The sequence below is a fragment of the Mesorhizobium sp. WSM4841 genome (assembly GCF_055811515.1).
In genome coordinates, this window is record NZ_JBVVQC010000009.1 from 105,386 (window position 1) to 157,626 (window position 52,241).

Consider the following 52,241-nt stretch of genomic DNA (forward strand, 5'->3'; position numbering starts at 1 on the left):
CCAACGGCGTGCTGGACGGGCACGCGCGACACCGCAAAGGCTATATGATGGCGGCAGCCTGTAGCGGTCGGCGGGCGCCGCTGGCCGGGCGCACGGCTCTCGTCGGTGAAGATGGTGATCAGCCGGCCGTCGCCGGGATCGAAATAGAGGTGGCTTTCGCTCGCCTTGTCGAGATTGGGCTGCTCGAAGATAAAAGGCATGCCAAGCACGCCTTCCCAGAAATCGATCGAAGTCTGGCGCCCGGCGCCGACCAGCGTGATGTGATGAACGCCCTGCGATTGCAGTTTCTGCATTGGCCCTCTCCCAAGGTTTCCCCTCTCTATGCCGAACGGGTTCGACGTCGCATCCACCGCGCTCTATTGGCACCGGATATGCTCGGCCGGCCCACAGGCTTGATGAGGCGATGCTAATTCAATCGGCCGCGCTGCGCCAGAAGCGGCGAATGGCCACTGCCGACTTGCGGGAAGTCAGCGGCGACCCTGGCCGGGCACCCGCGTAAGCACCTAAGGGGCGAGCAAGACCTTCGTCACGCCTCGTTGTAGGATTTCTGGGAAGAGGATTGATCCGCCGACAGGCTGGAGAGGCCACAGCCGCCACGCAATGGCGAAGCGGAGCACTTGTTTCGGAAGACTCCTCAAACCTTCGGCTTTGCAAGCGTATTACTTGGATGCATGCGAAATCCCCTTCGTTATGAGCCCTAACCTCGCACAAAGGGGGGCGGTTTGCTACGGTCCGCGTCCCCAATTGATGGAGGCCCCATGGGTAGGCCCTACGCCCCGTCCTTCACCCGATGGTAGGCCATATTTCCCAACCAGATGGCTACACCGGTGCCGATTGGACCGACCCACCAGGCGTCGTGGCCGTATATCGAAAATAGCGCGACGATAAGGCTGACGGTAATGGCAACAAATCCCGCCGCGCCGAGGGCTACTGCTACTCGACCCGTTGTGGGCCGGGTCGGTTTATCTGCTGCCATATTGGTTTTTCCAGGTTCGCCCAAAACGCGCGCTGCACTCTTCGTGGCAGAGAGGATGCCGCAATTGCGGTAAGCGGGCAACGTGCTTTCAGTGTGACCGCGGCAGCACCGGCCCGGTCGTTCCCCAGGGCACCCAAGGAGCGGTCTTTCCGGTGACTTCCTTCACCGTCTGCAAGAGCGTTTGATTGAGCGCCACCAATGCCCTGTGATGATCGCTGCTAGGCGATATAGTCAACTGACTACGGTCCATCTGTGCGACTCGCTGACACGTGCTGGAAAGAATCGGCGCTATGACAAATCTACATGGGAAAGAGCGCCAACTACCAGGTTCTGGAAAAATCGAATTCCGCAAACGTTGGATAAAAAACTTGTCGGCCAGCTAAGTGCTTGAAATTCTTGGTACGCCCAAGGGGAATCGAACCCCTGTTCCCGCCGTGAGAGGGCGGTGTCCTGACCGCTAGACGATGGGCGCGTTCAAGAACCGGCGATATAGGCTGACGGCTGGGAAAAAGCAACTGGGCTTCGGACAGTCGATGGTGCCGGGAAACTATCCGTTGCAATCCTATCGTTTTGGTTCGATCAGGTCCCAGAGATTTCCGTGGAGATCGGCGAAAACCGCCACCGTGCCATAGGCCTCGTGGTGGGGCGCCTCTCGGAATTCGACGCCCTTTGCGAGCATTGCCGCATGGTCGCGGACAAAATCGTCGGTTTCAAGAAACAAAAAGACGCGGCCGCCGGTCTGGTTGCCGATGCTATCCCTTTGCGCATCATCGGCCGCTTCGGCCAGCAGCAGCCTCGCGCCTTGTCCGTTGGCCGGCGCCACCGTGACCCAGCGCTTGCCACCGCCAAGATCGACGTCCTCGATGAGCAGAAAGCCCAGCCTGTCGACATACCAGGCGATCGCCTCATCGTAATTCGCGACGACAAGAGTGACGGTCGCGACGCGGCGATTTTCGGCGAAACCAGTCATTTGTTGCGGATCGAAAAGCGACCGATGATACGGCGCTCAGTGATGTCGTAGACAAAAATGGCACGGCTGCCGTCGGCAAGCTCCGCATCGATGGAGACGCGGTTGCCGGCAAGCGACTGGCTGATGACCTTGGCGCCGACCGGCAGCACGATGTCGCCGGTCAGCGGCTCGCCTGATGGCGCTTGGATGTCGTCGGCAAGTGATGGATTATTGGGCGGCGAGCTGGCCGGCGGCGCGGTGCGCGTTTTGTAGACAAGGGCTGCGATCACCACCATAAGGGCGATGAACAGCAGGCCGAGATTGATGGCGACGAAGCGGACGAGCTTCTTGCGCACCTTTTCAACTTCGGGGTCGAGCGGCTTTTCCTCGTCTTCGTCGGCAGCAGCCATGGCAAAACATTCCGGAACGATTTTCTATGAGCGCTCATAACGAAGAGGCCCCCATATTGATAGAGGATGGATTAATGGAGGGCGGATCGCCAGACGGGGGACCGCCAAACGGGGGATCGGTCGTGCTGGAAGCCGGTCCCGATGCGGCCGGCCAGCGCCTCGACCAATGGCTGGCGGGCAAGCTCGGTCCGGACATGTCGCGCAGCCGGGTGCAGATGCTGATCAGACAGGGCGCGGTCAAGGTCGGCGGCCAGCCGGTCAACGAGACGAAGCGCAAGATGGCGGCCGGTGACCGCGTGTCGGTCGACATGCCGGAGCCGGAGCCGGCGGAGCCGCAAGGCGAGAACATCGCGCTCGACGTCCTCTATGAAGACAACGAATTGATCGTCATCAACAAGCCGCCGGGGCTGGTCGTCCATCCCGGCGCCGGCAACTGGACCGGCACGCTGGTCAACGCGCTGATCCACCATTGCGGCGACAGTCTTTCCGGCATCGGCGGTGTGCGGCGGCCGGGCATCGTCCATCGCCTGGACAAGGAGACCAGCGGCGTCATGGTCGTCGCCAAGACCGATCGCGCCCACAAGTCGTTGTCGGAGGCCTTTGCCGACCATGGCCTGACCGGCGATCTCAAACGCGCCTATCTTGCGCTGGTCTGGGGCATACCGACGAGACCGACAGGCACGGTCGACGAGCCGCTCGGCCGCGCCGCCGACCGCGTGCGCCGTGCCGTGGTGCCGGAGGACCGCGACGATGCCCGCCACGCTGTCACCCATTTCACCGTGGTCGAGCGCTTCGGCGAGCTGCAAAAGGAATTTGCCACGGCAAGCCTGGTCGAATGCCGACTCGAGACCGGCCGCACCCATCAGATCCGCGTCCACATGGCTCATATCGGCCATCCGGTCGTCGGCGATCCCGATTATGGCCAGGCGTTTCGCACCAAGGCGAACCGGCTGCCCGAGCCGCTGAAAGGCCGGGTGAAGGCATTTCCGCGACAGGCATTGCACGCCCGCCTCCTTGAATTTCGGCATCCGACCACCCATTTAACGATGAGGTTCGAGGCGCCGGTACCGAGGGATATGGAGGAACTCGTGGACGGCTTTCGCAAACTCTGAACCACCTTCCATCCACTCAAAACCTGATCGGCAAAAACCTGACCGGCGTTGTTCACTTTAACGTGACACACTGTTTCGTGTTGAACCAATGCTGTCCTTTCTGGTTTTGTTCCTATATACACCGGTTGTCGCGACGAGCCTTTGGCGTCGCGACGTATGTCCGCCGCGTTTCGGGGGCACCACTCCAAGAGAGAGGGGCGCTATCATGGCCCAATCATTACCCAGTATCGTTTCCGGCGAAGGCGGCCTCAGCCGCTACCTGGAAGAAATCCGTCGCTTTCCGATGCTTCAGCCGCAGGAAGAGTACATGCTCGCCAAGCGTTACGCCGAGCATGAGGACACCACGGCTGCGCACAAGCTCGTCACCAGCCATCTGCGGCTCGTCGCCAAGATCGCCATGGGCTATCGCGGCTACGGCCTGCCGATCGGCGAAGTGATCTCGGAAGGCAATGTCGGCCTGATGCAGGCCGTCAAGAAATTCGAACCGGAGCGCGGCTTCCGGCTCGCCACCTATGCCATGTGGTGGATCAAGGCCTCGATCCAGGAATACATCCTGCGCTCGTGGAGCCTGGTCAAGATGGGCACAACCGCCAACCAGAAGCGTCTGTTCTTCAACCTGCGCAAGGTGAAGGGCAAGATCCAGGCGCTCGACGACGGCGATTTGAAGCCCGACCAGATCACCGAGATCGCCACCCGCCTCAACGTGTCCGAAGCGGAGGTGGTGTCGATGAACCGCCGCCTGTCGGGCGACGCCTCGCTCAACGCACCGATCCGGGCGAGCGAAGGTGAATCAGGTGAATGGCAGGACTGGCTGGTCGACGACCACGAAAGCCAGGAAGAAGCGCTGATCGAGCAGGACGAGCTGGAAAACCGGCGCGGTATGCTGTCGGGCGCTCTGGCCGTGCTCAACGAGCGCGAGCGGCGCATCTTCGAGGCGCGCCGCCTGGCCGAGGAGCCGCTGACGCTGGAAGAGCTGTCGGCCGAGTTCGACATCAGCCGCGAGCGCGTGCGCCAGATCGAGGTGCGCGCCTTCGAGAAGGTGCAGGACGCGGTCAAGGCCGCGGCCAAGCGCCAGATGCAGGCCCTGCGCACCATCGAGGCGCAGCCGGCGGCGTAAAGCTTCCGACGGCAACAAATAACGGCGGCGTCAGGCAACTGGCGCCGCCTTTTTTATTGGTCCTCGGACTGCCAGAGGAACTGTCGCTTGGTGTCATATTCTAGCTAGGGTTGCCGGTTCCGCCGCACCTTCGCGAACGCCCGATCCGTCGCCATAAACCACTCAATCATCGGTGTGATCAGCCTGGCCGGCTCATAGCGGCATTATAGCAATTTTCCCCAAGCCCTGGAAACCGCAACGCTGCAAATTGTGGCGGCAATGTTCCGGCGCCGACACGGCTTCCGTCGCGAAATTTCACAAAGGTGGCGCTTGCGGCAAGCGGGCACGACAATGGGCCGCCGGGGCTGCGCTCAGTTGAGCTCGCCTATTTGGAAACCAAAGGCAGTATGACGATGACGATTTCTCCGTTTCTAACCGCTCTCGGATCCGAAGGTCCCCCAGCCGACCGAGCGAAAGACATGGACCTGTATGGATGGCTAATTGGAAGCTGGGAAATGGACACGGTCCACTACCTCGACGACGGCACAATCCAGAAGTGGAATGGAGAATGCCATTTTGGCTGGGTGCTCGAAGGCCGCGCGATTCAGGACGTCTGGATCAGGCCCAAGCGCCCTGCGCCGTCCACGATGTATGGCACGACTTTGCGCATCTTCGATCCTGGGATCGATGGCTGGCACATCATATGGAACGACCCGCTCAACCGAGATCACTCGCGCCAGATCGGGCGGGCCGAGGGTAAGGACATTGTCCAACTCGGCACTGACTCGCGCGGTCTGAAAACTCGATGGCGTTTCACTGAGATCACTGCCGACAGCTTCTATTGGATCGGCGAGGAAAGATCGTCCGAGAGCGACCCTTGGCAAATCACGTATGAACATTTAGTCCGCCGAACAAAACTCTGAAGCTAGACTAGCTGGCGTCTGCGCTGCCCCTCATCCGGCTGCCGCCACCTTCTCCCCGTATAGTGACCGTATAGTGACGGGGAGAAGAGGCAGATCGCACCGCGCGCTGACTTCCCGGAATGCGTAGTGCCGTCTGCCAACGACTCATCAAAGGCAATCCAACGGAAACTTCAGATAGCGGCGGCCGTTGGATTCCGGTTCCGGCAGCCGCCCGCCGTTCATGTTGACCTGCAGCGCATGCAGGATCAGCCTCGGCATCGGCAGCGTCCTGTCGCGCGCCTCGCGCAATGCCACGAAATCGGCCTCTGTCCTGCAGGCGGCAGCATGGGTGTTCTTGGATTTCTGTTCCGCGACCGTGCTCTCCCACAAGGGTTCGCGTCCTCCCGTCTGGTAGTCATGACCGACGAACAGACGTGTCTCGTCCGGCAGCGCGAGGATATCCTGGATCGAGCGCCAGAGTTGCGCCGCACTGCCGCCGGGAAAGTCCGCTCTCGCCGTGCCGCTGTCCGGCATGAACAGCGTATCATGGATGAAAGCGGCGTCGCCGATCACATAGGTGATCGAGGCCAGCGTGTGGCCGGGTGAAAAAAGCACCTTTGCCGGAATGCCGCCGACCGAAAAGGTCTCGCCATCGGCAAACAGCCTGTTCCACTGGGATCCGTCGGCAGGAAAATCCGGCCAGTTGTAGATCGCCTTCCACAATTTCTGGACGCCGACGACCTTCTCGCCGATCGCGGTGGGCGCTCCTGTCTTCGTGCTGAGATAGTGGGCCGCCGAGAAATGGTCCGCATGCGGGTGCGTGTCGAGGATCCACTCGACCTCCAGCCCGTTTTCCCTGATGAAATCGAGCAGAGCGTCGGCATTTTTCGTCGCCGTGGCGCCGGACTTCTCGTCGAAATCGAGGACCGGATCGATGATTGCGCATCGTCGCGTCTGCGGGTCGGCGACGACATACTGGATGGACCCGCTCGGCTTGTCGTAAAAGCCTGCCACCTGCAGCTTAGCCGATGTTGCGTCCAATCCCGGCTCCCTCAACTCCCACCCGGCAGGAATGGTTTTCCCTGCCGGGGTAAAAGAAGAGCATGGTCATTCGCCAGCGCCACGCCGTCAAGCACCGCATGCTTCGCCGAAGCAAAAGGTCGAAAATCCTTCCGTGCCGCCTGGCCGCTCAGGCGGAGGGCTGCTTGGTCTTCCGGAGATACGGCAGGATCGTCTCGTAGGCGCCGAAACGCTTGATCGCGTCCTCATTGGAAACAGCGGCGGTGATGATGACGTCTTCGCCCTGCTTCCAGTTCGCCGGCGTCGCCACCTGGTGCTTGGCGGTTAACTGTATGGAATCGATCGCGCGCAGGATCTCATCGAAGTTGCGGCCGGTGGTCATCGGATAGGTGAGAACCAGCTTGATCTTCTTGTCGGGGCCGATGACGTAGACCGAACGCACCGTGGCATTGTCGGCAGGCGTGCGCCCTTCCGAGGTTTCGCCGGCACCCGCCGGCAGCATTTCGTAAAGCTTGGCGACCTTGAGGTCCTTGTCGCCGATCAGCGGATAGTTCACCGATTGGCCGGTCGCCTTCTTGATATCATCCTGCCATTTGCCATGGCTTTCGACCGGGTCGACGGAAATGCCGATGATCTTGACGTTGCGCTTCTTGAACTCGCCTTCCAGGCCGGCCATCGTGCCGAGTTCGGTCGTGCAGACCGGCGTGAAATTCTTCGGATGGCTGAAAAGCACCGCCCAGCCGTCACCGATCCAGTCGTGGAAGCTGATCGTCCCTTGCGTGGTTTCGGCCGTGAAATCCGGCGCGGTATCGTTGATACGGAGGCTCATGACGTGTCCCTACCCTGTGAGTGCAGATTGCAGCCGGCATTGACCGGCGCTGCTTTTGCCTTTCTACCACTCCGGCGTCATCCTTCAAACGCCTGTTGCGCCGGCATCAAGGCCGGCGGCGAAAAATTTTCATTGCTTCTCGGCAAATGCAGCAGAAATTTCGCTGCGCTGGCTCAGCCCTTGTTCACCGCCAGCGTCGTCGCCAAGTCTTCCATGCGCTGGGCGAGCGCGCCAAGCGCTTGGGTCAGCACGGAATCGTTCTTGTCGGCCTTGGTCAGCGCATCGTCACGCGTCTTGCGCAGCGTCAGCACTTCGCTTTCCATGCCCTTGACGCGTTTTTGCAATTCCGAAAGCTCGTCCATGACCATGATGCCGGCCATCACCGTCAGCCGCTGGTCGCCGATCTCGCCGAACGAATCCTTCAGATGCGAGACATAGCGGTCGAAGCGCTCGGCAAGGTCGATCAGATGCTCTTCCTGGCCCTCGTCGCAAGCCATGCGATACTGCTTGCCGTCGATGGAAACCGTGACTTGTGCCATTGGGCCAGCCCCTATCTGTCCAACACGGCGCGGATGGTTTCCATGGCGGTCACCAGCCGACGCGACACTTCCTTGTTGGCGTCTTCCAGCCGTTCGGCGCGCGCTTCGGAATTGTCGAGTTCCTGCGCCAGCCGCGAGCGGTCGGCGTTCATGCGCTGCACCTCCGCCTCGGCTTCCGTATAGTCGCGCTCGTGCTCGAGCTTGGCCGCGACGGCATTTTCCAGCCCTTCGATGGCCTTACCCAGCCTGGCGATGACTTCCTTGAGTGTCGTTTCCCCGGTCATGGCTTTCGTCCTGCGCCCTGCCCGTCACCGAATCATCCACGTTCAGAACGCGTTATGTCTGAAACATTACCCGCCGTGTGAAGGTGACGTCAACAAAGCTCTCGCGACTGTCCCCTGCTAACGCTAATGTAGAGCCGCCAAAGCCCTTCTGGGGCCATCACAAGACCGGCAAAAGCGCCGGTTTATTGACTAACAAGATCGGCAAAAGCGCGCCGGTTTGTTGACTAAAAAGCCGCGCCTGCTATGTGTCGCGCACCCTTTTCCAGGGCTCTCCCAAGGCCCCAAACCCCCACACTGGAGGAAGCATGACCTCGCGTGAACGACATGACCGGATGGCCAATGCGATCCGTTTTCTTTCCATGGACGCCGTCGAGAAGGCCCAGTCCGGCCACCCCGGCCTGCCCATGGGCTGCGCCGACATTGCCACGGTGCTGTTCACGCGGTTCCTGAAATACGATGCGAAGAGCCCGCATTGGCCCGATCGCGACCGTTTCATCCTGTCGGCCGGCCACGGTTCGATGCTGCTTTATTCGCTGCTTTATCTGACCGGCTACGAGGATATCACTCTCGACCAGATCAAGCATTTTCGGCAAGTGGGGTCGAGGACGGCAGGCCATCCCGAATATGGCCATGCCGCCGGCATCGAGACGACGACCGGCCCGCTCGGCCAGGGCCTTGCCAATTCGGTTGGCTTCGCACTCGGCGAGCGCATCATGAATGCCGCCTTCGGCAATGACCTCGTCGACCACTACACCTATGTGCTGGCCGGCGACGGCTGCCTGATGGAAGGCGTCTCGCAGGAGGCCATCGCACTTGCCGGACATCTCAAGCTGAACAAGCTGATCGTCTTTTGGGACAACAACAACATCTCGATCGACGGCCCGGTGTCGCTGGCCGACAACACCGATCAGGTTGCCCGCTTCCAGGCATCCGGCTGGAACGCCAGCCACATCGACGGCCAGGATCCGGAAGCGATCGCCTATGCCATCGAGGCGGCCCGCCATTCCGACAAGCCGACGATGATCGCCTGCAAGACGACGATCGGCTTCGGCGCGCCGACCAAGGCCGGCACCAACAAGGCACACGGTTCGCCGCTCGGCGCTGAGGAAATCGCCGGCGCGAGAAAATTCTTCGGTTGGGATTATCCGCCTTTCGAGCTTCCTGCCGATATCCTCGATGCCTGGCGCGACGCCGGCAAGACGGGCATCAAGGCACGCACCGACTGGGAAGGCCGCCTTGCCAAGGCCGACGCCCAATTGCGCAGCGAATTCGAGCGTCGCATCAGTGGCGAGCTGCCGGCGAATTTCGACGCCGTCATCACTGATTACAAGAAGAAGCTCGCCGCTGACAAACCGAAGGTCGCCACCCGCAAATCGTCGGAAATGGCGCTCGAAATCATCAACGGCGCGGTGCCGGAAACCATCGGCGGCTCAGCCGACCTGACCGGCTCCAACAACACCAAGACCAGCCAGACCAAGAACATCACATCAGACGATTACGGCCAGCGCTACGTTCACTATGGCGTCCGCGAGCACGGCATGGCTGCCGCGCTCAACGGACTGACGCTGCATGGCGGCATCATCGCCTATGGCGGCACCTTCATGTGCTTTTCCGACTACGCCCGTCCGTCGATGCGGCTCGCCTCGCTGATGGGCATCCGCTCGATCTTCGTCATGACCCATGATTCCATCGGTCTCGGCGAAGACGGCCCGACCCATCAGCCGGTCGAGCATCTGGCCGCACTGCGCGCCATTCCGAACCACAATGTCTTCCGCCCGGCCGACGCGGTCGAGACCGCCGAATGCTGGCAGCTGGCCATCGAGCAGGAAAAGACGCCTTCGACGCTGGCGCTGACCCGGCAGAACCTGCCGGCGGTGCGCAACGATTTCGTTGCGGAAAACCTCAGCCGCCAGGGCGCCTATGAGCTGGCCGCCGCCAGTGGCGATGCGGCGGTGACGATCTTCGCTTCGGGTTCCGAGATCGAGATTGCGCTGGCGGCGCGCGAGGCATTGGAGAAGCACGGCCATCCGACCCGCGTCGTCTCTGTCCCCTGCTTCGAATTGTTCGACAAGCAGAGCGCCGACTATCGCAACAAGACGATCGGCAACGCGCCGATCAAGATCGCCATCGAAGCCGGCATCCGCCAGGGCTGGGATCATTTCATCGGCACCGACGGCATCTTCATCGGCATGACCGGCTTCGGCGCGTCTGGCACGATCGAACAGCTCTATCCGCATTTCGGCATCACCGCGGAAGCGACGGTGAAGGCGGCGGAAGCCCGCCTGCACGGCGAGTAAAGCCAGACACCCGCGAGACCGCGCATAGCGGTTTTGCGGGCAGCCTCCGTCTGGTGGACTTAAATCCAACCCATCGACGGCTGGATTCTTTGACAGCCCGCCGTTATGAAGCTGCGGACTTGATCTTCGGCCTCCAACTCCCAGGGAGAGAAAAATGACCGTCAGAGTTGCCATCAACGGATTCGGCCGCATCGGCCGCAACATCCTGCGCGCCATCCACGAATCCGGCCGCAAGGACATCGACGTCGTCGCCGTCAACGACCTCGGCCCGGTCGAGACCAACGCGCATCTGCTGCGCTTCGACAGCGTGCATGGCCGCTTCCCGCATGAAGTGACGGTTGACGGTGACCAGATCACCGTCGGCACCGAAAAATTCAAGGTCACCGCGATCAAGGACCCGACGCAGTTGCCGTGGAAGGAGCTCGGCATCGACATCGCGCTCGAATGCACCGGCATCTTCACCGCCCGCGACAAGGCCGCGGCGCATCTGACCGCCGGCGCCAAGCGCGTCCTCGTCTCGGCGCCTGCGGAGGGCGCCGATCTCACCGTCGTTTATGGCATCAACCATGACAAGCTGACCAAGGACCACATCGTCATCTCGAACGCCTCCTGCACCACCAACTGCCTAGCGCCGCTGGCAGCCGTGCTGCATGAGGCCGTCGGCATCGAGAAGGGCATGATGACGACGATCCACTCCTACACCGGCGACCAGCCGACGCTGGACACCATGCATAAGGATCTCTACCGCGCCCGCGCCGCGGCCCTGTCGCAGATCCCGACCTCGACCGGCGCGGCCAAGGCGATCGGCCTGGTGCTGCCCGACCTCAAGGGCAAGCTCGACGGCATCTCCATCCGCGTACCGACGCCGAACGTCTCGGTCGTCGATTTCAAGTTCATCGCCAAGCGGCCGACGACCGTACAGGAGATCAACGAGGCGGTGATCGCCGCCTCCAACGGCAAGCTGAAGGGCATTCTCGCCGTCACCCATCACCCGAACGTATCGATCGACTTCAACCACGATCCGCATTCCTCGATCATGGCGCTCGACCAGACCAAGGTCATGGACGGCAACTTCGTTTCGGTGCTGTCCTGGTACGACAATGAATGGGGTTTTTCCAACCGCATGGCCGACACCGCCGTCGCGTTCGGCAAGACCATCGCCTGACCGCAGAACCATCTTATTGCGACTTGAAAACGCCCGGCTCTGTCCGGGCGTTTTCATGAGAGCGCCCAGCGCCCTTTTGGATGCGCAAACGGCGCTCTGACGGTTTGATTGGCAAGACCGCGCCTTGAGCGCCAAAACACTCAAAAATCAGCGGCATAGGGAAAAAACCACCCTCCCGCCTTGCACCGGTCATGTCTTCGCCTCACTCTCTCGTAAAGCGAGAGGAACACGAATTCGAGGGGCGATTGGCGGATGGAGCATGCGATCTATCTCGTGACACTGGTCGGCGCCGCACTGGTCGTCGCCGCCGCGTTTTCGAGCCTGATCGCCTTCCGCTTCGGCGCCCCTCTCTTGCTGCTGTTTCTCTGCATTGGCCTGGCCACGGGAACCGACGGCCTCGGCATCCAGTTCGACAATGCGCGGCTGGCTTATTTTGCCGGCTCACTGGCCCTGGCGGTCATCCTGTTCGATTCCGGTTTCGGAACGCCGCTCAACGCTTTGCGGCAGGCGGCCGGACCGGCACTGTCGCTGGCGACTATCGGCGTCCTTTTGACCACTGGCCTGTTCGGCGTCGTAGCCCACTATCTGCTCGATCTCAGCTGGCTGGAATCCTTCCTGCTCGGGGCCGCTGTCGCGTCGACCGACGCGGCAGCGGTGTTCTTCCTGTTGCGCGCCGGCGAGATCAATTTGCGCGAACGCGTGCGTTCCACGCTCGAGGTGGAATCCGGCACCAATGATCCGATCGCCATCTTCCTGACCATCAGCCTGGTCGAGATCATCGCCGCCAACGCCAATCCCGAGGCCAGGGTGCTGGTTACCGACCTCGTACTCGGCTTCCTTCTCAACATGGGGCTTGGCGCCATTGTCGGCATTTTCGGCGGCCTCGCCATCGTGCGGCTTGTCGACCGGCTCAATCTCGACCACGGGCTGCTGCCGATCTTCGTGCTGACGCTGTCGCTGATGGTGTTCGCCGCTGCCGGCGCCATTGGCGGCTCCGGGTTTCTGGCGGTCTATCTTGCCGGCCTCATTGCCGGCAATTCCGACATCCGCGCCGTCACCATCCTCAAGCGCTTCCAGGACGGCATGTCGTGGCTGGCACAGATCATCATGTTCCTGATCCTCGGCCTGTTCGCGACGCCCTCGCAATTTCCGGCGATCCTGCTGCCGGCGGTGCTGCTGGGCCTGTTCCTGATATTCGTGGCACGGCCGATCGCCGTCTGGCTTTGCCTGATGCCGTTCCGTCTGCCGCGCCCGGAAGTCGCCTTCGTCTCATGGGTGGGCCTGCGTGGCGCCGTGTCGATCCTGCTCGCCATCACGCCGCTGCTTGGCGGCCTTGAGAACGGCCGCCTCATCTTCAACACCGCCTTCATCGTCGTGCTGGTGTCGCTGGTCATCCAGGGATGGACTGTCGGACCGCTGGCGCGCCGCCTCGGCCTGATCGTGCCGGCCCGCCTGGGTCCGTTGGACAAGGTCGAACTCGAATTGCCGGGCTCCGCCCATCACGAACTGCTCGCCTACCGCGTAGCACCTGGCAGCCCGGTGGCGCGCGGTGAGCGCATTCCGCGCTGGGCGCGGCCGTCGCTGGTGCTGCGTGACGGACGCTCGATGCGCTTCCAGGACATGGGCAGGCTCGCCGCCGGCGACCATGTCTACATCTTCGTGCCGGATCGCTATCCAGCCCTGCTCGACAAGCTGTTCGCCAGCCGCGCCGTGGTCGATCCCGAGGATGCGGACTTCTTCGGCGCCTTCGCCGTCGATCCGGCGCGCTCCGCCGCGGAACTGGAAGCCGCTTACGCGCCGGGCCTGACCGAGGAGGAACGCAAGCTGACCGTCGGCGACCTTGTGACGGAGCGGCTCGGCGGCCATGCCGAATATGCCGACCGCGTGCTGATTGGTCCGATCGAGCTGATCGTCCGTGACGTCGACGACAAGGGCAAGATTATTGGTCTCGGTCTTTCCCTCGAGCCGACCGCGCCGGTGGCACGGGTGCCGGTGTTCCTGAGTGCCGGCGAGATCGCCGACCGCATCGTTGCCTTTGTGCGCAATTGGCGCAAGCGGATCAAAAAGCGGAGTGCCGAGGCGCCGGCGGACGCGGAACCGTCTCCAGAGCCAGTGGTGGAAAAAGCAACCGACGGGGGCTGACGGCTTCCGACACAGGCCGTGGTCATATTTTCCGCGTAGCACCATTGCAGGTCTTGCATCGTCGTTGGTGCGGGTTAAGGTCCCGGCGTTTTTTGCGAAAGGGAACAGCATGGCCGGCTTTAAGACACTGGACGACATTGGCAATATCGATGGCAAGCGCGTGCTGGTGCGCGTCGACCTCAACGTTCCTGTCGCCGACGGCAAGGTCACCGACGCCACCCGCATCGAGCGCATCGCGCCGACCATCGCCGAGCTTTCCGGCAAGGGCGCCAAGGTCATCCTGCTTGCCCATTTCGGCCGGCCCAAGGATGGACCGTTGCCCGAATTCTCGCTTGAGCCGATCGCCAAGGCGACCGCCGAGGTGCTCGGCCGCCCTGTCGGCTTCGCGGCCGATTGCATCGGCGACGCAGCGGCGAGCGCCGTCGCCGCGATGAACAACGGCGACGTGCTGCTGCTCGAGAACACCCGCTTCTACAAGGGCGAGGAGAAGAACGACCCGGACTTCACCGAAAAGCTCGCCGCCAATGGCGACATCTTCGTCAACGACGCCTTTTCCGCTGCCCACCGCGCCCATTCGTCGACGGAAGGGCTTGCACAGCTGCTGCCGGCTTTCGCCGGCCGTACCATGCAGGCCGAACTCGATGCCCTGGAAAAGGGCCTCGGCAATCCCGCGCGCCCTGTCGTCGCGATCGTTGGCGGCGCCAAAGTCTCAAGCAAGATCGACCTGCTGATGAATCTGGTGAAGAAGGTCGACGCGCTGGTCATCGGCGGCGGCATGGCCAACACCTTCCTGGCCGCGCGGGGGACCGATGTCGGAAAGTCGCTGTGCGAGCACGACCTCGCCAACACCGCCAAGCAGATCATGATCGAGGCGGCCGAAGCCGGCTGCGCCGTCATCCTGCCGATCGACGGTGTCGTCGCCAGGGAATTCAAGGCGGGCGCCGCCAGCGAAACCGTCGCCATATCAGAGGTGCCGGCCGACGCCATGATCCTCGATGTCGGCGAAAAGACCGTGAAGACCGTTGCCGACTGGATCGACCGCGGCGCGACGCTGGTCTGGAACGGTCCGCTCGGCGCCTTCGAGATCGAGCCGTTCGACCGGGCGACGGTGGCGGCAGCCAAGCACGCCGCGGCCCGCACCAAGGCCGGCAAATTGATCTCGGTCGCCGGCGGCGGCGACACGGTGGCAGCACTCAACCATGCCGGCGTGGCCGACGACTTCACCTACGTCTCGACCGCCGGCGGCGCCTTTCTGGAATGGATGGAGGGCAAGCCGCTGCCCGGTGTCGATGTGCTGAAGCGCTGAGGCGAGAGGCGAACGAGGGCGTTTGCGCGTTTCAATCGATTCGAGTTTTCCACTCGGAATGGTTCGACTTGAACCTGCCTTGCACTAGTGGTCTGCTAGTTTGGAACAACTGTTTCAGGAGGATGCACAATGAGCGAACGTCTCGAGGACATTGCCGCCGCGATGGTGGCCGACGGCAAGGGTCTTTTGGCCGCCGACGAAAGCTCCGGCACCATCAAGAAGCGCTTCGACGTGATCGGCGTCGAATCGACCGCCGACAGCCGCCGCGACTATCGCGAGATGATGTTCCGCGCCAAGGAGGCGATGACCAGATACATTTCCGGCGTCATCCTCTATGACGAGACCATCCGCCAGAAGGCCACGGACGGCACGCCGCTCGTCGACATCATCAAGGCGACTGGTGCCATCCCAGGCATCAAGGTCGATGCCGGCGCCAAGCCTCTGGCTGGGTACCCCGGCGATACGATCACCGAAGGCCTCGACGGCTTGCGCGAGCGGCTCGCCGACTATTACAAGCTCGGCGCCCGTTTCGCCAAATGGCGTGCGGTGATCGACATCGACGTCGCCAAAGGCGTGCCTTCCGCCACGTCGATCGGCTCGAACGCCCATGCGCTCGCCCGCTATGCGGCGCTTTGCCAGGAGGCCGGCATCGTGCCGATCGTCGAGCCGGAGGTGCTGATGGACGGCGCCCATGACATCGGCACCTGCTACGAGATCAGCAAGGCAACGCTGACAAAACTCTACACCGAACTCTACGCGGCCCGCGTCGTCCTCGAAGGCACTATCCTGAAGCCGAACATGGTTCTCGCCGGCAAGAAGTCGGGCCAGACCAGCAGCCCCGAGGAAGTCGCCGAAAAGACCATAAAACTGTTCCGCGAAACGGTGCCGGCCGCGATTGGGGGCATCGCCTTTCTCTCCGGCGGGCAATCGGACGAGGAGGCGACCGCCAACCTCAATGCCATCAACGCCATCGGCCCGCATCCATGGAAGCTGACTTTCTCCTACGGCCGAGCCTTGCAGGCGGCGCCACAGAAGGCGTGGAGCGGCAAGGCGGCCAACGTCGCCGCTGCCCAGGCCGCCTTCGCCCACCGCGCCCACATGAACCATCTGGCCGCGCTTGGAAAATGGCAGCCGGAACTGGAACAGGCCGCCTGACCGGATTTTTTCTACCTCAGCCGAACCCGGGCCATCTGCCCGGGTTCCATATGCTCCCAAAAAACGCGACGGCCGTGTCGGCTCGCGTTGAACCCAAACGTCCTTAGGGCTCAAAGAGGAGCAGGATGATGCCAAACAACAAGATCGTTTCACGGGAAGACTGGTTCCAGGCACACAAGGCGCATCTGGCGCGCGAGAAGGAATTGACGCGATTTCGCGACCGCATCGCTGCCGAACGGCGGGAATTGCCTTGGTTTAAGATCCGGAAGGACTATGTCTTCGAGACCGAACAAGGGCCGAAGAAACTGGCCGAACTATTCGCCGGCGCAAGCCAGCTGATCGTCTACCACTTCATGTTCGGGCCGGGCGCCGACTACCGTTGCGAAGGGTGTTCCTTCCTCGCCGACCACATCGACGGCGCCAATCAGCACCTCAAGCACCACGATGTGTCGCTGGTCGTGATCTCGCGGGCGCCGTTGGCCGAGTTCCTGCCCTACAAACAGCGCATGGGCTGGAAATTCGACTGGGTGTCGTCCTACGCCTCGGACTTCAACTTCGACATGCAGGTTTCCTTCACCGACGAGCAGATCGCATCCGGCGACACGATCTACAATTTCGAGCAGCGGGCGCTGAAATCGAAGGACCTTCCCGGCATCAGCGTGTTCTACAGCGATGAGAACGGCGACATCTTCCTGACCTTCATGTCGCGCTCCAGGGGCGGCGATCCGCTGATCGGCGCTTATCACTATCTCGACCTGACGCCGAAGGGCCGCAACGAGACCGGTCCCCACCACAGCCTGATGGACTGGGTGCGGCTGCACGACGAATATGCAGACAGGTCCGAAATGCAGGACGCCTGTTGTCATTGACGACCGGCAGCCGACGCAAGGTCTTTCGCCTTTGGCCCGATATGCGCTAAGTGCTGCTCGCTATGCCCTTAAACGGACTTGCCCCATTAACGGTTTGCGATGCAGCGCTTTCTAGCCCTCCTCACCTGGCTCGCCTTTCCGGTCTATGTCTGGCAGGGGCTCGGCGTGCGCCGCCGCACCACTCGCATGCTGCCGGCGCAAGGTCCGGTCATGCACGAGATATCAGGCCAGGCGCCGGCGGTCTCGCTTCTGATGCTTGGCGATTCTTCCGCCGCTTCGGTCGGCATCGGCAATTCCGAGTACGGGCTGGCCGCGCAACTGGCCGAGCTGATCTCGAAACGCACTGGCCGTGCGGTGCGCTGGCGGGCAGCCGGCTTCAACTCGGCGACCTCAGGCCAGATCCGCGACCATGTGCTGCCCAATCTGTCGGCCGATCCTTGGACGCATATCGTGCTCGCCATCGGCACCAACGACACCAAGAACTTTCACTCGGTGCCACGCTTCAAGAGCGATTTTGGCGGCCTGCTCTACGCGCTGCGCGCCAAATGGCCGGAGGCGCGCGTGGTGTGGTCGCCAGTGCTGGAATTCACCCGGGCACCGGCAATGCCGCCGCTGCTCGGAAAAATCCTGGAGATCCGCGCCGCCGAGATGAACCGGATGGGCGAGCGCCTCTGCCTCGAACGCGGCGCCGTGCCGGCGCCGCGCCTGCCGATCACCGACGCCGAAGCCGGTTTTGCCTCCGACGGATTTCATGCCTCGGAAGCCGGCTACCGAGCCTGGGCGGAACATCTCGTCGACTTGGTGCTGGCCAAGGAACCACGCCTCGCATAGCGGGCCGCCAGCCCTAATGCATGTCGCGCAAAAGTGTGCAGCGGTTTTGCGAAAACGACATGCATAAAACAACAACCTAAAGCGCGTCGCGTGATGTCGGTCGAACGCGACGCGCTTTAGGTCCAATGCCCCAGCGCCGCTGTTATCGAAATCGCCGCCATCGCCAATACCGCCAGCTTCCAGAAATCGCTGCGCCGCTTCAGCCCTGGCCAGCCGAGCGGCTTGATCATCTGGATGACCATCATGGCAATGATAACGAGCGCGAGGAGTTTCGACATGCCGCCTTTGACCAGCATCACGGTCGGCTGTCAAAGCGCTCCTTTCGCTCGCTCACGAAAGCGTTGCTATGCCAGCGGCTTGAGGCCGGCCTCGATCGCAGCCCGGTTCGGTTCGAGGAACGGCGGCAAGGCCAGCCTTTCGCCCAGCGTTTCCAGCGGCTCGTCGGCCGTGAACCCGGGGCCGTCGGTGGCGATTTCGAACAATATGCCGTTTGGCTCGCGGAAATAGAGCGAGCGGAAGTAGTATCGTTCGACCTCGCCGCTCGACGGTAGGCGGAATTCAGCCAGCCGTGCGGTCCATTGATGCAAGGTCTCTTGGTCCGGCGCCCTGAATGCGACGTGGTGGACCGCACCGGCGCCTTGCCGTGCCGGCGCAAAGCCCGGCTGCACCGCGACATGAAGCTCCGCCGCCGGCCCGCCTTCTCCCATTTCGAAGACATGAACCTGACCCTCGCCGTCTGGCGAGGCATGGTCCCGCGCCTTGCGCATGTTCATCACCCTGGTCAGCACCGCTTCAGTGTTGGTGATATCGGGAACGCTGATGACGATAGGCCCGAGCCCGCGTATCTGGTGCTCGACTGGGACCGGGCTTTGAGCCCAGGGATGACTGTCGCCCTTGCCGCCATCGCTGACGAGACGCAGGCGCTGGCCTTCTGGGTCTTCTAAATCCAGCGACGGGTAGCCGCCAACATCGCCGATCTCTCCCGTCGCGACGGTCTCGCCGGCCAGGCGCTCCTTCCACCAGGCAAGGCTTTCCGGGCTGGCGACCCTCAGGCTGGTCCGCACGATGCTGTTGGTGCCGCGCCGTTCGCGTCCGACCGGCCAATCGAAGAAGGTAAGATCGGTGCCAGGCGTCGCCTCGGCGTCGGCATAGAAAAGGTGATAGGCTGACGTGTCGTCCTGATTGACCGTCTTCTTGACTAGCCGCAGCCCCAAAGTGCCAGTGTAGAAACGAAGGTTTCCCGGCGCGTTCGCGGTGATAGCGGTTAGATGGTGGATTCCCGTCAGTTGCAGGCCCATGGTCGTCTCCCTGATCTCTGGAAAATTTTTCTCCTTCAATATCAGAACGCCGTCCCTATCGCAGAAGGATTGCGAATTCCGACAGTCCGTCGCTGCAAGCTGAACGACTTAACCCGCAGAGCGACGAAAAAGCCTGCTTCTCTCGCGCAGGCGGGATCGGAATCGACAAAACCTGGCACGCTCGCCAAAGACCTCTCAGCCTCCTGACAGACTGCTGTCAGGAGGGGTGTGCGATAGTGTCTCCATCGAAAGAGAGGAGACCAGCCATGAACGGTTTTACCATTCTGCGCAGTGTGCAGCACTATGTCGGCAAGATTCGGACGATGCGCAACGAGATCCGCACCCGGCGTTTCATGAATGGGTTGCCGCAGAGCATCCGCAAGGACATCGGTTGGCCGGATAATTACGAAGGCCGCCACGGCCGCGGCAATTGAGGTGCTTTTTTCGCGGCAACGGTTGGATGCCGACGCTACAGCGCCCAGATAATAGGTCCGGCGCGCCGAAAGACGGAGCAGGAAATGTCCGAACAGAAGACCATCGGCGTCTTTTTCATCGATCGCTTCGCCGACTGGGAATACGGCTTGCTGGCGGCTTCGGCGGTCGAGTGGTTCGGTGCACGCGCGGTGTCGCTGACCCCGAACGGCAAGCCGGTGACCTCGGCATGCGGATTTGTGCTGACGCCCGACCGCTCCGCCGAGGTTGATGAAAACACCGATCTCGACGCCGTCGCGGTCATCGGCTCCGATCAGTGGGTCGATGCACCGCCTGATATCTCCGGACTGCTGACGGCAATCGCGGCGCGCCGTGGCGTGGTCGGCGGCATCTGCGCAGGCACGCTGGCACTGGCGCGCGCCGGCCTGTTCGAGAAGGCCAAACACACCAGCAATGGTCGTGACTGGATCAATGAAAAGGAACCGGGTTACCCCGGCGCCCAGAACTATCAGGACGTGCCCTATGCCGTCGCCGACGGTCGCATCGTGTCCGCGCCGGGTTCGGCGCCCGGCACTTTCGCTCTTGCCTATTTGAAGACGCTCTACCCCCAGAGAAGCGGCGACTTGGCGCAGATGCGCGCGCTGTTCGCCAAGGAGTATGCCGAAGGGGAATATGCTGAAGCCTCCTGACAGTATGGTGTCAGGAGCGGCGTGCAATAGTGCGACAGTATCAGACAGTATCAGGAGACAGACATGGCCATCATCCCTGCAAAAGCGTCGGCATGGTTCGAGATTCCCGTCACCGACATGGATCGGGCGCGCGCCTTTTATGGGTCGGTGCTTCAGAACGATCTCATCCTGGAGGAGAGCGGCCCGAACCCGCTGGCCATGTTCGCAGCGCAGGACCGAATGGCATCCGGGCACGTCTACCCCGGAAAACCCGCAGCACCGGGAACCGGCCCGACCATCCATCTGTCGGTTGCCGCACCAATCGAAGACGCCATGGAACGGGTGAGGCAGAACGGCGGTCAGGTCGTCTCGCCGGCGATCTCCATTCCGGCCGGCACATTCGCCTATTGCCTCGACCCCGACGGCAACAGCTTTGGGCTCTTCGTCTAGGTGGCGCATGGTAAAGAGCTGGAGCGACAGGCTGAATACGCCGGGCACCAACGGCATAAAGCCGTCGGCGCGCACTGTTGGCGACGTCGTCGAGGGCCAGCCGATGCTGGTGCCGACGGCACGGCAGGTCGATGATTTCATCCGCTCCATCCCAAAGGGCGTGGACATGGACGTCCGCGCATTGCGCACCGCGCTCGCCACCGAGCACGGTGCCGAAGTGACATGTCCAGTCACTATCGGCTATCATCTGCGCACTGTCGCCGAGGCCGCCAACGAGGATCTGGAGCGCAGCATGACGCTGAGCGAGATCGCGCCGTTCTGGCGGGTGCTGGATGCAAAGACGCCGACAACAGGGAAATTGTCCTTCGGTGCGGCATTCGTCGCCGCGCAGCGCAAGCGCGAAGGGCTGGAATCATAAACACCGAGGGACCATACGATGCGCCGCGCCGACAGGCTCTTCCAGATCGTGCAGCATCTGCGCGGTGGCCGTTTGGTCACCGCCCAGAAGCTGGGCACGTGGCTCGAGGTTTCCGAGCGAACCATCTATCGCGACATCGCCGACCTGCAGTCGACTGGTGTGCCGATCGACGGCGAGGCCGGCGTCGGCTACATGATGAGGGAGGGGTTCGACCTTCCGCCGCTGATGTTCACGCGTGACGAGATCGTGGCGCTGGTCGCCGGCGCCCGCATGGTGCGCGCGTTTGGCGGCGCTGCGATGGCGCGGGCCGCCGACGAGGCGCTGGTCAAGATCGGCGCCGTGCTGCCCGATGCCGAAAAGGACCGCATCGCCCGCACCGAGATCCACACGCCGATGTGGGTGGTGAGCGACGCCGCCCGCGAAGCAATCGACCTGATCGAGCGCGCGGTGGAAAAACGCCAGGTGCTGACCATAGACTACTCCGACGAAGCAGGTCGCAGCACCGCGCGCGACATCAGGCCATTGGGCCTGTGGTTCTGGGGCAAGGTGTGGACGCTGGTCGCCTGGTGCGAGATGCGCGACGATTTTCGCGCTTTCCGCATCGACCGCATCGCTTCAGTGGTGGTCGCCGGCCGCGTCTTCAAGCCGGAGCGCGGCAAGCAGCTCGCCGATTTCTATCGGGCGGTGGAGCGCAGCGAGGACTACGGCATGGCGCCGGACCGGGCCGCGCGAAGCTGACGCTCTTACCTTCTCCCCTTGTTGTGGGAGAAGGTGGATTGGCGCGCAGCGCCAAGACGGTTGAGGGGTGGTAGCTTGAGCGCTGTTGGTGCCAAGCTGGAACACCCCTCATCCGCCCCTTCGGGGCACCTTCTCCCACAACAAGGGGAGAAGACAGGCGCCTCATCTCTCCTCGTCGTCCTTATCCTCGTCCTTCGACTTCAGCGCCGAAAGCTTGGCGAAGACGGCGTTGGCGTCGAGCTCCGCATCCTCGTCCTTTGGCTTCTCCGGCGCCGGCACCAGGCGCTCGGTCAATGCTGCCGGCAGCAGCGTGTCGCCGGCCGGCTGTGCCTGCTCGCGGCCACGCGAGGCGCGGTTGACTTCCATGTCGAGATCGATCTGGGAAGCGAGACCCAGCGTCACCGGATCCATCGGCTGCAGATTGGCCGAGTTCCAGTGCTTTCTGTCGCGGATCTGGTCGATCGTCGACTTGGTCGTGCCGACGAGGCGCGCGATCTGCGCGTCCTTCAACTCGGGATGGTTGCGCACCAGCCAGAGGATGGCGTTGGGCCGGTCCTGGCGCTTCGACAGCGGCGTGTAGCGCGGACCCTTGCGCTTGGATTCCGGCACCCGCACCTTGGGATCGGACAGTTTCAGCCGATGGTTCGGGTCCTTCTCGGCGCGTGCGATCTCGTCGCGGGTCAGCTGGCCGGTCATGATCGGGTCCATGCCCTTGATGCCCTGCGCCGACTCGCCATCGGCGATCGCCTTGACCTCGAGCGGATGCAGCCCGCAGAACTGCGCGATCTGCTCGAAGGACAGCGCGGTGTTGTCGACCAGCCAGACGGCGGTCGCCTTGGGCATCAGCAGCGTGTTGGCCATTATGAGATATCCTTCTCGTTCGCCCGCGTTCCCGCGCGGGCGGTGGTTTTAGAGCCACCAAAATGGGAAATTCGCTGCGTATATAACCACTCCGTTGCCGTTTCGCAACGTTTTTGGAAGGTACTCGCGAGATTGGCGGGAGAGATCGAAACGTGTCAAATCAACCCGTTTGGCTTCGGCACCGTGCTTTCGGCGAGCCGCTCAGCGGGCGCGGCCGATAATCCGGCAAAAAGAGGTCCTCATGTCGGCATTTGCCGACTGTTAGAAGGGACATGTTTCATACACATTTCGCCCTCGGTGGCAGCGGCTGCCTTCAGGAGAGCAGGCCGCCGCCGATGTGGGCTGATCGATGTTGGAAACCGGGCACGCTGTCGCGGCGGGGTTGTTTCCGTTCGCCATTTCCTATGCGCTGTTGGCAATGCTGCCGGGCGCCAATTTTGCTGTCGTCGCGCAGACCGGGCTAACCGCTTCGCGTGCCACAGCGCTTTCGGCAGCCGCTGGTATCGCCCTTGGCGCGAGTTCGTTGGCGGCGATCGTCGCGACGGGAGCCGGCGCGCTGCCGCCGGGGGGCATCGCACACCAGATGGCCGCCAGCCTATACGGCGCAGTGCTGGTCTTCATCGGCTGGAATTCGATGCGGCGGGCGCTGTCTATCAAGACCGGCATCAACGAGCCGAAGCCGGTTCCAATCGCTCGATACTTCCGGCTGGGCTTTGTCACGGCAGTGGCAAATCCTGCCACCGCGCTGTTTTTCGCATTCTCCACGCTGAATTTAAATGCTCGTGGGGCAACTCACCTGTCCGCGGTCGCACTGGTGTTTGCTATTGCGATCGCCTGGTTTGGTCTTCTCGGCCTTTCCATTTCCCAACCGGCCACACGACGATTTTACAGTCATTTCCGAAAGCATGCGGACATCGTGCTGGGAGGAGCCCTGGTGGCGCTCGGTTTTGCCGCACTTGGCTATTGAGACACACGCAACCGCCGCTGCTTGACGGACCTCAAAACGACAAAACCCGCCGGACAGGGTCCAGCGGGCTCGGAACCGGCGACGGGAAACCCGTCTGCTGCGGCTCTGGCTTCTAAAGCAGGATCTCGGACCGAAGCACCACTTCGCGAAAAAGCGGCTTGATGCTTTCGGGCGAGATCACGCTCGAGATCAAAGCGCCTTGCGGGCGATCCTCTCGATGTCACCACGGTTGATGCCGAGGTCGTTGAGCTGACGGGCGTTCAGGCGGTTCAGTTCGCGCACGGTTTCATTGTACATGCGCCAATTACGGAAAGCACGGATCGGGTTCATGGTAGTCCTCCATCGTTTCGATGCCGCTCAAATAGGCATCGTTGATGAAAAGTTGAACAGACGCTTTTGCATGGCCGCAATGCGTTTGTTGCATTGCACAATTAAGGTTTTGTTCAGCTTGTTTACCGACCGTCAGCCGACATCGAGCACGATTTTGCCGATATGGTCGCCGTCCTCCATTCGCTCATGCGCCCGCCACGCTTCCTTGAGCGGGAAGATCATGTCCATGACGGGTGCTACCTTGCGGGTGCCAAGCAGCGGCCACACCTGCGCCTCCAGTGCTGCGGCGACTGCCGCCTTGAATTCGACGGTGCGCGGCCGCAGCATCGAGCCGGTGTGGGTGAGCCGCTTGGCCATCATCTTCGAGAAATCGGCGCTTGCCACCGCCCCGCTCTGCGTGGCGATCTGGACGATGCGGCCTTCCACAGCCGCGGCCTCGTAGTTTCGCGCCACATAGTCGCCGCCGACCATGTCGAGGATGACGTTGGCGCCCTTGCCGCCGGTCGCGTCCTTGACCGCCGCGACGAATTCCTCCTCGCGGTAGTTGATCGCCCGGTCGGCGCCAAGCTTCAGGCAGGCGTCGCACTTCTCCTGGCTGCCGGCGGTGGTGATGACATAGGCGCCGAAGGCCGAGGCGAGCTGGATCGCCGTGGTGCCGATCCCGGACGAGCCGCCATGGACGAGCAGCGTCTCGCCGCTCTTCAGGCCGCCGCGCTCGAAGACATTATGCCAGACGGTGAAGTAGTTTTCCGGTACCGCCGCCGCTTCTGTGTGGGTAAAGCCGGCGGGCAGCGGCAGCACGCTGCCGGCATGGACCTTGACGTATTCGGCATAGCCACCGCCGGGCGTCAGCGCGCAGACCCGGTCGCCGACACGCCAGCGCGATATCTCGTCGCCAAGGGCTGCAACTTCGCCGGACGCTTCGAGACCCGGCAGATCCGACGCACCGGGCGGCGGTGGATAGACGCCCTTGCGCTGCTGCACATCCGGCCGGTTGACACCGGCAGCGCGCACCCGGATCAGGATTTCGCCGGGACCGGGCACGGGCACGTCGCGCGTTTCCGGTTTCAGCACTCGCGGTCCGCCGGGTTCCGAGATCGCAATGGCCGTCATCTTCGCCGGAATCTTGTTCTGTCCACTCGCCATGAATTTTCCCGTCTCGCTTCGCCAGTTTCTTGCCAGCTGCCGGTTTTCTTGCCGACTATTTGCATCCATGCCCCTGCCCTATGTATGCTGATTGCCAAATCAGGCAAATGGCCACTGCAGCGTCGGGCGTTCGATTGGACGCGCAATGGTAGCAGTTTAATTTTTTGCGCATGAGCGAGGAGCGACTATGGCGATCTTCGACGACGAACCCAAAAAGAAAGCCCGCCCGCATGAGATCGGGCAGGATCTGTCGCTGCTTTCCGTCGACGAACTGTCCGAGCGGATCGGCATCTTGCGCGACGAGATCGCCCGGCTCGAAGCCGAGCTCAAGACCAAGAGCACCACCAAATCAGCGGCCGAGGCGCTGTTCCGCCGCGAATAGTTTCCAGAGCCGAATCGCCCGCCGCCGAAAAGCTCGAATGCGGCTGTCTTCAGATCCTCTCTAGATTCCAGCCGGATCAGCTAAATGATGTTTGCAAGCTACCGACCGATCCTCTCGCTGCTTCGCGGCACCGCTTTCCTGCTGGCGGCGACCGGGCTGCACGGGCTGCTGTTGCCGCTGCGCGGCCAGTTGGAAGGCTTCTCGACCGCATCGCTCGGCCTGATGGGCACGGCCTGGGCCGGCGGCTTCGTCACCGGCTGCTTTTTTGCGCCGCGCCTCGTGCGTCGCGCCGGTCACGTACGCGCTTTCGGCGCCTTTGCGGCATCGGGAGCCATCGTCGCGCTGCTCACCGGCCTGATCATCGACGAATATGTCTGGATCCTGCTGCGCGCCTTCACCGGCTTCACCATGGCCGGCGCCTTCATGGTCATCGAAAGCTGGCTGAACGAGAAGTCCACCAACGAGAACCGCGGCACCGTCTTCGGCCTTTACATGATGGTCACCTATGCCTCGATCATGGGCGGCCAGATGATCGTTGCCGGCGGCGACGTGCAGTCGGCCTCGCTGTTCATGATCACCGGTATCCTGTTCTGCCTGTCGCTCATTCCGACCGCAGTGTCGACAGCTTCGCACCCCAAGCCGCTGCAGGACGTCTCGCTCGACGTCAAGGGGCTCTATGTCAATTCGCCGGTGTCGGCGATCGCCTGCGTTCTGATCGGCATCGCTAACGGCGCCTGGGGCACGCTTGGTGCCGTCTATGGCGCCCGTATCGGCATTTCCACGGCCGAGATCGCGCTGATGATGAGCCTGGTGGTCGTCGCCGGCGCCGCCATGCAACTTCCGGCCGGACGTCTCTCCGACAAGACCGACCGCCGCTTTGTGCTGGCGGGCCTGGCCTTTGGCGCGGCGCTGTTCGCCGTCGCGGTCTTCCTGTTCGAGCCGCGCTCCGGCGTCTTCGTCATCATCTGCACCGCCGCCTACGGCGCTTTTGCCTATACGCTGTATTCGATCGCCGTTGCCCATGCCAACGACCACGCCCGGGCGGAGGATTTCGTCAAGGTGTCGGGCGGCCTGCTGCTGCTCTATGGTTTCGGCACGATGGTCGGGCCGCTGCTGGCCGCCGGCCTGATGGGCTGGATGCGGCCGGAAGGCCTGTTCCTTGCGACGGCCTTCGCGCATCTTTGCCTGGCGGGCTATACGCTGCTGCGCATCAGCCGGCGCGCGCCGGTGCCGATCGAAGACCGCGACGCCTTCAAGACGCAACCGGCCGAGCGCTCGATCACGCCGGAAGCATTGCGGCTCGATCCGCGCAGAAAGCCTGAAACCAACGGTTGAGATTTAGAAAACTTTGCCCCACAAATAAGGCATGATGTTTTCTGACGCCTTCATGGCGATTGCCGATCCCAACCGGCGCCATCTTTTGGAAGAGCTCCGGCGCGGCCCGAAGACCGTCAACGAACTGGCCGCCGGGTTGCCAGTCTCGCGCCCGGCTGTTTCGCAGCATCTAAAGGTGCTGCTCGATGCCGGACTGGTCAACGCCAAGCCGGAAGGGACAAGGCGCGTCTATACGGTCAGCAATGCCGGCTTCCTGAAGCTCAACATCTGGCTCGACCAGTTCTGGGATGCAGAGCAGCTTGGCTCGCCCGGAAACTGAGATGCGCCGTCGCGTCTTTGCCAGTAGCGCACCAGGCGCGTCGAGCAGCTCGCCCGGGCCATGCTTTGCTTGCGGGTGCCGAGATCATCGTGGCTGTCGAGAAAGGCACACTGCTCCGTCATACCTCCTCGGCAGGCCGATGAGCTAGGTCAATGGTTGTTGCGGGACGAAAACGCCGTCCTTGTAAGTAGCGCCGAAATAGACCTCGGCGCTGTGCAGCCTACCGTCCTGGAACGAATGCAATTCGGTGTTGCGGAAGACCTTGCCGTCGAGCGTTTCGCAGCGATAGAGAACGAAAGCACCGTTGCCGTCCTCGCAAATCCTCTCGACGGCGATCGACTTGAACAGCGTGCTGTTCGGCCAGCAGCGCGCGAAGTAGGTCGCGCGGTCGATGGCGTCGTCGTAGGGGCTGGTGAAGGTGAAATCGTCTGTCAGCACCGCCTTGATGACGCTGCGGTCGTTGGCTTGGTAGGCGGCGAAGTAACTGCGGATCAGATCCGATCTGCTTTTGACAGGCATGGCGAAAGCTCCTTAGGATTCAGGTGCTTGGCGTTGAGCCACATATCGTCCCATTGAAACAGTGTCGGGCATCGGCCTAAGCGTTCCAGCTTGGACGTTTCTGAACACGGTCGAGCCAATGATGGACATTGACGAGCGAGTCCGGGATGTCGGCTCCGAAGAAGGCGCCAAGCCACGCTGCGACGGCGGCGGTGATGTCGGCGACGGAGTACTGGTCGCCGGCGATGAACCGGCGGCCATCGGCGATCTCGCGGTCAAGCCACGCCCACTTTGCCGGAACGGCTTCGCGCTGCGCTTCGGCGAAAGCCGGGAACTGCACGAGCCGCTCCGCAAACATGGGATCGGAATGCTGGGCAATGCTGCCAATCGTTCCGAAGATCTCGATCTCGGCGCGGCGGTTCCACATCTCGACCTTGCCTTGGCTGACCGCGTCTGAGCCGAACAGTGCCGGCGTTGGATGAAGCGCCTCCAGATAGCGGCAGATGGCGATGCTTTCGGTGATCACCGTCCCGTCATCGAGCACGAGCACGGGAATCTGGCCTAGTGAGTTGAGCTCAAGGAATTGCGGCGCCTTGTGCTCGCCTTTTGTCAGGTCGACTTCAACCCGCGGAACGTCGATGCCTTTCTCAGCCATGAAGATGCGAACGCGGTAGGAATTCGGGCCAATGCCGCAGTAGAGTTTCATACTGTCCTCCCGATTCTGCTGGTCTTTGGCTCAGGCTGCGGCGCTCACGCGCATTCCACCCGCAGGTTGTCGAGCATCTGGCTCCAGCCAGCCTGATGGTTTTCGGGCTGATCATGGCCGTCAAGAAAGGCGCCTTGCTCGGTCATCACCAGCCGGCAGCCTGTGCCTTCTGGACTGAATTCAACCGTCAGCAGGCCGACAAACAATCGCTGGCCGCTGCTGGTCATGCCACCAGCCGAGACGATACGCTGGTCGCGCACGATGTCGAGGTAGCGCGTCTCGTGCACATAACTCTCGCCACCCTTGGGTCCAAACGGCTGAGCGCAATGCCGCCCACCTGGAACTCGAAGCAGTCAATGCTGCTTTCCCACCCCTCGCCGGGCGAGCCCCAGCGCTGCAATGCGGCGGGATCGGACCAGGCGGCGAACACCCGCGCCGGCGAAGCGTCGTAGCTGCGTTCGAGCACTATGGTCGAATGGACGACGGAGCGTTCGCTCATGTTGGCCTCCTCAGTTTCCTTCAGTTTCGTCCTTGGTTTCCGCGAGAAAGGCGCCGAGTCGGTCGAGCCGCTGTTCCCAGGCCAGGCGCCGTTCGTTGATCCAGTGTTCGGCGGTCCTCAGCGCCTTCGGCTCGATATGGCAGGTGCGCACCCGGCCGAGCTTTTCGGTGCGGACGAGACCGCTCGCCTCGAGCACGTTCAGGTGCTGGACGACCGCCGACAGCGACATCGCCAGCGGCTCGGCCAACTGGCTTACCGAGGCGGGGCCGCACGACAGCCGCTCCACCATGTGCCGCCGCGCCGGGTCGGCGAGCGCCTGGAACATCAGGTCGAGCTGGGCGGTATCCTGCAGCATCGGGCTTAGCCGTTGTTGTAGGGGAAGAGCTTGAAATAGGGCTGCGCTTCCTCGATCACGCGGGCGACAGATGGGCGTTTCAGCAACCGGTCGTGATAGCGTCTCACCGCCGGATATTTGTCGCCGAACGGCTCGACCTTGTTGGCGTAGAACAATGCCGGGGCGGCGGCGCAATCGGCCATCGTGAAGGCCTCGCCCATCGCCCATGTCCTCGACTGCATGTCCTGTTCGATGATGGCGTAGGCGCTGCGCAGCTGGGCGCGCGCCTCCTCGACGCCGAACGGATCGGTCTTGCCTTCCGGCCGCAGGCGGTCGCCGACGATCTTCTGCATCGGGTGCTGCACGTAAAAGTCATAGAAGCGGTCGGCGAGGCGGGTCTGGCGGGCGAGATCGATATCGGCAGGGATCAGCTCGACCGGTCCGGGATAATACGCGTTGAGATATTCGATGACGATCGTCGATTCCGGCACCGTCCGGTCCAGCGCTTCATCGCGCAGCACCGGCATCTTACCCGCCGGCGACAATTTCAGGAACGCCGCGCGCGACTGTTCATTGCCGAGATCGACGACGACCGACGTGAACGGCTTGCCGTTCTCATAGAGCGCGATCAGCGGCTTCCAGCAGAAGGAGGCCAGCGGATGGAGATGCATCGTCAAGGACATCGTTTTGCTCGTTCCCTTGGTGGTTCGCCGCTGCATGGTTTACAGAGCTCAACACTGAAGCGATTACTTAACTATTGCCGATGGTGTGTCAAGGTCCGGCTCCGCGCTTATCTGGCCTTGGCTATGGGCGACGATGGCATCAACGATCGTGGTCCAATCGTCGGGATGGAGTTCGTGGCCGCCGCCTTCGATACGGACAAGCCTCGCGCCGGCAACCGCTTCGGCGAGAGCGGCGCCATGCTCGACCGGAAAGATCGGATCGTCGGTGCCGTGGATAACGAGGAGCGGCGCCGTCATTTGACCCAGCCGCCCCTTCCAGTCCTCCCCGCCCTTGAGCATGAAATGATTGGTCGCGCTTAGAAAACCGCCGGACCGGTCGTAGTCCTGTTCGACGAAGGCCCTCGTTCGCTTCTCGTCGAAGGGATGCGCGGTGCCTGCGATCGCGTGCGCGTCCTTGACGATGAAGTCGATCACCTGGGCTCGGTCAGACCAGTCGACCTTCGCGCCTTCGGCCGAATGCTTCATATAAGCCTCGGTCGTGCCAGGCAGATGCGACGTGTCGATTCCTACAGGAGAAGTGCTGATCGCCGTGAGCGAGACGACCCGCGACGGATATTTCAGCGCCACAAGCTGCGCGATCATGCCGCCCATCGACATGCCGACCACATGCGCTTTCGCGACGCCATGGCCGTCAAGAACGCGGATGGCGTCGTCCGCCATGTCGTCGAATGTGTACGGCGGCTCGCCCGGCGCATATTTGATCGAACGGCCGGTATCTCGATTGTCATAGCGGATCACGAACAGACCCTTGCCGGCCAGTGTCCGGCAGAACGCCTCCGGCCACCAGAGCATAGAAGCCATGGCGCCCATGATCAGCAGCACCGATGGGTGCGCGGGGTCGCCAAATGTCTGGGACGCGATTTCGGGTTCCGCAGCCTTCATCATGATCGCAGTCTCCTCCTTATAAACTGATTGCATTTTGCAATCAGTTGCACGATAATAAAACTGATATGATAATGCAACCGGTTTCTTGGAGAATCGCATGAGCATCGATCGCCGGTCTGGGTGCCCGATCAACCTGTCGCTTGAAGTGTTTGGCGACCGGTGGAGCCTGATCATTCTTCGCGACATGATTTTCGGCGGCAAACGCCACTTTCGCGACCTGCTCAACGGATCGCTGGAACGCATCGCTTCCAACATTCTCGCCGATCGGCTGAAGCGGCTGATGGATCTCGGCATGCTGACCAGGGCCGACGATCCCACCCACAAGCAGAAGGCGATCTACAGCCTGACCGAAATGGCGATAACGCTGGTGCCGATCCTGGCGCATCTCGGCGCCTGGGGTCGCGTCTGGCTGCCGGTCAGCGAGGAACTCTCGATCCGCGCCGAGCTTCTGGAAAAGGGCGGCCCGCCGATGTGGGAAAAGTTCATGGACGAACTGCGCCATGAACATCTGGGCACGCCTTCCAACACGCCGCCGGATGCCACCGTACGTGCTAGTTTGCAGGCTGGATACGAGGCGGTTGTCGCCCGAAAGGCGCCGGGCGCCGGGTGCGATCCTGACGCCTGACAAACTTATTTTCCCCATCGCAGACCGGCTCTGCTATTAAAGGGATTGAAAGCTATAATTTGCGGGATTGGAAAAAGCCCTTGGTTGAGAACTCTAAGGATACTGCCCGCGCGCGGGCCGATTTGCGTTTCAAGAAGCAGGAAGAGGCAGCCACGGTTCGTCAGAAGGCGATGGCGGAATATGTCGCCGAGAGCGACGCCCGCCAGATAAAGACCAACAAACTGAGGGCGCTGCGCCTCGCCAAGGAAGCGGAAGACCTCGCCAATGCGCCTGCTGCTCCGGCAAAGAAGCCGCGCGCCAAGAAAAAATAGAGCTGGTTCCTTGCGCATGACGCTGGAAGCCGGAATCGGTTTCCGGAAAAGATCATGCGCTGATTCAAAGCAGCCGCCACCGCGGGCATCAAGACGGCTGGCTTCACCGCCGATCCAGGCTAAGGCCGGGCCTCTAGTTCACGTTTATGTCACGAGTGGCCGCCCGCATCGACACCGAGAAACCGGCCAGGACGTCGACCAGTGCGATGACCATCAGCGTGAAGAAGACCGAGTGCGCCGCACCCTTCACCAGCAGGAACTCGACCAGGAACGCCACGAAGACGAAGGTCGACAACAGGTGGTCCATGACCGACGCGTTTGACGTGCGCGTCGATTTCACGATTTCGATGAAGAAGAGGATCAGCCCGATCAGCACGATCAGATCGCCGAGCGTCATCGAGAACACCCCGCCCGACATCATGCGGATCGAGAACATTTCGCTTGCCCAGGGATCGTCGCCGCCGCCGAATATTCCCAGAAGCCCGAGATTATAGAGGACGAAGGGCACGATCAGCAGCGGGATGGCACCGAACATCAGGCGGCTCCGGTTGGACAGCCTTCTCTAGTATGCGCTCGGCGTTCGCCGTCAAGAAATTTCGCACATGACCGCGAACACGGACAAAGACCGTGCGAAATAACAGTGCCAGCCGGCCCGGCCGCCATCCGGCATGGCCGCTGGGCTGTTCGAAGATGATCCGGTGGGCGATCATCTGCGCACAATGCAAAAAGACCGGCGCAATGGCCGGTCCTTCGATAGTCACAAACCGTCGAAAGCTGTTTCAGCTTTCCTTCGGTTCCAGAACCTGGCGACCGCGATACATGCCGGTCTTCATGTCGATATGATGCGGGCGGCGCATCTCGCCGGAATTCTTGTCCTCGACATAAGTCGGGGCCTTCAAGGCGTCGGCCGAACGGCGCATGCCGCGCTTCGACGGAGAGGTTTTTCGTTTCGGTACGGCCATGGATATGCTCCACTACATGGTCAAAATGCCCCGGCTGCCCTCGTGAAAGGGCCGCGTCAGGGGCCGGAATCTGAGAAAGTCGGGTGCCTATACACGCCCTGCGCAGTTTTGGCCAGCGCCGTCGCGAAATTTTTTAAGCTATCGCAGACAGCCGACATAGGCGCCGGACCGACCCGCGCGCCGCTCGATCAGCGCGGCCAGCCGTCTCAGTCCCGGTCCGGGTTTCGCCGGGTTGCGTGCGATCGGGTTCGGCAAGGTGACGGCAAGCAGTGCCGCCTGGCGACGCGACAATCGTTTTGCCGAAACTCCGAAATGGTGCTGGGCGGCGGCCTCGATGCCATAGATGCCCGGCCCCCATTCGGCGATATTGAGATAGATTTCCATGATGCGCCGTTTCGACATCACCATGTCGACATAGACGGCCAGCGGCAGCTCGACGACTTTCCGGACCGAGCCCAGCGGCCGCGACCACAGATAAAGGTTCTTCACCGTCTGCATGGTAATGGTGGATGCGCCGCGCGTCATCTCCCCGGCCAAGGCATCGTCGACGACGCCCCTCAACTCGCCAAGGTCGATGCCGTGATGGAAACAGAACTGCCCGTCCTCCGACATGATGACCGAATTCGCAAGCGCCGGCGCCACATCGTCGATCGAGACCCAGCGCCGGTCATAGCCGGAAAACGTCGCCAGATCCTTCAGCATCAGTGTCGATACCGGATGCACGAACGGCGGCAGATAGAGAAAGGTCAACACCACCGGCATCAGCGCCAGCACGACGGCGACGGTGATACCGCGCCGGACCCAGTGCCGGGGCCAACGTTTGAGACCGATGCGGTTGCCGCGTTTCGGCCTCACCATGTCCAGCCCTTCGGTTTCGTGATCGACGATCGGTTCCGCCAAGCCGCTCAATCCATGCTGCTCCCTGCCCCGGCATAATGGCGCTTGGCTTCTTGCGCAACGTCTGAGTGTCGGCTACCCCGTCCCCGGCATGACGAAAGACGATCAAATACCGTTCGAGGCAGCGCTTGTCGCACGCACAGGGCCGATCGAGGCGCTGCTCAGGCAGCTGCTCGGCGACCGCCCGCTTTCAGGCGAGATCGCGCGGCCGCAGCGTCTGATGGAGGCGATGCGCCACGGCGTGCTGAACGGCGGCAAGCGCCTGCGCCCTTTCCTGGTCATGGAAAGCGCCGCGCTGTTTTCCGCCGACGGCGAGGCGGCGCTGCGCGTGGCGGCCGCGCTCGAATGCGTGCATTGCTATTCGCTGATCCATGACGATCTGCCGGCCATGGACGACGACGATTTGCGCCGCGGCCAGCCGACCGTGCACAAGGCCTTCGACGAGGCGACCGCCATCCTCGCCGGCGACGCCTTGCTGGCGCTCGCCTTCGACATCATTGCCGACGAAGCGACGATGCTGCCGGCCGAGCGACGGGCGGCGCTGGTGCTGGCGCTGGCCCGCGCCGCCGGAGCCGGCGGCATGGTCGGCGGCCAGATGCTCGATCTTGAAGCCGAGCGTATCAGGCCGGACGAAGCCGGCATCATCCGGCTTCAGGCGATGAAGACCGGTGCGTTGATCCGCTTCGCCTGCGAGGCGGGCGCAATCCTTGCCGGCGCGCCAGCGGCCGACCGTGAAAGACTGGCGGAATTCGGCTCGGCGATCGGGCTTGCTTTTCAACTTGCCGACGACCTGCTCGATCTGACGGCGGATGCGCACCAGATGGGCAAGGCGACCGGCAAGGATGCCGCCGCCGGCAAGGCGACGCTGGTGGCACTGCACGGCGCGAACTGGGCGCGGGACCAACTTCAAGGCCTCGTCGACCAGGCCCACGCCTTGCTTCATCCCTATGGCGAAGACGCCGTGGTTCTGAAGCAGGCAGCGAAATTCGTGGCGGCCCGCAACAGCTGACGCTGTTCCAACTGTACTCCCGGCGTCTTACGGCGCGCCATGTAGCCAAGGGGGGTTGGTGAACTGTTCGGCCAGAAAATCCACGAACACGCGCACACGCGGCGACAGAATTCGACCAGGCGGATAAACAGCGCAGATTGGCGGTCCGTCATGATGATTGTATCCGGTGAGCAATGCGGTCAGCCTGCCTGCCCTGATGTCCGGCCCGACCAATATCTCCGACATGCGGATGATGCCGACGCCGGCGAGCGCCAGCCGGCGCAGGGCTTCGGTGCTGTTGGCCTCTATCGGGCTGCGGATACGCATGCTTTGCGGACCGTCCGGGCCGTCGAATTCCCAGATGTTGAGGCCGCCGCGTGATGTGATGCCGAGACATGTATGATGTTGAAGGTCGCCTGGCGTCATCGGTGTGCCGTGTTTTTCGAGATACCGAGCTGACGCGCAAATGACACGGTGATTGGGCGCCAGCCGCCGCATCACCAGCCTGGAATCGCTCTGGGCGGCAACACGCACGGCGACATCCGTCTCCTCAGCCAACAGGTCAATGATCGCATCTGTAAACATCAGCTCGAGCTCAATGGCCGGGTAGCGATCGATGAAAGCCGGCAACAACGGCACGATCAAACGATGGCCGAAGGCGCTCGGAAGACTGACGCGCAGCCGGCCGCGCGGTTCTGCGCCGGGTTGAATCGCGATTTCAGCCTCTTTGATGTCGCTCAGGATACGGCGGGCGCTGTCGGCATAGGTGCTGCCTTCCGCCGTCAAGCTGATGCGCCGCGTCGAGCGCTGCAGCAAGCGCACGCCAAGGCGGGATTCCAGGCGACCTACGATTTTGCTGACGGCCGAGGGGGTCATCCGCAGCCGGCGCGCCGCCGCCGAGAAGTCGCCTTCCTCGACAACCGACAGGAACACACCCATCGTTTCTTGCCGGTCCATGTCATCTATTCCATTTCGTCACAGGTAAACGGAATTTATCACCGATTATCGGCGCACGCACTAAATAATATGATTTCCTCCTCAGCATCCAAAAATACTGGCGAGGAGGTGCGATGCGTTCAGAACAGCCAAACCTGCGCGATGCTCACGAACTGCATCGGTGGGCACGTCGCCAGCGCAGCGCCGCAATTGGCCGGTTATGCCTTCAGATTGTCCGCGTGCTGATTCGGTCAAGGCAAAAGATGAGGAACCGCTCAAAGAGCAACGTCCGGGCTAGCGCAGCCGGCCGATCGGAATGATTTCGGGCGATGTCGGAGCGTATGGCTCGCCACGCCAACTGCCGAGCCATTCTTCGACGACCAGCCCGGTCTGGTCCAGCATCTGCGCAAGGCTTTCCTTTGTCGGGACGGCGATTTTCGATTCGGCGCTGAGCACCCGTCCGCTGTCGGGAATTTCGTAATGGGTGGAGTAAGTGACGACACCGCTAGCGGGATCGTGGCGGAAATCGTTCCACGCTCTTACCGTGCCCAATCCGGGATGACTCAGTTCCCGTTGCGACCGTTCCGGCGTCCACTCGAGCCATTCCTCCGTGGCTGGTTTTCGCGTGTCGAAGATGAAGCGCCCATCGGGAGCCAGATGAGCAGCGATCGTGCGAAGCACCGCCTGTCGATCTTCTGGCGTGAGGAACACCTGGAAGGCGCGCCCGGTCAAAAGCACCAGATCGAAGCGTCGTCCGAGCCGGACGTTTCGCGCATCGGCCTCGACCCAGTCGACCCTCTGCCCGCCGGCTCTGCGGCGGGCGATATCGAGCATCGCCGGCGCCGGTCACCCTGCGCCGGTCGGCGAGCGCGGCGGCCAATTGTCCGGTGCCGCAGCCGAGGTCGAGAACGCAGCCCGCATACTGGCAAAGCCGACGCAATAGTAGAAGTCCACGCCGCCTTCGTTCTCGATATCGTAGAACTGGACGAGATCGGGATCGCCTAGAGACGGTCGATCATCGTGGGCCTATCGCTCGAGCCATGGATCAGCAGAATTCGTGAAATGAAAGCACAGCTTCGGCGGTTTGGCGGCCAATCAGTCGGTAACCCTACCGATTCCGCACCACAATGCATGCACCGCCGACGCTTTGCAGTTTCTGGCAGATGTTGTCGGCCTTGGCTTTGGAGTCGGCGCCGATCCGGACCGCATAGATGCCGCGCCTGCCGATCGGCGAGCGCACCCGGCTGACCACCGGATTATGCCCGCCAAGCAAAGCCGGAAACCGGCGCTTCACACCAGTCCATTGATTGAGCGCGGCGGCGCGGCGGAAATTGCCGGCCACCTGCACGCCCCACGGCTTGATGTTGATCGACGCCATGGCCACGGTTTGGGACTTGATGACCGGCAGCTTGCGGCAGGCGACCGCGAAGCTCGCTTTCTTGTCGAGCGGCTGGATGGTGCCGGTATAGGCGGTGTCGGTGAACCTGTCGGCCGGCTCGCCCATGATGTCCAGAACGTAGTCTTCGGTCTCCATCGGCAGGAAGCCACCGGAACTCAGCCAGCGCGATACCCGGCTTTCACCGGCATTGTAGGCGGCGGCGGCCAGGCCCAGATTGCCGAAGCCGGTCTTCATTTCGGCGAGATATTTTGCCGAGGCGGGGATGGCCTGCTCGATATCGAAGGAGTTGGCGAGACCGCGTATCTTGGCGGTGCCCGGCATGAACTGGGCTATGCCTTCGGCGCCGACCGGACTGACCGCATTGGGATCGAAGCGGCTTTCCTTCCAGATCAGCCGGGCAAAGAAATCCTTGGGCAGGCCGTTTTGATCCGCATGGGCCTCGATCAAGTTGCAAACACGGTCGAGCAGCCGCTGCTTGGCGGGGCGCGGCGGATCGGCGTGGGCGGCTGTCGCCCAGCCCAGCCCACCAAGCAAAACCAATCCACCAAGCAAAATCGGCGTCGCCCAGCGGAAGCGCCGCATCGACCTACTCCGCCGCAGCCTTGCCAGGTTGCCCAAACCGCTGCTCGATATAATCGGCGACCATTTTTTCGAAGTCGGCGGCAATCGAAGGGCCGCGCAGCGTCGCCGCCTTGCTGCCGTCGACGAACACTGGCGCCGTCGGCGTCTCGCCGGTGCCGGGCAGCGAAATGCCGATATCGGCATGCTTGGATTCACCCGGACCGTTGACGATGCAACCCATCACCGCGACCTTGAGGTTCTCGACGCCGGGGTATTTTTCACGCCACACCGGCATGTTCTTGCGCAGATCCGCCTGGATATTCTGGGCGAGTTCCTGGAACACGGTAGAGGTCGTGCGGCCACAGCCGGGGCAGGCGGCGACGATCGGCACGAACTGCCGGAACCCCATGGTCTGCAGGAGTTCTTGCGACACCTGCACCTCGCGCGTGCGGTCGCCGTTCGGCTCCGGTGTCAGCGAGATGCGGATCGTGTCGCCAATGCCTTGCTGGAGCAGGATGCCCATCGCCGCGGACGAGGCGACGATGCCTTTCGAACCCATGCCGGCCTCGGTGAGGCCGAGATGCAGCGCGTGGTTGGAGCGGGTGGCAAGCTCGGTGTAGACCGCGATCAGATCCTGCACGCCGCTGACCTTGGCCGACAGGATGATCTTCTCGCGGCCAAGGCCGATCTCCTCGGCCATTTCGGCCGATAGGATCGCCGACTGCACGATCGCCTCGCGCGTCACTTCCTGCGCGGTCAGCGGAAAGCCCTGCCGCTGGTTGTCGTCCATCAGCCGGGTCAGAAGCTCCTGGTCGAGCGACCCCCAGTTGACGCCGATGCGCACCGGCTTGTCGTACCGGATCGCCATCTCGACGATCGCCGCGAACTGCCGGTCCTTCTTGTCCTTGAAGCCGACATTGCCGGGATTGATGCGGTATTTGGCCAGCGCCTCGGCGCAAGCCGGATGGTCGGCAAGCAGCTTGTGGCCGATATAGTGGAAATCGCCGACCAGCGGCACGTTGATGCCGAGCCGTTCGAGTCGCTCGCGGATGGCGGGCACGGCGGCAGCACTCTCGTCGCGGTCGACGGTGATGCGCACGATCTCGGAGCCGGCGCGATGCAGCGCCGCAACTTGAGCGACTGTCTGGTCGACATCGGCGGTGTCGGTGTTGGTCATCGACTGGACGACGACAGGGGCACCCCCGCCGACCATCACGCCGCCGACATCGACGCCGACCGACGTGCGGCGCGGGAAGGGAGAGGAAAAATATCCGGTCATGGCCGGCTGCCCTTTGTTAGCTCCGAATTCCGGAATCGGTTTCCGGAAACAATCATGCGCAGAAATCAAAATACAGCGTCGTTTGCGGGTCCGAAAGGACGCGCGGCGCTGTAGAAGGTCCGGGCATGAGGTGGAGGAGCAAAGATGGCTTGTCAATGGCGACAGGCAGGCAGACCTGCCGAATCGATAACAGCAAGACGGCTGGCAAGCCATCTTTCCTGTCCACGTCGCCGGAGCAAACAAGGGAACGCTCCGGCGGCATGGCTGCCACCGGAAAGGTCGCGCCGAAAGCGGCGCAGCTATCCCTGCGCATGACCGAAAATCGGAATCGATTTTCAGAAAGGATCATGCGCCAAATCAGAAGGACTACAGCGTCCTTTGCGCGCCCAAAGGACGCGCGGCGCTGTAGAAGAGCGTCAGTGCTTGGTCGGTTTCGCCTTCAGTTTTTCAATCTCGTCCTTGAGTGCCAGCTTGCGCCGCTTGAGATTCACGATTTCGAGGTCGTCGACCGATGGATGGTTCATCGCATCATCGATTTCGCGTTCGATGTCGCCGTGTTTCCGCTGCAGCTCATCAAGATGGGATGCAAGAGACATGATTGGTTCTCCCTTTCATGGTTTCCTCGATTGCAGCCGTCAAGGCGCGTCCACCGCAATTTCGCTTCTGTGACGGCATAATGACAGTGTGCCACTATCGGGCATCGATGTCGAATGCTGCGTGGTAGCATTCCACGACAATACGAAATGTGGTATTGGCTGCGCGCCGGTGCAAGATACCTCCGGCCTCGCCCAATCAGGCCCATTTTTGGGCGCCGCAGACGTGCAGACGGTAGATAATGTCCGAACAGGAACAGGCTGATATCCGCCTCGAATATTCTCGGCTGAAGCAGGAGCACGCCGATTTCGACGCGGCCATCAACGCGATGATCGCCATGAACTGCGACCCTCTGCAGATCCAGCGCATGAAGAAGAAAAAACTTTTCCTGAAAGACCGGCTGATGGCGCTGGAAGACCGGATCATCCCCGACATCATCGCGTGAGCGAATCCCACTTGCGGTCGCGACAAATTCTGCTCATCCCGTGATCGAAAGCCTCGCGGCGCGATCGCGCAGCAGGGCGATGAGATCGCCGGTCTTCTCCTCGGAAGTGTCGATTGGAACCACCAGGCATATCGTCGCCTCGACCTTGCCGGCAGCTGAGAAGACCGGCGCGGCAAGGCACTTTGTATAAGCGTCGACAAGACCTGAGGTTACACAGTAGCCGGCAGCCCCAGCCGTAGCGATATCGGCTATGAAGTCGTCCAGCAGCAATCTGCGGCCGTCTGGCAGGACGAGATCGTCTTCGGACACCATGTCTTCGATCACCGCCCTTTCGAAACCGGCGAGAAGCAACCGCCCGGAAGCGGTCCAGGGAAGCGGGATCTGCAGACCTGTGGCCGAACTGATCCGGAACGGCCTGGTGCCTGGACTGGAATGGACAATCGTGTAGCGGCCGCTTTGCAACATGCACAATTCGGAGGTCTCGCCTGTCTCGCGCGACAGGTTGTCAACTTCCTGACGCCCTCGCCTGAGCAGGTCGTTGCCGCGCACATAGTCCATTCCGTAGAGATAAAGCTTCTTCCCGAAATAGACCCGATTACCGTCGCCGGCCATTTCCAGCAGGCCCGCATCCACGAGCGAGCGCACGAGCGTGTAGATCGTCGAGCGCGGCGCATTCACTCCCTTGGCGAGATCACCAATCCCGATCGCACGCTGGTTCGCGTGAAGAAACTCTAGGATATGGAGCACCCGGTTAAGACCCTTCTCGCGAGAGCCCGAAATCCTGTCTTCGTCCGGACCAGCGTCCGGCCGAACTGCCAAGGCATTGCCATCTTGCATTACTTGTTCCTGATGTTAGTATCTGTCTTGTACAGGATACATGTGTCTTTTGTAAGAGACAATCCAGCAGATCACTGATGCATGTATCGGCAAAGGGGAACAACACGAAAAGGAGGTCGCCGTGAACGACACATCCAAAAGACGTGAATTTCTGAAACTGGGAATGGCCGGGCTTGCAACGGCCGGAGCGGTGGGCGCAGCAGCAACGGTCGATGTTCAGAAGGCGGCGGCGCAAGCGGCACCGGACAGCCTGCTGCGCACCATTCTCGAGCGCGGCAAAGTGATCGTCGGCACCGGCAGCACCAACGCGCCATGGCACTTCGAAAACGATGCCGGCGAACTGGTTGGCATGGACATCACCATGGGGCACATTCTTGCCAAGGGGCTTTTCGACGATCCGACCAAGGTCGAATTCGTCATGCAGGATCCGGCCCAGCGCATTCCGAACGTGACCACCAACAAGGTCGACATCTCGATCCAGTTCATGACCATGACCGCCCAGCGCTCGCAGCTGATCCACTTCTCCCGGCCCTATTACGTCGAAGGCATCGCCTTGCTGACCCTTCCGAACGCCGAAAACAAGACCTTCGACAAGCTGGCTGCCAGCGGTTCGGCGACACGGATTTCCATCCTGCAAAACGTCGATGCCGAGGCAAATGTGCACATCGTCCTGCCGGAGGCGCAGGTGATGCAGATTGACACGCAGGCCAACGTGCTGCAGGCACTGGAATCGAAGCGCGTCGACGCCGCCGCCGTCGATCTGTCCACGGTCCGCTGGCTCGCCTCACGTAATCCGGACAAATACTTCGATGCCGGCAAGAGCTGGTTCTCGATGCTTTATGGCGCCGCACTTCGGCAAGGCGACCCCGACTGGCTGACCTTCGTCAACACGACCTTCACCACCGCCATGTTCGGCCATGAGACGGCGCTCTATGACGCTGCATTCAAGGACTATTTCGGACAGGAGCCGCCGGCGCGCCATCCCGGCTTCCCGGTCATCTGATGCAAGCCGGCGGAAGGGCCGCGCCCTTCCGCCTCCTTCTCGTCGACAGCCCTCGATATGACAGGGACACATGGGCTATACCCTAAACTTCAACCTGATCTGGCGGCATTTCGACAAGCTCTGGGGCGGGCTGCTGCTCAGCCTCGAGCTGGCCGTGATCTCCATCGCGATCGGCATCGTCATCGGGCTGCTTCTGGCGGTCTGGTACGTATCGGCCGGGCGGCTGGTCCGGACCGCCATCGCCGCCTATGTCGAATTCATCCGCAACGTACCGCTGATCCTGCTTGTCTATCTCGTCTTCTACGGCCTGCCGACGGTGGTCGACATCGCCTACAGCGCGCAGACCTCATTCATTGCCACGCTGTCGCTCTATAGCGGCGCGTATCTCGTCGAGGTGTTCCGCTCGGGGCTCGAAGCGGTTCCGCGCGGGCAGCTCGACGCCGGCAAGGCGATTGGCCTGACGCCATGGCAAAGGCTGCTCCATGTGCGCCTGCCGACGATGCTGCGCATAACGCTGCCCGCGCTTTCCAACACGTTCCTATCGCTCTTCAAGGACACGTCCGTTGCTTCGGTCATTTCGGTGCCCGAGCTCACCTACGGCGCCCAGTGGATCAACTTCAACACCTTCCGGATCGTCGAGGTTTACCTTTTGGTGACGGCGATGTACCTCTTGACGGGCTACGCGCTTCTTTATGCGCTTCGGCTTGTCGAGCGCCGGTTCAGCGCGGCGCACTAGGATGCTTGGCCAGATCGCCTATGCCTTGCCCTTCCTGGCCCAAGGTTTTGCCGTGACACTGTGGGTGTCGCTGCTGGTCGTGGTATTGTCGCTCATCGCCGGTGTGATGATGGGCGTCGGCCTTGTCTATGGCCCGGCTCCGCTGCGCTGGCCAGTGCGCATTTTCAGCGACACCATTCGCGGCATTCCGATCCTGGTGCTCATCTTCTTCGTCTATTACGGCCTGCCTGCCGTCGGCATCCATCTGGAATCCTTCTGGGCAGCCGTGCTGGCGCTCACCCTGTTCAAGACGGCACAGGTCATCGAGTATCTGCGCGGTGCAGTCGGTTCCATACCGAAGGGGCAGTCCGAAGCGGCGATGGCGATCGGGCTGACCTTTCGCCAGCGACTGGCCTACGTCATCTTCCCGCAAGCGTTCAGGCGCTTCCTGCCGCCTTGGATCAATGGCGTCACCGATGCGGTGAAGGGCAGCGCGCTGGTCTCGCTGCTCGGCATCACCGACCTGATGCACGCCATCAACCAGGTCATCGGCCGCACCTACGAAGCGATGCCGCTCTACATCCTCGGTGCGGTCATCTACTTCGTCGTCAATTACGCCCTCTCCCTGGCCAGCCGACGGTTGGAGCGGCGTTTCTCCTTCATCCGGGAATAGCAAGATGTCCATCTCCCCGCCCGCCAATCCGGCGCTTCTCGACATCTCCGACGTTTCCAAATCCTTTGGATCCGTCGAGGTCCTGCGCTCCGTCAGCCTGCAGGTGACACGCGGTGAAGTGGTGACTGTCATCGGACCTTCCGGCAGCGGCAAGACCACGCTGCTGCGCTGCGTCAACTTCCTGGAGAGCTACGACAGCGGCTCCATCCGCATCGACGGCAAGGAGGTCGGCTTCCGCGACACGGGAACACGCCAGCGCCGCAGCGAGCGCGACCTGGCGAAGATGCGCGCCGAAACCGGAATGGTGTTCCAGAGTTTCAATCTGTTTCCGCATCTGACGGCGGCCGGCAACATCATGCTTGGCCTGCGCAAGGTGCGTGGCAAGAGCAGCACCGAAGCCCGTGCCATTGCCGAGCACTGGCTGGGCCGGGTCGGACTTGCCCACAAGGCCGACAGCCTGCCCGCCGAGCTTTCCGGTGGCCAGCAGCAGCGCGTCGGCATCGCCCGGGCGGTGGCGATGGAGCCGAAAATCCTGCTGCTCGACGAGATAACCTCCGCGCTCGACCCGGAACTCGTCGGCGAGGTGCTCGAGGTCGTGCGCAGCCTGGCCGAGGACGGCATGACGATGGTGATGGTCACGCACGAGATGGCCTTTGCGCGCGACGCGTCGAGCCGCATCGTCTTCATGGCGGACGGCGGTGTCAGCGCCGCGGGCCCGCCTGCCGACATTCTGGGCACCGAGATCGACAATGAGCGTCTTCGCAGCTTCCTGGCGCGGTTTCGTGCCTCGCATTTCTGACACCGGGCGGCGAAAGCTGTCGCAAGGAGCCTTTTCATGACGCCTTACATCCGGCTCGCCGAATTGGGCCTGACGCTGCCGGAGCCGCCGACGCCGATCGCCAATTTCGTCACCCACGCCGAAAGCGGGCGGCTGATCTTCCTCTCCGGCCAAGGGCCGCTGCGCGCCGATGGCACGCTTTGCACCGGCAAGGTGGGCGAGGACGTCACGGTTGAAGAGGCCTATAAGCATGCCCGTCTCACCGGCCTGAACCTGCTCGCCGTCATGCACGCCGCGGCAGGCGACCTCGGCCGTATCGTGCGCGTCGTCAAGCTGCTTGGCTTCGTCAACGCCATCCCGACCTTCAGCGACCATCCGCAGGTGGTGAATGGCTGTTCCGATCTTTTCGCCGAAGTCTTCGATAGTATCGGCGGGCACGCCCGCTCGGCGATCGGTGTCGGTTCCTTGCCGGGAAACATTACGGTCGAAATCGAGGCGGTCGTCGAGATCGCTGCCTGACATTTACCCATGGGATTTCTAGAGATGAAAACCTATTCCGCAAACGGCTCCAACACGACAATCCGCGAACGGCTCGGTCTTCGCCCGATCATCAATGTTTCCGGCACGATGACGGCGCTCGGCGCCTCGATCATCGTCCCGGAAGCGATCGCCGCGATGTCGGAAATCGCTTCGCAGTGGGTGGAGATGGACGACCTGCAACGCGCCGCAAGCACGGTCGTCGCGCGCCTCACAGGAGGCGAGGCCGGTTTCGTCACGGCTTGCTGCGCCAGCGGCATCACCATGGCGATTGCCGGCACAATGACCGGCACCAACCTTCTGGCGATCGAGCGGCTGCCGGACGACACCGAGGGCCTCAAGTCGGAGGTCATCGTCCAACTCGGCCATATCGTCAACTACGGCGCGCCGATCGACCAGTCGATCCGGCTGGCCGGGGCCAGGACCGTACCGGCCGGTACGGTCAGCGTGACGCAGGATTATCATGTGCGCGAGGCGATCCGCGACCGCACCGCGGCAGGCCTCTATGTCGTTGCGCATCATACGGTGCAATACGGCATGCTCTCGCTCGAGGAATTCTGCGAAATCTGCCACGCCAGGGGTGTCCCGGTGATCGTCGACGCCGCCTCCGAATACGACCTGCGCGGCTTTCTCGCACGCGGCGCCGACATCGTCGTCTATAGTGGGCACAAATTCCTCAGCGGACCGACAAGCGGCATCGTGACGGGGCGCAAGGATCTGGTGCGGGCCGCCTATCTGCAGAATCGTGGCGTTGCGCGGGCGATGAAGGTCGGCAAGGAAAGCATCGCCGGAACCATGGCCGCGCTGGAAGCCTGGGAGCGGCGCGACCATGCCGGCATCCGCAAGCGGGAAGAAGCCGCTCTGCATCTGTGGAAGGACGCATTGCAGGGCCCGCCCGGTATCGCTGCGCATATCATTCCCGATCCGACCGGCAATCCGCTCGACCGCCTGCAGGTGTTTGTTACGCCCGAAAGCAGGTTCACCGCCGCCGGCCTTGCCTCGGCGCTGGCGGCCGGTTCGCCCCCTATTATCGTCCGCAACCACGAGGTCGAGCGCGGTCACTTCTTCCTCGACCCGTGCAATCTTCATCCTGGCGAGGCGGAGATCGTCGCCGAACGCCTGCGGGCCGTGTTGAGCGCGGCCGAGCGTCCGGCGGATGCGATGAAGTCCGCCCGCAAGGATAGCGCCGGCGCCTTGCGCTGGCCGGATTAGGTAATGATGGTGCCTCGCGCCCGAATGCTGCGCGGAGGCACCACATCCTTGCCGTCGATCCCGAATTCCGCTAATGCGCGCCTTTGCCGCCGGGAGCAGAAGCTTGGACGATCACCGCGCCGACGTCGCCGTCATCATGGGCAGCCAGTCCGACTGGGCGACGATGCGCCACGCCGCCGAAACGCTGGAGGCACTGGGCATTCCGCACAAGCGGCTGATCGTCTCGGCTCATCGCACTCCCGACCGGCTCTATGATTTTGCCAAGGGCGCCAAGGCCGCCGGTTTTCGGGTGATCATCGCCGGCGCCGGCGGTGCGGCGCACCTGCCCGGCATGACGGCGGCGATGACGCCGCTCCCGGTTTTTGGCGTGCCGGTAGAATCGAAGGCGCTTTCCGGACAGGACTCGCTGCTCTCCATCGTGCAGATGCCGGCCGGTATTCCGGTCGGCACGCTGGCCATCGGCAAGGCGGGCGCCACCAATGCCGCCCTTCTGGCCGCGGCGGTGTTGGCGCTGACCGACGAAAAGCTCGCTGCCCGGCTCGATGCCTGGCGCGCCGCCCAGACCGCCAGGGTCGCTGCCGAGCCCACGGACACGCCATGAGCCTGCCCGCGGGATCGACCATCGGCATCGTCGGCGGCGGCCAGCTCGGCCGCATGCTGGCCATGGCCGCGGCCCGCCTCGGCTACCGCATAGTCGTGCTGGAACCGCAGCCGGATTGCCCGGCGGCACAGGTCGCAAACCGGCAGATCACCGCCGCCTACGACGACACGGCTGCGCTCGCCGAACTGGCTGCAGTCAGCGCCGTCGTCACCTACGAGTTCGAGAACGTGCCGGTCATGGCTGCCAGCGCGCTTGCCGTCACGGTCCCGGTCTATCCGCCGGCGCGCGCGCTGGAAGTGGCGCAGGACCGGGTGGCGGAGAAGAAATTCCTCAACGGCATCGGCGTTCCCACTGCGGATTTTTGTCCCGTCGACAATGACGACGAATTGACGGCGGCGCTGAAAAAGTTCGACGGCAGCGGCATATTGAAGACGCGGCGCATGGGCTATGACGGCAAGGGTCAGCGCGTCTTCCGCAACATGGAAACAGGCGGCTTTGCCGGCACCTGCGAGGCGATGGGCAACGTGCCGCTGATCCTCGAATCCTTCGTCGCCTTCGAACGCGAGATTTCGGTGATCGCGGCGCGCGGCATGGACGGTTCGCTCGCCGCCTACGATCCGGCAGAAAACGTCCACCGCAACGGCATCCTGCACAGCTCGACCCTGCCGGCCAGGATAGAGTCCGAAACCGCCGCTGCAGCGCAGGCGGCGGCGGCAAAGACACTTGCGGCGCTCGATTATGTCGGCGTCATCGGTATCGAGTTCTTTGTCCTTGCCGACGGCGCGCTGCTGGCCAATGAGATCGCGCCGCGCGTCCACAATTCCGGCCACTGGACTGAGGCCGCCTGCATCGTCTCGCAGTTCGAGCAGCACATTCGCGCCGTCGCCGGCCTGCCCTTGGGAAATCCCGGCCGCCATTTCGACTGTGTCATGGAAAACCTGATCGGCGACGATATCCTGCGTGTTCCAGCCCTGCTCGCCGAGCCCGATCTGATGCTGCATCTCTACGGCAAGGCCGAAGCGCGCCCCGGCCGCAAGATGGGCCATTTTACGCGAATGAGCCGTCACCGTTGAGGCTATAGGACGGCACCGCTCTAACGCCGTCGGTCGAGCAGGAAACCAAACTCGGCCACGCTGGCTTCATCTATGAAGCACGCTTGCGGTTGACACGGACAAGGCTCCTCGTTTATGAGCCACGCACAAGTTGAGAGGCGCGCTTTCCGAGCGCGCCTTAATAATTCGGCCCAAGCGGGCCCAGACCGACGGGCAAGACCATGAAGATCAAGAATTCGCTCAAGGCGCTCAAGGCGCGTCACCGCGACAACCAGCTGGTTCGCCGCAAGGGCCGCGTGTACATCATCAACAAGACCGCTCCGCGCTACAAGGCGCGTCAGGGTTGAGTCTTTCGCGTGGAGGCGCCTGCCTCCGCGCCTGCATGATGTACCGCATCGACCCAAAATCGGAATCGATTTTCGGAAAGTACGATGCGAGGAATTCAGAATGTTAGAGCGTCCTTTACGCGTCCAAAAGGACGCGTGGCGCTCTAATACCGGCCTGCCGGCCCTTTCACGCTAAATTCAGTTTGACGATCTGCTGTCCGGGGTTAGATTCTCGGCCATGCGGATTCTTTTTGCATTCTTCGCGGCGCTTTTTCTTTTCGGTTCCGCCTCGCTTCCAACCCAAGCGGACGATGCGGTCGCCCCTCCGGTTGCCACGACTAGGGAGGCAAGGCTCGACCAGCTGTTCGTCGACCTGAAGCGCCAGCGCAATGAAAAGGCCGCTGAGCGCATCGCCGCGCGCATCTCGCACGAGTGGTCGCAATCCGGCAGCGCCTCGATCGACCTGATGATGCAATGGTCGCAAAAGGCGATCGAAGACAAGAAATTCGACGTGGCACTCGATTTTCTCGATCAAGTGGTGACCTTGCAACCGGCCTATGCGGAGGGCTGGAACCGGCGCGCCACCGTACATTTCATGATGAATAACTTTGGAAAATCGATGTCTGACATCGACCGCACGTTGCAGCTCGAGCCGCGCCATTTTGGCGCACTGTCCGGCCTGGCGCAGATCATGGCCGTAACCGGCCACAAGCAGTCGGCGCTGGAAGCCTGGCAGCGCGTGCTCGGCATCTATCCGATGATGCGCAGCGCCCAGGATCAAGTCGGCACGCTTTCGGAAGAACTTGCCGGCGAAGGAATTTGATTTCCCGGTTGGCGGACAATTCCACTTGAGTGAAAGTCGCTTTAGCTAGACTGTGAACTAATTTCGCTCCGGTCCGTATCTCTCCCCATGAACCTGATCTTCGCCGCGCTCGTCTTCCTCATGGCGCTTGTGTTCACCCTTGCAGGTGTCACCCTCGCCGGTTCATGGCTGATCGAGCGCCGCAATCCGCCGATCGGCGACTTCGCGGATATAAACGGTGCCCGCATCCACTACGTTCACGTTCCGGCGCGGAAAAACGCCGAACTGCCGCCGATCGTCTTCATCCACGGCGCCAGCGCCAATCTCAGAGATCAGATGCTGCCGCTGAGGCCCTTGCTGGAAGGCCGTGCCGAGATGCTGTTCTTGGACCGCCCGGGTGCAGGCTGGTCGGGGCGCGGCCCCGGAAACAACGAGACCCCATCGGCACAGGCCAGCACCATCGCAGCTCTGATGGACCATCTCGGCATCGGGAAAGCCATTATCGCCGGCCATTCCTTCGGCGGCTCGGTGACCACCGCCTTCGGCCGCGAGCATCCCGACAAGACGCTCGGCCTAGTGTTCGTGGCGCCCGCCACCCATCCCTGGCCGGGCGGCGCGACCGCCTGGTACTACAATTTGACGACCATTCCGATCGTCGGCCGGCTGTTTTCCGAAACGCTGGCCTATCCGTCGGGAGCGCTGCAGATGAATACCGCCACCGCCTGCGTCTTTGCCCCCAACAAGGTGCCGGACGGCTATGTCGCCGAGGTCTCGATCCCGCTGGTGCTTCGGCCGAACGCCTTTCGTGCCAACGCCACCGATGTCGCCGGGCTCTATCGCTACACGCTCGATGCCGCGCCGCACTACCGCGATATCAAGGCGCCGACTGTGGTCATCTCGGGCGACCGCGACAAGGTGGTCTATGCAACGATCCATTCGGTCGGCCTCGTCCGCGACATTGCCGGCGCCGAGCTGGTCTGGGTCCACAATCTCGGCCACAAGCCGGACTGGATCGCGCCCGATCTCGTCGTCGGCGCGATCGAAAAGGTCGCCGGCAAGGAGGTGGACCTTCAGGCAATGGCGAAGGCCGTGGAGGTCAGGGTCGCCAACGACACTAACGGCGCCGGCAAATGCGCCGACATCAAAGCGCCGGAAGCCGAACTCGCGCCGATTTAGAGTCCTCGCCGAAGCGCGTCAAAATTCGTGGATGACGCCCGTCATCTCTGCCGGCGGCAGCCAGGCGACGAGCGCGGTCGGATCCGTGAAGGCCGCGTAGGGGGTCTTCGGGCTGGACTTCGATGACCCTCGTCGTGCGGGCCCAGACGCCCGCATGGTCTTTGCTCATGTGGCTCCAATGGTCGCGACACGGAGAACAGGACCTCTCGCTGCCGCGAATCCGCCCAGTGTCAGCGGCCTAGCGGCGGGCCTGCACCTCCGACCCGACATAGGCGATGCGCAGCATGTTGGTGGAGCCCGGCGTCCTCAGCGGCACGCCGGCGGTGATGATGACCCGGTCGCCCGGCTTGCCGAACCCCTCGTCCAAAGCGATGCGGCAGGCGCGGTCGACCATGTCGTCGAGGTCGATGGCGTCGGGCGAGACGACGCAATGCGTGCCCCACAAAAGCGACAGCCGCCGCGCCGTGTTGACGATCGGCGACAGTGCGACGATCGGAACCTGCGGCCGCTCGCGCGCGGCGCGCAGGCCGGTCGTGCCGGACGCCGTATAGCTGATGATCGCCGACAGTTTCAGCGTCTCGGCAATTTCGCGGGCGGCAAGCGAGATGGCGTCGGCGCCGGTCGCTTCCGGCTCCGAACGCTGCGCGTTGATGATGCCGGCGTAGGTCGGGTCGGTTTCGACCTTGCTGGCGATGCGGTTCATCATCGCCACCGCCTCGACCGGGTAGGCGCCGGCCGCGGACTCCGCCGAGAGCATGATGGCGTCGGCGCCTTCGAACACGGCGATCGAAACGTCCGACACCTCGGCGCGGGTCGGCACCGGCGCGGTGATCATCGATTCCAGCATCTGCGTGGCGATCACCACCGGCTTGCCGGCGCGGCGCGCGGCGCGGGTGATCTGCTTCTGGATACCGGGCACGGCTTCGAGCGGCATTTCGACGCCGAGATCGCCGCGGGCAACCATCAGTGCGTCCGAAAGTTCGATGATCTCGGCCAGCCGGGCGACGGCCTGCGGCTTTTCGATCTTGGCCATGATGAGCGCCCGGCCGCGCGCGATCTTGCGCGCTTCCGCCAGATCCTCCGGCCGCTGGACAAACGAGAGCGCCACCCAGTCGACGCCGGTGGCCAGCACCGCATCGAGATCCCTGCGGTCCTTTTCGGTCAGCGCGCCGACCGGCAGGTCGGTGTCGGGCAGGCTGACGCCCTTCTTGTCGGAGATGCTGGTGCCGGCGACGACGGTGCAGACGATCGCCTTGCCGTCGCTCTTCACCGCCTTCAGCTCGAGCTTGCCGTCGTCGATCAAAAGGCGGTCACCGGCCTCGACCGATCTCAGGATTTCGGGGTGGGGCAAATAGACCCTGGTCGAATTGCCGGGCTCGGGATTGTCGTCGAGCGTGAAAGTCTGGCCGAGTGTCAGCGCCTCCTTGCCGCTGGCGAATTTGCCAACGCGCAGCTTAGGCCCCTGCAAGTCGGCGAGAATACCGATCGGCCGGCCGACTGCTTTCTCGACAGCGCGGATGCGACCAACAAGTGTGTGCATCAATTCATGATCGGTGTGGCTCATATTGATGCGAAACACGTCGGCGCCGGCTTCGAAGAGCTTCTTCAGCATGTCCTCGGAGGAGGAGGCCGGCCCGATGGTGGCGAGTATCTTGACCTTGCGGCTGCGTCTCATTGACTGTTTGTTCCCGGGGCGGCTGGAACGCCCCCCGTTGCGGGGTCATCGGTCAGCTGGACCATCCAGCTTGCCTGCTCGCCCGTGTCATATTCCTGGAATCCGGCGCGCTGGAAGCCCCGGGCGACGCAATCGCTAACGCCGGCGATCTTGAACTCTTTTTCAGCCACGCACATGTTGATCGGGCCATCCCAGCGCCCGCCGCGCTCGGCGTCTTCTGCATAAAGATAGTAAAATCTTGATGACAGCGGCCCTTCGATCAACGTCTTGCAGCTCGATCCTTCGATGTGCCACCAGCCTTCGGTGATCCAGCCTGCCTTGGCGCGATAGCCGATGCCGACGCCCACCAGGTTCTGCGTGGCGTTGCAGACACGGAAATCGGCGCGCGCCGGCGAGGCAGCAAGCATCGCGGCGAGGCCCACAGCAAGGGTCAAGAGCGGCATGGCGAAGGCATAGCGCACGCGCGGCCTGCCGGCGGAACCCATCCTGAAATCCCTCAAGAACCACATTTGCATCTCTCAATGCCCCTTTTCGGAAAAGTCCGGGCGCATGTCAACGCGCCCTTTTGCCCAATTCCAATCGATTTAGAAAGGCTTCGGCGCACGGTCTGTCGCCTTCTGCCAGATTTCCGCAGAAACCGTGGCCAAACGACGGCATTGCGTAATCGTCCCCTTCGTGGAAAGACGATACCATCCTCCCTGGAAGCCAGCGAACAGACCATTTCCCGCCGATGACCCGATCCACAGTTTTCGCGCCTTTCGACGTCGTCGAAGGCGACCGCAAGCGAGGCATGGTGCTTTTGGCCGATCACGCCCGTCGCGACCTGCCGGAAGAGTATGGCAGCCTCGGCTTGCCGGCGGCGGAATTCGACCGCCATATCGCCTACGACATCGGTGTCGAGACGGCGACGCGCGAATTGGCTGCTTTGCTCGGCGTGCCGGCAGTACTCGCCAATTTTTCGCGGCT

67 protein-coding genes, 1 tRNA gene and 1 pseudogene (1 of these 69 cut by a window edge) are annotated in these 52,241 nt (G+C 62.5%); 35 read left to right on the forward strand and 34 right to left on the reverse strand.

Annotated features, from left to right (window positions below; translation table 11 throughout):
- From AC0L14_RS13435 to AC0L14_RS13455, 5 genes are all read right to left on the reverse strand, one after another.
- A partial coding sequence (locus AC0L14_RS13435; RefSeq protein WP_473749823.1) for a VOC family protein occupies positions 1 to 293 on the reverse strand: 293 nt, incomplete at its 3' end.
- Between the two features lie 476 nt (positions 294 to 769).
- Entirely contained in the window at positions 770 to 976 is a 207-nt protein-coding gene (locus tag AC0L14_RS13440) for a hypothetical protein (RefSeq protein ID WP_473749824.1), read from the reverse strand.
- A 397-nt stretch (positions 977 to 1,373) separates the two neighbouring features.
- Positions 1,374 to 1,448, reverse strand: a tRNA-Glu gene (locus AC0L14_RS13445).
- Positions 1,449 to 1,538: 90 nt separating this feature from the next.
- A complete protein-coding gene (locus AC0L14_RS13450; RefSeq protein WP_473636820.1) occupies positions 1,539 to 1,946 on the reverse strand; it encodes a VOC family protein in 408 nt (135 codons plus the stop codon).
- On the reverse strand, positions 1,943 to 2,335 hold the full coding sequence (locus AC0L14_RS13455; RefSeq protein WP_473636819.1) for a fimbrial protein: 393 nt from the start codon (positions 2,333 to 2,335) through the stop codon (positions 1,943 to 1,945). The genes AC0L14_RS13450 and AC0L14_RS13455 overlap by 4 nt, the downstream gene beginning before the upstream one ends.
- A gap of 26 nt (positions 2,336 to 2,361) precedes the next feature.
- On the opposite strand from AC0L14_RS13455, the gene AC0L14_RS13460 reads away from it, so the two are divergent.
- Together AC0L14_RS13460 and rpoH are read left to right on the forward strand one after the other, a co-directional pair.
- Positions 2,362 to 3,447: an RluA family pseudouridine synthase gene (locus tag AC0L14_RS13460; RefSeq protein ID WP_473749827.1), complete on the forward strand. Its 1,086-nt coding sequence runs from the start codon at positions 2,362 to 2,364 to the stop codon at positions 3,445 to 3,447.
- 205 nt (positions 3,448 to 3,652) lie between these two features.
- On the forward strand, positions 3,653 to 4,564 hold the full coding sequence (rpoH, locus tag AC0L14_RS13465; protein ID WP_029348727.1) for an RNA polymerase sigma factor RpoH: 912 nt from the start codon (positions 3,653 to 3,655) through the stop codon (positions 4,562 to 4,564).
- Between the two features lie 104 nt (positions 4,565 to 4,668).
- On the opposite strand, the pseudogene AC0L14_RS13470 reads toward rpoH, so the two are convergent.
- A pseudogene (locus tag AC0L14_RS13470) lies at positions 4,669 to 4,758 on the reverse strand (DUF2274 domain-containing protein); the annotation flags it as partial.
- Positions 4,759 to 5,058: 300 nt separating this feature from the next.
- On the opposite strand from AC0L14_RS13470, the gene AC0L14_RS13475 reads away from it, so the two are divergent.
- Positions 5,059 to 5,466, forward strand: coding sequence for a hypothetical protein (locus AC0L14_RS13475; RefSeq protein WP_473749829.1), 408 nt, complete (start codon positions 5,059 to 5,061; stop codon positions 5,464 to 5,466).
- A gap of 147 nt (positions 5,467 to 5,613) precedes the next feature.
- On the opposite strand, the gene AC0L14_RS13480 is transcribed toward AC0L14_RS13475, so the two are convergent.
- The 4 genes from AC0L14_RS13480 to AC0L14_RS13495 form a co-directional block, all read right to left on the reverse strand.
- Entirely contained in the window at positions 5,614 to 6,486 is an 873-nt protein-coding gene (locus AC0L14_RS13480) for an MBL fold metallo-hydrolase (RefSeq protein WP_473749830.1), read from the reverse strand.
- A gap of 148 nt (positions 6,487 to 6,634) precedes the next feature.
- A complete protein-coding gene (locus tag AC0L14_RS13485) occupies positions 6,635 to 7,294 on the reverse strand; it encodes a peroxiredoxin (protein ID WP_258121696.1) in 660 nt (219 codons plus the stop codon).
- Positions 7,295 to 7,467: 173 nt separating this feature from the next.
- The gene (locus AC0L14_RS13490; protein WP_095495292.1) at positions 7,468 to 7,833 is read right to left on the reverse strand and encodes a cell division protein ZapA; all 366 of its coding nucleotides are present in this window, start codon (positions 7,831 to 7,833) and stop codon (positions 7,468 to 7,470) included.
- 11 nt (positions 7,834 to 7,844) lie between these two features.
- A complete protein-coding gene (locus AC0L14_RS13495) occupies positions 7,845 to 8,117 on the reverse strand; it encodes a DUF4164 domain-containing protein (RefSeq protein ID WP_023797069.1) in 273 nt (90 codons plus the stop codon).
- Positions 8,118 to 8,422: 305 nt separating this feature from the next.
- Between AC0L14_RS13495 and tkt the strand changes: the two genes are divergently transcribed.
- The 7 genes from tkt to AC0L14_RS13530 all read left to right on the forward strand — a co-directional run bounded on the left by tkt (position 8,423) and on the right by AC0L14_RS13530 (position 17,882).
- The gene (gene tkt / locus AC0L14_RS13500; protein WP_473749833.1) at positions 8,423 to 10,414 is read left to right on the forward strand and encodes a transketolase; all 1,992 of its coding nucleotides are present in this window, start codon (positions 8,423 to 8,425) and stop codon (positions 10,412 to 10,414) included.
- Positions 10,415 to 10,568: 154 nt separating this feature from the next.
- The gene (gap, locus tag AC0L14_RS13505; RefSeq protein WP_127208478.1) at positions 10,569 to 11,579 is read left to right on the forward strand and encodes a type I glyceraldehyde-3-phosphate dehydrogenase; all 1,011 of its coding nucleotides are present in this window, start codon (positions 10,569 to 10,571) and stop codon (positions 11,577 to 11,579) included.
- Positions 11,580 to 11,831: 252 nt separating this feature from the next.
- Positions 11,832 to 13,721, forward strand: coding sequence for a potassium/proton antiporter (locus tag AC0L14_RS13510; RefSeq protein WP_473749835.1), 1,890 nt, complete (start codon positions 11,832 to 11,834; stop codon positions 13,719 to 13,721).
- Positions 13,722 to 13,830: 109 nt separating this feature from the next.
- Entirely contained in the window at positions 13,831 to 15,027 is a 1,197-nt protein-coding gene (locus AC0L14_RS13515) for a phosphoglycerate kinase (RefSeq protein ID WP_473749836.1), read from the forward strand.
- Between the two features lie 129 nt (positions 15,028 to 15,156).
- Positions 15,157 to 16,182: a class I fructose-bisphosphate aldolase gene (locus tag AC0L14_RS13520; protein ID WP_473749838.1), complete on the forward strand. Its 1,026-nt coding sequence runs from the start codon at positions 15,157 to 15,159 to the stop codon at positions 16,180 to 16,182.
- A gap of 128 nt (positions 16,183 to 16,310) precedes the next feature.
- Positions 16,311 to 17,051 carry a DUF899 domain-containing protein gene (locus AC0L14_RS13525; RefSeq protein ID WP_473749839.1) on the forward strand — a complete coding sequence of 247 codons (741 nt, stop codon included), beginning with the start codon at positions 16,311 to 16,313 and terminating at the stop codon, positions 17,049 to 17,051.
- 99 nt (positions 17,052 to 17,150) lie between these two features.
- Positions 17,151 to 17,882: an SGNH/GDSL hydrolase family protein gene (locus AC0L14_RS13530; RefSeq protein WP_123150201.1), complete on the forward strand. Its 732-nt coding sequence runs from the start codon at positions 17,151 to 17,153 to the stop codon at positions 17,880 to 17,882.
- A gap of 116 nt (positions 17,883 to 17,998) precedes the next feature.
- On the opposite strand, the gene AC0L14_RS13535 is transcribed toward AC0L14_RS13530, so the two are convergent.
- Positions 17,999 to 18,181, reverse strand: a complete 183-nt coding sequence (locus AC0L14_RS13535) for a hypothetical protein (protein ID WP_473749907.1) — start codon at positions 18,179 to 18,181, stop codon at positions 17,999 to 18,001.
- 45 nt (positions 18,182 to 18,226) lie between these two features.
- Positions 18,227 to 19,180, reverse strand: a complete 954-nt coding sequence (locus AC0L14_RS13540) for a ring-cleaving dioxygenase (RefSeq protein ID WP_473486949.1) — start codon at positions 19,178 to 19,180, stop codon at positions 18,227 to 18,229.
- A 266-nt stretch (positions 19,181 to 19,446) separates the two neighbouring features.
- Here AC0L14_RS13540 and AC0L14_RS13545 point away from each other — a divergent pair, with 266 nt between their 5' ends.
- From AC0L14_RS13545 to AC0L14_RS13565, 5 genes are all read left to right on the forward strand, one after another.
- Positions 19,447 to 19,614 (forward strand): hypothetical protein, encoded by a 168-nt coding sequence (locus AC0L14_RS13545; protein WP_095495301.1) that lies wholly within the window; start codon positions 19,447 to 19,449, stop codon positions 19,612 to 19,614.
- Positions 19,615 to 19,698: 84 nt separating this feature from the next.
- Positions 19,699 to 20,301 carry a DJ-1/PfpI family protein gene (locus tag AC0L14_RS13550; protein ID WP_473486950.1) on the forward strand — a complete coding sequence of 201 codons (603 nt, stop codon included), beginning with the start codon at positions 19,699 to 19,701 and terminating at the stop codon, positions 20,299 to 20,301.
- 63 nt (positions 20,302 to 20,364) lie between these two features.
- Positions 20,365 to 20,730, forward strand: a complete 366-nt coding sequence (locus AC0L14_RS13555) for a VOC family protein (RefSeq protein WP_473486951.1) — start codon at positions 20,365 to 20,367, stop codon at positions 20,728 to 20,730.
- Positions 20,731 to 20,737: 7 nt separating this feature from the next.
- Entirely contained in the window at positions 20,738 to 21,148 is a 411-nt protein-coding gene (locus AC0L14_RS13560; RefSeq protein ID WP_473525622.1) for a hypothetical protein, read from the forward strand.
- A gap of 18 nt (positions 21,149 to 21,166) precedes the next feature.
- Positions 21,167 to 21,886 (forward strand): helix-turn-helix transcriptional regulator, encoded by a 720-nt coding sequence (locus tag AC0L14_RS13565; RefSeq protein WP_473525623.1) that lies wholly within the window; start codon positions 21,167 to 21,169, stop codon positions 21,884 to 21,886.
- A 162-nt stretch (positions 21,887 to 22,048) separates the two neighbouring features.
- Here the strand turns inward: AC0L14_RS13565 and AC0L14_RS13570 are convergent, their stop codons facing one another.
- Complete coding sequence (locus AC0L14_RS13570; RefSeq protein ID WP_473525624.1) at positions 22,049 to 22,747, reverse strand: DUF1013 domain-containing protein; 699 nt, start codon at positions 22,745 to 22,747, stop codon at positions 22,049 to 22,051.
- A 418-nt stretch (positions 22,748 to 23,165) separates the two neighbouring features.
- Here AC0L14_RS13570 and AC0L14_RS13575 point away from each other — a divergent pair, with 418 nt between their 5' ends.
- Positions 23,166 to 23,714: a LysE family transporter gene (locus tag AC0L14_RS13575; protein WP_473749902.1), complete on the forward strand. Its 549-nt coding sequence runs from the start codon at positions 23,166 to 23,168 to the stop codon at positions 23,712 to 23,714.
- Between the two features lie 189 nt (positions 23,715 to 23,903).
- Here the strand turns inward: AC0L14_RS13575 and AC0L14_RS13580 are convergent, their stop codons facing one another.
- Together AC0L14_RS13580 and AC0L14_RS13585 are read right to left on the reverse strand one after the other, a co-directional pair.
- On the reverse strand, positions 23,904 to 24,044 hold the full coding sequence (locus tag AC0L14_RS13580; protein ID WP_065011316.1) for a DUF1127 domain-containing protein: 141 nt from the start codon (positions 24,042 to 24,044) through the stop codon (positions 23,904 to 23,906).
- Between the two features lie 132 nt (positions 24,045 to 24,176).
- Entirely contained in the window at positions 24,177 to 25,190 is a 1,014-nt protein-coding gene (locus tag AC0L14_RS13585; RefSeq protein WP_473525625.1) for an NAD(P)H-quinone oxidoreductase, read from the reverse strand.
- 187 nt (positions 25,191 to 25,377) lie between these two features.
- On the opposite strand from AC0L14_RS13585, the gene AC0L14_RS13590 reads away from it, so the two are divergent.
- The 3 genes from AC0L14_RS13590 to AC0L14_RS13600 all read left to right on the forward strand — a co-directional run bounded on the left by AC0L14_RS13590 (position 25,378) and on the right by AC0L14_RS13600 (position 27,226).
- Complete coding sequence (locus tag AC0L14_RS13590) at positions 25,378 to 25,572, forward strand: DUF1192 domain-containing protein (protein WP_202365646.1); 195 nt, start codon at positions 25,378 to 25,380, stop codon at positions 25,570 to 25,572.
- A gap of 87 nt (positions 25,573 to 25,659) precedes the next feature.
- Positions 25,660 to 26,907: an MFS transporter gene (locus AC0L14_RS13595; protein WP_473525982.1), complete on the forward strand. Its 1,248-nt coding sequence runs from the start codon at positions 25,660 to 25,662 to the stop codon at positions 26,905 to 26,907.
- A 31-nt stretch (positions 26,908 to 26,938) separates the two neighbouring features.
- Complete coding sequence (locus AC0L14_RS13600) at positions 26,939 to 27,226, forward strand: ArsR/SmtB family transcription factor (RefSeq protein ID WP_029348743.1); 288 nt, start codon at positions 26,939 to 26,941, stop codon at positions 27,224 to 27,226.
- Between the two features lie 144 nt (positions 27,227 to 27,370).
- Here AC0L14_RS13600 and AC0L14_RS13605 read toward each other — a convergent pair whose 3' ends face one another.
- The 7 genes from AC0L14_RS13605 to AC0L14_RS13635 form a co-directional block, all read right to left on the reverse strand.
- A complete protein-coding gene (locus AC0L14_RS13605; protein WP_473525626.1) occupies positions 27,371 to 27,745 on the reverse strand; it encodes a nuclear transport factor 2 family protein in 375 nt (124 codons plus the stop codon).
- Positions 27,746 to 27,821: 76 nt separating this feature from the next.
- A complete protein-coding gene (locus AC0L14_RS13610; RefSeq protein WP_473525627.1) occupies positions 27,822 to 28,430 on the reverse strand; it encodes a glutathione S-transferase family protein in 609 nt (202 codons plus the stop codon).
- A gap of 44 nt (positions 28,431 to 28,474) precedes the next feature.
- Positions 28,475 to 28,717: an SRPBCC domain-containing protein gene (locus tag AC0L14_RS13615; protein WP_473749840.1), complete on the reverse strand. Its 243-nt coding sequence runs from the start codon at positions 28,715 to 28,717 to the stop codon at positions 28,475 to 28,477.
- Positions 28,654 to 28,929, reverse strand: a complete 276-nt coding sequence (locus tag AC0L14_RS13620) for an SRPBCC domain-containing protein (protein WP_473749841.1) — start codon at positions 28,927 to 28,929, stop codon at positions 28,654 to 28,656. The genes AC0L14_RS13615 and AC0L14_RS13620 overlap by 64 nt, the downstream gene beginning before the upstream one ends.
- Before the next feature lie 10 nt (positions 28,930 to 28,939).
- On the reverse strand, positions 28,940 to 29,284 hold the full coding sequence (locus tag AC0L14_RS13625; protein ID WP_473525629.1) for an ArsR/SmtB family transcription factor: 345 nt from the start codon (positions 29,282 to 29,284) through the stop codon (positions 28,940 to 28,942).
- 5 nt (positions 29,285 to 29,289) lie between these two features.
- The gene (locus AC0L14_RS13630) at positions 29,290 to 29,946 is read right to left on the reverse strand and encodes a glutathione S-transferase family protein (protein WP_473749842.1); all 657 of its coding nucleotides are present in this window, start codon (positions 29,944 to 29,946) and stop codon (positions 29,290 to 29,292) included.
- Positions 29,947 to 30,009: 63 nt separating this feature from the next.
- A complete protein-coding gene (locus AC0L14_RS13635) occupies positions 30,010 to 30,891 on the reverse strand; it encodes an alpha/beta fold hydrolase (protein ID WP_473525631.1) in 882 nt (293 codons plus the stop codon).
- A 97-nt stretch (positions 30,892 to 30,988) separates the two neighbouring features.
- Here AC0L14_RS13635 and AC0L14_RS13640 point away from each other — a divergent pair, with 97 nt between their 5' ends.
- On the forward strand, positions 30,989 to 31,516 hold the full coding sequence (locus AC0L14_RS13640) for a winged helix-turn-helix transcriptional regulator (RefSeq protein ID WP_473525632.1): 528 nt from the start codon (positions 30,989 to 30,991) through the stop codon (positions 31,514 to 31,516).
- Between the two features lie 80 nt (positions 31,517 to 31,596).
- Positions 31,597 to 31,827 carry a hypothetical protein gene (locus tag AC0L14_RS13645; RefSeq protein ID WP_095495316.1) on the forward strand — a complete coding sequence of 77 codons (231 nt, stop codon included), beginning with the start codon at positions 31,597 to 31,599 and terminating at the stop codon, positions 31,825 to 31,827.
- Between the two features lie 133 nt (positions 31,828 to 31,960).
- On the opposite strand, the gene AC0L14_RS13650 is transcribed toward AC0L14_RS13645, so the two are convergent.
- From AC0L14_RS13650 to AC0L14_RS13660, 3 genes are all read right to left on the reverse strand, one after another.
- Positions 31,961 to 32,362, reverse strand: a complete 402-nt coding sequence (locus AC0L14_RS13650; RefSeq protein WP_095495317.1) for a hypothetical protein — start codon at positions 32,360 to 32,362, stop codon at positions 31,961 to 31,963.
- A gap of 244 nt (positions 32,363 to 32,606) precedes the next feature.
- Entirely contained in the window at positions 32,607 to 32,789 is a 183-nt protein-coding gene (gene rpmF, locus AC0L14_RS13655) for a 50S ribosomal protein L32 (protein ID WP_029348751.1), read from the reverse strand.
- Between the two features lie 138 nt (positions 32,790 to 32,927).
- Positions 32,928 to 33,698: a biosynthetic peptidoglycan transglycosylase gene (locus AC0L14_RS13660; protein ID WP_473525633.1), complete on the reverse strand. Its 771-nt coding sequence runs from the start codon at positions 33,696 to 33,698 to the stop codon at positions 32,928 to 32,930.
- A 79-nt stretch (positions 33,699 to 33,777) separates the two neighbouring features.
- Here AC0L14_RS13660 and AC0L14_RS13665 point away from each other — a divergent pair, with 79 nt between their 5' ends.
- Positions 33,778 to 34,695 (forward strand): polyprenyl synthetase family protein, encoded by a 918-nt coding sequence (locus AC0L14_RS13665; protein ID WP_473486967.1) that lies wholly within the window; start codon positions 33,778 to 33,780, stop codon positions 34,693 to 34,695.
- Between the two features lie 27 nt (positions 34,696 to 34,722).
- Here AC0L14_RS13665 and AC0L14_RS13670 read toward each other — a convergent pair whose 3' ends face one another.
- The 6 genes from AC0L14_RS13670 to AC0L14_RS13695 form a co-directional block, all read right to left on the reverse strand.
- Positions 34,723 to 35,631, reverse strand: a complete 909-nt coding sequence (locus AC0L14_RS13670) for a LysR family transcriptional regulator (protein ID WP_473525634.1) — start codon at positions 35,629 to 35,631, stop codon at positions 34,723 to 34,725.
- A gap of 273 nt (positions 35,632 to 35,904) precedes the next feature.
- A complete protein-coding gene (locus tag AC0L14_RS13675; protein ID WP_473525635.1) occupies positions 35,905 to 36,444 on the reverse strand; it encodes a class I SAM-dependent methyltransferase in 540 nt (179 codons plus the stop codon).
- Between the two features lie 274 nt (positions 36,445 to 36,718).
- Positions 36,719 to 37,591 (reverse strand): lytic transglycosylase domain-containing protein, encoded by an 873-nt coding sequence (locus AC0L14_RS13680; RefSeq protein ID WP_473525636.1) that lies wholly within the window; start codon positions 37,589 to 37,591, stop codon positions 36,719 to 36,721.
- A 4-nt stretch (positions 37,592 to 37,595) separates the two neighbouring features.
- Positions 37,596 to 38,849: a flavodoxin-dependent (E)-4-hydroxy-3-methylbut-2-enyl-diphosphate synthase gene (gene ispG / locus AC0L14_RS13685; protein ID WP_258121665.1), complete on the reverse strand. Its 1,254-nt coding sequence runs from the start codon at positions 38,847 to 38,849 to the stop codon at positions 37,596 to 37,598.
- A gap of 52 nt (positions 38,850 to 38,901) precedes the next feature.
- Positions 38,902 to 39,198 (reverse strand): hypothetical protein, encoded by a 297-nt coding sequence (locus tag AC0L14_RS13690; protein WP_473749844.1) that lies wholly within the window; start codon positions 39,196 to 39,198, stop codon positions 38,902 to 38,904.
- Positions 39,199 to 39,265: 67 nt separating this feature from the next.
- Entirely contained in the window at positions 39,266 to 39,445 is a 180-nt protein-coding gene (locus AC0L14_RS13695) for a YdcH family protein (RefSeq protein WP_095495322.1), read from the reverse strand.
- A gap of 239 nt (positions 39,446 to 39,684) precedes the next feature.
- Between AC0L14_RS13695 and AC0L14_RS13700 the strand changes: the two genes are divergently transcribed.
- Positions 39,685 to 39,888: a YdcH family protein gene (locus AC0L14_RS13700; protein WP_077380473.1), complete on the forward strand. Its 204-nt coding sequence runs from the start codon at positions 39,685 to 39,687 to the stop codon at positions 39,886 to 39,888.
- Between the two features lie 33 nt (positions 39,889 to 39,921).
- Here AC0L14_RS13700 and AC0L14_RS13705 read toward each other — a convergent pair whose 3' ends face one another.
- Entirely contained in the window at positions 39,922 to 40,725 is an 804-nt protein-coding gene (locus AC0L14_RS13705) for an IclR family transcriptional regulator (protein WP_473486972.1), read from the reverse strand.
- Positions 40,726 to 40,846: 121 nt separating this feature from the next.
- Between AC0L14_RS13705 and AC0L14_RS13710 the strand changes: the two genes are divergently transcribed.
- The 11 genes from AC0L14_RS13710 (at position 40,847) to AC0L14_RS13760 (ending at position 49,600) form a co-directional block, all read left to right on the forward strand.
- Positions 40,847 to 41,728, forward strand: a complete 882-nt coding sequence (locus AC0L14_RS13710; RefSeq protein WP_473486973.1) for a transporter substrate-binding domain-containing protein — start codon at positions 40,847 to 40,849, stop codon at positions 41,726 to 41,728.
- 70 nt (positions 41,729 to 41,798) lie between these two features.
- On the forward strand, positions 41,799 to 42,464 hold the full coding sequence (locus AC0L14_RS13715) for an amino acid ABC transporter permease (RefSeq protein ID WP_473486974.1): 666 nt from the start codon (positions 41,799 to 41,801) through the stop codon (positions 42,462 to 42,464).
- 1 nt (position 42,465) lies between these two features.
- Complete coding sequence (locus AC0L14_RS13720) at positions 42,466 to 43,116, forward strand: amino acid ABC transporter permease (protein ID WP_473749846.1); 651 nt, start codon at positions 42,466 to 42,468, stop codon at positions 43,114 to 43,116.
- Positions 43,117 to 43,120: 4 nt separating this feature from the next.
- The gene (locus AC0L14_RS13725; RefSeq protein ID WP_473749847.1) at positions 43,121 to 43,915 is read left to right on the forward strand and encodes an amino acid ABC transporter ATP-binding protein; all 795 of its coding nucleotides are present in this window, start codon (positions 43,121 to 43,123) and stop codon (positions 43,913 to 43,915) included.
- A 36-nt stretch (positions 43,916 to 43,951) separates the two neighbouring features.
- Positions 43,952 to 44,413, forward strand: coding sequence for a RidA family protein (locus tag AC0L14_RS13730; RefSeq protein WP_123150178.1), 462 nt, complete (start codon positions 43,952 to 43,954; stop codon positions 44,411 to 44,413).
- A gap of 24 nt (positions 44,414 to 44,437) precedes the next feature.
- On the forward strand, positions 44,438 to 45,643 hold the full coding sequence (locus tag AC0L14_RS13735; RefSeq protein WP_473749848.1) for an aminotransferase class V-fold PLP-dependent enzyme: 1,206 nt from the start codon (positions 44,438 to 44,440) through the stop codon (positions 45,641 to 45,643).
- 103 nt (positions 45,644 to 45,746) lie between these two features.
- Complete coding sequence (gene purE / locus AC0L14_RS13740) at positions 45,747 to 46,244, forward strand: 5-(carboxyamino)imidazole ribonucleotide mutase (protein ID WP_123150292.1); 498 nt, start codon at positions 45,747 to 45,749, stop codon at positions 46,242 to 46,244.
- Positions 46,241 to 47,317 (forward strand): 5-(carboxyamino)imidazole ribonucleotide synthase, encoded by a 1,077-nt coding sequence (locus AC0L14_RS13745; protein ID WP_473486980.1) that lies wholly within the window; start codon positions 46,241 to 46,243, stop codon positions 47,315 to 47,317. The genes purE and AC0L14_RS13745 overlap by 4 nt, the downstream gene beginning before the upstream one ends.
- A gap of 200 nt (positions 47,318 to 47,517) precedes the next feature.
- The gene (gene ykgO, locus AC0L14_RS13750; RefSeq protein ID WP_006327841.1) at positions 47,518 to 47,643 is read left to right on the forward strand and encodes a type B 50S ribosomal protein L36; all 126 of its coding nucleotides are present in this window, start codon (positions 47,518 to 47,520) and stop codon (positions 47,641 to 47,643) included.
- 217 nt (positions 47,644 to 47,860) lie between these two features.
- Positions 47,861 to 48,445 carry a tetratricopeptide repeat protein gene (locus AC0L14_RS13755; protein ID WP_473486981.1) on the forward strand — a complete coding sequence of 195 codons (585 nt, stop codon included), beginning with the start codon at positions 47,861 to 47,863 and terminating at the stop codon, positions 48,443 to 48,445.
- Between the two features lie 87 nt (positions 48,446 to 48,532).
- A complete protein-coding gene (locus tag AC0L14_RS13760) occupies positions 48,533 to 49,600 on the forward strand; it encodes an alpha/beta fold hydrolase (protein ID WP_473525643.1) in 1,068 nt (355 codons plus the stop codon).
- A gap of 238 nt (positions 49,601 to 49,838) precedes the next feature.
- Here AC0L14_RS13760 and pyk read toward each other — a convergent pair whose 3' ends face one another.
- Together pyk and AC0L14_RS13770 are read right to left on the reverse strand one after the other, a co-directional pair.
- The gene (gene pyk / locus AC0L14_RS13765; RefSeq protein WP_473486983.1) at positions 49,839 to 51,275 is read right to left on the reverse strand and encodes a pyruvate kinase; all 1,437 of its coding nucleotides are present in this window, start codon (positions 51,273 to 51,275) and stop codon (positions 49,839 to 49,841) included.
- On the reverse strand, positions 51,272 to 51,718 hold the full coding sequence (locus AC0L14_RS13770) for a DUF1036 domain-containing protein (RefSeq protein WP_292187291.1): 447 nt from the start codon (positions 51,716 to 51,718) through the stop codon (positions 51,272 to 51,274). Before AC0L14_RS13770 ends, pyk begins: the two co-directional genes overlap by 4 nt.
- 287 nt (positions 51,719 to 52,005) lie before the next feature.
- Here AC0L14_RS13770 and AC0L14_RS13775 point away from each other — a divergent pair, with 287 nt between their 5' ends.
- Positions 52,006 to 52,241 carry the beginning of an N-formylglutamate amidohydrolase gene (locus AC0L14_RS13775; protein WP_473749849.1) on the forward strand. The gene runs 562 nt beyond the window's last position, so the window shows 236 of its 798 coding nt (coding positions 1–236); it begins with the start codon at positions 52,006 to 52,008; the stop codon falls past the right edge of the window.

What these genes read in the sequence shown, in the direction of transcription:
- AC0L14_RS13735 (WP_473749848.1), top strand. Translation starts at nt 44,438, where the DNA reads ATGAAAACCTATTCCGCAAACGGCTCCAACACGACAATCCGCGAACGG.
- AC0L14_RS13540 (WP_473486949.1), bottom strand. Translation starts at nt 19,180, where the DNA reads ATGGGCCTGCAACTGACGGGAATCCACCATCTAACCGCTATCACCGCG.
- AC0L14_RS13510 (WP_473749835.1), top strand. Translation starts at nt 11,832, where the DNA reads ATGGAGCATGCGATCTATCTCGTGACACTGGTCGGCGCCGCACTGGTC.
- AC0L14_RS13455 (WP_473636819.1), bottom strand. Translation starts at nt 2,335, where the DNA reads ATGGCTGCTGCCGACGAAGACGAGGAAAAGCCGCTCGACCCCGAAGTT.
- AC0L14_RS13610 (WP_473525627.1), bottom strand. Translation starts at nt 28,430, where the DNA reads ATGAAACTCTACTGCGGCATTGGCCCGAATTCCTACCGCGTTCGCATC.
- AC0L14_RS13745 (WP_473486980.1), top strand. Translation starts at nt 46,241, where the DNA reads ATGAGCCTGCCCGCGGGATCGACCATCGGCATCGTCGGCGGCGGCCAG.
- AC0L14_RS13675 (WP_473525635.1), bottom strand. Translation starts at nt 36,444, where the DNA reads ATGCTCGATATCGCCCGCCGCAGAGCCGGCGGGCAGAGGGTCGACTGG.
- AC0L14_RS13695 (WP_095495322.1), bottom strand. Translation starts at nt 39,445, where the DNA reads ATGTCTCTTGCATCCCATCTTGATGAGCTGCAGCGGAAACACGGCGAC.
- AC0L14_RS13625 (WP_473525629.1), bottom strand. Translation starts at nt 29,284, where the DNA reads ATGCTGCAGGATACCGCCCAGCTCGACCTGATGTTCCAGGCGCTCGCC.
- AC0L14_RS13705 (WP_473486972.1), bottom strand. Translation starts at nt 40,725, where the DNA reads ATGCAAGATGGCAATGCCTTGGCAGTTCGGCCGGACGCTGGTCCGGAC.
- AC0L14_RS13585 (WP_473525625.1), bottom strand. Translation starts at nt 25,190, where the DNA reads ATGGCGAGTGGACAGAACAAGATTCCGGCGAAGATGACGGCCATTGCG.
- AC0L14_RS13725 (WP_473749847.1), top strand. Translation starts at nt 43,121, where the DNA reads ATGTCCATCTCCCCGCCCGCCAATCCGGCGCTTCTCGACATCTCCGAC.
- AC0L14_RS13730 (WP_123150178.1), top strand. Translation starts at nt 43,952, where the DNA reads ATGACGCCTTACATCCGGCTCGCCGAATTGGGCCTGACGCTGCCGGAG.
- AC0L14_RS13635 (WP_473525631.1), bottom strand. Translation starts at nt 30,891, where the DNA reads ATGATGAAGGCTGCGGAACCCGAAATCGCGTCCCAGACATTTGGCGAC.
- AC0L14_RS13495 (WP_023797069.1), bottom strand. Translation starts at nt 8,117, where the DNA reads ATGACCGGGGAAACGACACTCAAGGAAGTCATCGCCAGGCTGGGTAAG.
- AC0L14_RS13490 (WP_095495292.1), bottom strand. Translation starts at nt 7,833, where the DNA reads ATGGCACAAGTCACGGTTTCCATCGACGGCAAGCAGTATCGCATGGCT.
- ispG (WP_258121665.1), bottom strand. Translation starts at nt 38,849, where the DNA reads ATGACCGGATATTTTTCCTCTCCCTTCCCGCGCCGCACGTCGGTCGGC.
- AC0L14_RS13530 (WP_123150201.1), top strand. Translation starts at nt 17,151, where the DNA reads ATGCAGCGCTTTCTAGCCCTCCTCACCTGGCTCGCCTTTCCGGTCTAT.
- AC0L14_RS13565 (WP_473525623.1), top strand. Translation starts at nt 21,167, where the DNA reads ATGCGCCGCGCCGACAGGCTCTTCCAGATCGTGCAGCATCTGCGCGGT.
- AC0L14_RS13450 (WP_473636820.1), bottom strand. Translation starts at nt 1,946, where the DNA reads ATGACTGGTTTCGCCGAAAATCGCCGCGTCGCGACCGTCACTCTTGTC.
- AC0L14_RS13600 (WP_029348743.1), top strand. Translation starts at nt 26,939, where the DNA reads ATGATGTTTTCTGACGCCTTCATGGCGATTGCCGATCCCAACCGGCGC.
- AC0L14_RS13770 (WP_292187291.1), bottom strand. Translation starts at nt 51,718, where the DNA reads ATGCCGCTCTTGACCCTTGCTGTGGGCCTCGCCGCGATGCTTGCTGCC.
- AC0L14_RS13595 (WP_473525982.1), top strand. Translation starts at nt 25,660, where the DNA reads ATGTTTGCAAGCTACCGACCGATCCTCTCGCTGCTTCGCGGCACCGCT.
- AC0L14_RS13670 (WP_473525634.1), bottom strand. Translation starts at nt 35,631, where the DNA reads ATGGACCGGCAAGAAACGATGGGTGTGTTCCTGTCGGTTGTCGAGGAA.
- AC0L14_RS13515 (WP_473749836.1), top strand. Translation starts at nt 13,831, where the DNA reads ATGGCCGGCTTTAAGACACTGGACGACATTGGCAATATCGATGGCAAG.
- AC0L14_RS13720 (WP_473749846.1), top strand. Translation starts at nt 42,466, where the DNA reads ATGCTTGGCCAGATCGCCTATGCCTTGCCCTTCCTGGCCCAAGGTTTT.
- gap (WP_127208478.1), top strand. Translation starts at nt 10,569, where the DNA reads ATGACCGTCAGAGTTGCCATCAACGGATTCGGCCGCATCGGCCGCAAC.
- AC0L14_RS13680 (WP_473525636.1), bottom strand. Translation starts at nt 37,591, where the DNA reads ATGCGGCGCTTCCGCTGGGCGACGCCGATTTTGCTTGGTGGATTGGTT.
- rpmF (WP_029348751.1), bottom strand. Translation starts at nt 32,789, where the DNA reads ATGGCCGTACCGAAACGAAAAACCTCTCCGTCGAAGCGCGGCATGCGC.
- AC0L14_RS13560 (WP_473525622.1), top strand. Translation starts at nt 20,738, where the DNA reads ATGGTAAAGAGCTGGAGCGACAGGCTGAATACGCCGGGCACCAACGGC.
- AC0L14_RS13640 (WP_473525632.1), top strand. Translation starts at nt 30,989, where the DNA reads ATGAGCATCGATCGCCGGTCTGGGTGCCCGATCAACCTGTCGCTTGAA.
- AC0L14_RS13650 (WP_095495317.1), bottom strand. Translation starts at nt 32,362, where the DNA reads ATGTTCGGTGCCATCCCGCTGCTGATCGTGCCCTTCGTCCTCTATAAT.
- AC0L14_RS13575 (WP_473749902.1), top strand. Translation starts at nt 23,166, where the DNA reads ATGCTGCCGGGCGCCAATTTTGCTGTCGTCGCGCAGACCGGGCTAACC.
- AC0L14_RS13475 (WP_473749829.1), top strand. Translation starts at nt 5,059, where the DNA reads ATGGACACGGTCCACTACCTCGACGACGGCACAATCCAGAAGTGGAAT.
- AC0L14_RS13755 (WP_473486981.1), top strand. Translation starts at nt 47,861, where the DNA reads ATGCGGATTCTTTTTGCATTCTTCGCGGCGCTTTTTCTTTTCGGTTCC.
- AC0L14_RS13700 (WP_077380473.1), top strand. Translation starts at nt 39,685, where the DNA reads ATGTCCGAACAGGAACAGGCTGATATCCGCCTCGAATATTCTCGGCTG.
- AC0L14_RS13605 (WP_473525626.1), bottom strand. Translation starts at nt 27,745, where the DNA reads ATGCCTGTCAAAAGCAGATCGGATCTGATCCGCAGTTACTTCGCCGCC.
- AC0L14_RS13545 (WP_095495301.1), top strand. Translation starts at nt 19,447, where the DNA reads ATGAACGGTTTTACCATTCTGCGCAGTGTGCAGCACTATGTCGGCAAG.
- AC0L14_RS13715 (WP_473486974.1), top strand. Translation starts at nt 41,799, where the DNA reads ATGGGCTATACCCTAAACTTCAACCTGATCTGGCGGCATTTCGACAAG.
- AC0L14_RS13630 (WP_473749842.1), bottom strand. Translation starts at nt 29,946, where the DNA reads ATGTCCTTGACGATGCATCTCCATCCGCTGGCCTCCTTCTGCTGGAAG.
- pyk (WP_473486983.1), bottom strand. Translation starts at nt 51,275, where the DNA reads ATGAGACGCAGCCGCAAGGTCAAGATACTCGCCACCATCGGGCCGGCC.
- AC0L14_RS13580 (WP_065011316.1), bottom strand. Translation starts at nt 24,044, where the DNA reads ATGAACCCGATCCGTGCTTTCCGTAATTGGCGCATGTACAATGAAACC.
- AC0L14_RS13620 (WP_473749841.1), bottom strand. Translation starts at nt 28,929, where the DNA reads ATGAGCGAACGCTCCGTCGTCCATTCGACCATAGTGCTCGAACGCAGC.
- AC0L14_RS13690 (WP_473749844.1), bottom strand. Translation starts at nt 39,198, where the DNA reads ATGATCCTTTCTGAAAATCGATTCCGATTTTCGGTCATGCGCAGGGAT.
- AC0L14_RS13570 (WP_473525624.1), bottom strand. Translation starts at nt 22,747, where the DNA reads ATGGCCAACACGCTGCTGATGCCCAAGGCGACCGCCGTCTGGCTGGTC.
- AC0L14_RS13550 (WP_473486950.1), top strand. Translation starts at nt 19,699, where the DNA reads ATGTCCGAACAGAAGACCATCGGCGTCTTTTTCATCGATCGCTTCGCC.
- AC0L14_RS13665 (WP_473486967.1), top strand. Translation starts at nt 33,778, where the DNA reads ATGACGAAAGACGATCAAATACCGTTCGAGGCAGCGCTTGTCGCACGC.
- AC0L14_RS13520 (WP_473749838.1), top strand. Translation starts at nt 15,157, where the DNA reads ATGAGCGAACGTCTCGAGGACATTGCCGCCGCGATGGTGGCCGACGGC.
- AC0L14_RS13590 (WP_202365646.1), top strand. Translation starts at nt 25,378, where the DNA reads ATGGCGATCTTCGACGACGAACCCAAAAAGAAAGCCCGCCCGCATGAG.
- AC0L14_RS13555 (WP_473486951.1), top strand. Translation starts at nt 20,365, where the DNA reads ATGGCCATCATCCCTGCAAAAGCGTCGGCATGGTTCGAGATTCCCGTC.
- AC0L14_RS13440 (WP_473749824.1), bottom strand. Translation starts at nt 976, where the DNA reads ATGGCAGCAGATAAACCGACCCGGCCCACAACGGGTCGAGTAGCAGTA.
- rpoH (WP_029348727.1), top strand. Translation starts at nt 3,653, where the DNA reads ATGGCCCAATCATTACCCAGTATCGTTTCCGGCGAAGGCGGCCTCAGC.
- AC0L14_RS13760 (WP_473525643.1), top strand. Translation starts at nt 48,533, where the DNA reads ATGAACCTGATCTTCGCCGCGCTCGTCTTCCTCATGGCGCTTGTGTTC.
- AC0L14_RS13525 (WP_473749839.1), top strand. Translation starts at nt 16,311, where the DNA reads ATGCCAAACAACAAGATCGTTTCACGGGAAGACTGGTTCCAGGCACAC.
- tkt (WP_473749833.1), top strand. Translation starts at nt 8,423, where the DNA reads ATGACCTCGCGTGAACGACATGACCGGATGGCCAATGCGATCCGTTTT.
- AC0L14_RS13485 (WP_258121696.1), bottom strand. Translation starts at nt 7,294, where the DNA reads ATGAGCCTCCGTATCAACGATACCGCGCCGGATTTCACGGCCGAAACC.
- ykgO (WP_006327841.1), top strand. Translation starts at nt 47,518, where the DNA reads ATGAAGATCAAGAATTCGCTCAAGGCGCTCAAGGCGCGTCACCGCGAC.
- AC0L14_RS13460 (WP_473749827.1), top strand. Translation starts at nt 2,362, where the DNA reads ATGAGCGCTCATAACGAAGAGGCCCCCATATTGATAGAGGATGGATTA.